Origin of the sequence: Frateuria edaphi, assembly GCF_021117405.1 — a bacterium.
GTDB lineage: Bacteria > Pseudomonadota > Gammaproteobacteria > Xanthomonadales > Rhodanobacteraceae > Frateuria_A > Frateuria_A edaphi.
The window spans coordinates 3,662,497-3,719,777 of sequence record NZ_CP088251.1; the positions used below are offsets into that span (position 1 = coordinate 3,662,497).

Annotated in this window: 47 protein-coding genes and 1 riboswitch (2 of these 48 only partly in view); of the genes, 28 read left to right on the forward strand and 19 right to left on the reverse strand. The window is 68.0% G+C overall.

All coding sequences use genetic code 11. From position 1 onward, the window contains the following. Positions 1-1,234 carry the 3' portion of a RimK family protein gene (locus tag LQ772_RS16920; protein ID WP_231322626.1) on the forward strand. The gene continues 251 nt to the left of window position 1, outside the view, so the window shows 1,234 of its 1,485 coding nt (coding positions 252-1,485); its start codon lies beyond the left edge, outside the window; the stop codon is at positions 1,232-1,234. A gap of 66 nt (positions 1,235-1,300) precedes the next feature. Here LQ772_RS16920 and LQ772_RS16925 read toward each other — a convergent pair whose 3' ends face one another. Beyond that, positions 1,301-3,391 carry a putative bifunctional diguanylate cyclase/phosphodiesterase gene (locus LQ772_RS16925; protein WP_231322627.1) on the reverse strand — a complete coding sequence of 697 codons (2,091 nt, stop codon included), beginning with the start codon at positions 3,389-3,391 and terminating at the stop codon, positions 1,301-1,303. Between the two features lie 110 nt (positions 3,392-3,501). After that, positions 3,502-3,717 carry a hypothetical protein gene (locus tag LQ772_RS16930; RefSeq protein ID WP_231322629.1) on the reverse strand — a complete coding sequence of 72 codons (216 nt, stop codon included), beginning with the start codon at positions 3,715-3,717 and terminating at the stop codon, positions 3,502-3,504. Between the two features lie 116 nt (positions 3,718-3,833). Here LQ772_RS16930 and aroE point away from each other — a divergent pair, with 116 nt between their 5' ends. Next, positions 3,834-4,673: a shikimate dehydrogenase gene (gene aroE / locus LQ772_RS16935; RefSeq protein ID WP_231322631.1), complete on the forward strand. Its 840-nt coding sequence runs from the start codon at positions 3,834-3,836 to the stop codon at positions 4,671-4,673. Positions 4,674-4,910: 237 nt separating this feature from the next. Further along, the gene (locus LQ772_RS16940; RefSeq protein WP_231322633.1) at positions 4,911-5,414 is read left to right on the forward strand and encodes an energy transducer TonB; all 504 of its coding nucleotides are present in this window, start codon (positions 4,911-4,913) and stop codon (positions 5,412-5,414) included. Here the strand turns inward: LQ772_RS16940 and LQ772_RS16945 are convergent. After that, entirely contained in the window at positions 5,399-5,929 is a 531-nt protein-coding gene (locus LQ772_RS16945) for a gamma carbonic anhydrase family protein (protein ID WP_231322635.1), read from the reverse strand. The two genes, LQ772_RS16940 and LQ772_RS16945, sit on opposite strands and share 16 nt — an antisense overlap. 95 nt (positions 5,930-6,024) lie before the next feature. Between LQ772_RS16945 and LQ772_RS16950 the strand changes: the two genes are divergently transcribed. From LQ772_RS16950 to LQ772_RS16975, 6 genes are all read left to right on the forward strand, one after another. Then, the gene (locus LQ772_RS16950; protein ID WP_231322637.1) at positions 6,025-8,082 is read left to right on the forward strand and encodes a M3 family metallopeptidase; all 2,058 of its coding nucleotides are present in this window, start codon (positions 6,025-6,027) and stop codon (positions 8,080-8,082) included. Between the two features lie 128 nt (positions 8,083-8,210). Next, complete coding sequence (locus LQ772_RS16955; protein WP_231322639.1) at positions 8,211-9,563, forward strand: cation:proton antiporter; 1,353 nt, start codon at positions 8,211-8,213, stop codon at positions 9,561-9,563. A gap of 61 nt (positions 9,564-9,624) precedes the next feature. After that, the gene (gene xth / locus LQ772_RS16960) at positions 9,625-10,395 is read left to right on the forward strand and encodes an exodeoxyribonuclease III (RefSeq protein ID WP_231322641.1); all 771 of its coding nucleotides are present in this window, start codon (positions 9,625-9,627) and stop codon (positions 10,393-10,395) included. Between the two features lie 6 nt (positions 10,396-10,401). Beyond that, positions 10,402-11,085, forward strand: a complete 684-nt coding sequence (locus LQ772_RS16965; RefSeq protein ID WP_231322643.1) for a YecA/YgfB family protein — start codon at positions 10,402-10,404, stop codon at positions 11,083-11,085. A 54-nt stretch (positions 11,086-11,139) separates the two neighbouring features. Continuing rightward, positions 11,140-11,898 (forward strand): DUF4336 domain-containing protein, encoded by a 759-nt coding sequence (locus LQ772_RS16970; RefSeq protein WP_231322646.1) that lies wholly within the window; start codon positions 11,140-11,142, stop codon positions 11,896-11,898. Between the two features lie 152 nt (positions 11,899-12,050). Continuing rightward, positions 12,051-12,884 carry a pirin family protein gene (locus LQ772_RS16975; protein ID WP_231322649.1) on the forward strand — a complete coding sequence of 278 codons (834 nt, stop codon included), beginning with the start codon at positions 12,051-12,053 and terminating at the stop codon, positions 12,882-12,884. A gap of 54 nt (positions 12,885-12,938) precedes the next feature. Here LQ772_RS16975 and LQ772_RS16980 read toward each other — a convergent pair whose 3' ends face one another. Beyond that, positions 12,939-13,457, reverse strand: a complete 519-nt coding sequence (locus tag LQ772_RS16980; RefSeq protein WP_231322651.1) for a gluconokinase — start codon at positions 13,455-13,457, stop codon at positions 12,939-12,941. Positions 13,458-13,638: 181 nt separating this feature from the next. Between LQ772_RS16980 and LQ772_RS16985 the strand changes: the two genes are divergently transcribed. The 6 genes from LQ772_RS16985 to LQ772_RS17010 all read left to right on the forward strand — a co-directional run bounded on the left by LQ772_RS16985 (position 13,639) and on the right by LQ772_RS17010 (position 17,915). Then, positions 13,639-14,091, forward strand: a complete 453-nt coding sequence (locus LQ772_RS16985) for an SPFH domain-containing protein (RefSeq protein WP_231322653.1) — start codon at positions 13,639-13,641, stop codon at positions 14,089-14,091. Between the two features lie 72 nt (positions 14,092-14,163). After that, a complete protein-coding gene (gene rsmG / locus LQ772_RS16990) occupies positions 14,164-14,826 on the forward strand; it encodes a 16S rRNA (guanine(527)-N(7))-methyltransferase RsmG (RefSeq protein ID WP_231322655.1) in 663 nt (220 codons plus the stop codon). Between the two features lie 33 nt (positions 14,827-14,859). After that, on the forward strand, positions 14,860-15,705 hold the full coding sequence (locus LQ772_RS16995) for a ParA family protein (RefSeq protein WP_231322657.1): 846 nt from the start codon (positions 14,860-14,862) through the stop codon (positions 15,703-15,705). Between the two features lie 2 nt (positions 15,706-15,707). Further along, entirely contained in the window at positions 15,708-16,574 is an 867-nt protein-coding gene (locus tag LQ772_RS17000) for a ParB/RepB/Spo0J family partition protein (protein WP_231322659.1), read from the forward strand. Between the two features lie 151 nt (positions 16,575-16,725). Beyond that, positions 16,726-17,442: a glycosyltransferase family 2 protein gene (locus tag LQ772_RS17005; protein ID WP_231322662.1), complete on the forward strand. Its 717-nt coding sequence runs from the start codon at positions 16,726-16,728 to the stop codon at positions 17,440-17,442. A gap of 104 nt (positions 17,443-17,546) precedes the next feature. Beyond that, positions 17,547-17,915: a DUF488 domain-containing protein gene (locus tag LQ772_RS17010; protein ID WP_231322663.1), complete on the forward strand. Its 369-nt coding sequence runs from the start codon at positions 17,547-17,549 to the stop codon at positions 17,913-17,915. A 3-nt stretch (positions 17,916-17,918) separates the two neighbouring features. Here LQ772_RS17010 and LQ772_RS17015 read toward each other — a convergent pair whose 3' ends face one another. The 3 genes from LQ772_RS17015 to LQ772_RS17025 form a co-directional block, all read right to left on the reverse strand. Continuing rightward, positions 17,919-18,908, reverse strand: a complete 990-nt coding sequence (locus tag LQ772_RS17015; protein ID WP_231322666.1) for a GlxA family transcriptional regulator — start codon at positions 18,906-18,908, stop codon at positions 17,919-17,921. 61 nt (positions 18,909-18,969) lie between these two features. Beyond that, positions 18,970-20,091, reverse strand: coding sequence for a DJ-1/PfpI family protein (locus tag LQ772_RS17020; RefSeq protein WP_231322668.1), 1,122 nt, complete (start codon positions 20,089-20,091; stop codon positions 18,970-18,972). A 110-nt stretch (positions 20,092-20,201) separates the two neighbouring features. Beyond that, a complete protein-coding gene (locus LQ772_RS17025) occupies positions 20,202-21,107 on the reverse strand; it encodes a patatin-like phospholipase family protein (protein ID WP_231322670.1) in 906 nt (301 codons plus the stop codon). Positions 21,108-21,326: 219 nt separating this feature from the next. On the opposite strand from LQ772_RS17025, the gene LQ772_RS17030 reads away from it, so the two are divergent. After that, complete coding sequence (locus tag LQ772_RS17030; RefSeq protein WP_231322672.1) at positions 21,327-23,093, forward strand: SLC13 family permease; 1,767 nt, start codon at positions 21,327-21,329, stop codon at positions 23,091-23,093. A gap of 91 nt (positions 23,094-23,184) precedes the next feature. Here LQ772_RS17030 and LQ772_RS17035 read toward each other — a convergent pair whose 3' ends face one another. After that, complete coding sequence (locus LQ772_RS17035; protein WP_231322674.1) at positions 23,185-24,168, reverse strand: helix-turn-helix transcriptional regulator; 984 nt, start codon at positions 24,166-24,168, stop codon at positions 23,185-23,187. A gap of 125 nt (positions 24,169-24,293) precedes the next feature. Between LQ772_RS17035 and LQ772_RS17040 the strand changes: the two genes are divergently transcribed. Together LQ772_RS17040 and LQ772_RS17045 are read left to right on the forward strand one after the other, a co-directional pair. After that, on the forward strand, positions 24,294-25,208 hold the full coding sequence (locus LQ772_RS17040) for a hypothetical protein (RefSeq protein ID WP_231322676.1): 915 nt from the start codon (positions 24,294-24,296) through the stop codon (positions 25,206-25,208). A 93-nt stretch (positions 25,209-25,301) separates the two neighbouring features. Beyond that, positions 25,302-26,111 carry a DUF481 domain-containing protein gene (locus LQ772_RS17045; protein ID WP_231322678.1) on the forward strand — a complete coding sequence of 270 codons (810 nt, stop codon included), beginning with the start codon at positions 25,302-25,304 and terminating at the stop codon, positions 26,109-26,111. A 181-nt stretch (positions 26,112-26,292) separates the two neighbouring features. Here the strand turns inward: LQ772_RS17045 and hemC are convergent, their stop codons facing one another. The 4 genes from hemC to LQ772_RS17065 form a co-directional block, all read right to left on the reverse strand. Beyond that, positions 26,293-27,207: a hydroxymethylbilane synthase gene (gene hemC, locus LQ772_RS17050; RefSeq protein WP_231322680.1), complete on the reverse strand. Its 915-nt coding sequence runs from the start codon at positions 27,205-27,207 to the stop codon at positions 26,293-26,295. A gap of 201 nt (positions 27,208-27,408) precedes the next feature. Further along, positions 27,409-28,113, reverse strand: a complete 705-nt coding sequence (locus tag LQ772_RS17055; RefSeq protein WP_231322682.1) for a LytR/AlgR family response regulator transcription factor — start codon at positions 28,111-28,113, stop codon at positions 27,409-27,411. Further along, positions 28,113-29,159, reverse strand: a complete 1,047-nt coding sequence (locus LQ772_RS17060; protein WP_231322683.1) for a sensor histidine kinase — start codon at positions 29,157-29,159, stop codon at positions 28,113-28,115. The genes LQ772_RS17055 and LQ772_RS17060 overlap by 1 nt, the downstream gene beginning before the upstream one ends. Positions 29,160-29,283: 124 nt before the next feature. After that, entirely contained in the window at positions 29,284-29,949 is a 666-nt protein-coding gene (locus tag LQ772_RS17065; RefSeq protein ID WP_231322686.1) for an alpha/beta hydrolase, read from the reverse strand. Positions 29,950-30,098: 149 nt separating this feature from the next. Between LQ772_RS17065 and LQ772_RS17070 the strand changes: the two genes are divergently transcribed. Beyond that, complete coding sequence (locus LQ772_RS17070; RefSeq protein ID WP_231322688.1) at positions 30,099-32,519, forward strand: S9 family peptidase; 2,421 nt, start codon at positions 30,099-30,101, stop codon at positions 32,517-32,519. 117 nt (positions 32,520-32,636) lie between these two features. Here the strand turns inward: LQ772_RS17070 and LQ772_RS17075 are convergent, their stop codons facing one another. Further along, positions 32,637-32,999, reverse strand: a complete 363-nt coding sequence (locus LQ772_RS17075) for a hypothetical protein (protein ID WP_231322690.1) — start codon at positions 32,997-32,999, stop codon at positions 32,637-32,639. 67 nt (positions 33,000-33,066) lie between these two features. Continuing rightward, the gene (locus tag LQ772_RS17080) at positions 33,067-33,921 is read right to left on the reverse strand and encodes a helix-turn-helix transcriptional regulator (protein ID WP_231322692.1); all 855 of its coding nucleotides are present in this window, start codon (positions 33,919-33,921) and stop codon (positions 33,067-33,069) included. A 255-nt stretch (positions 33,922-34,176) separates the two neighbouring features. Between LQ772_RS17080 and LQ772_RS17085 the strand changes: the two genes are divergently transcribed. The 5 genes from LQ772_RS17085 (at position 34,177) to LQ772_RS17105 (ending at position 39,263) form a co-directional block, all read left to right on the forward strand. Beyond that, complete coding sequence (locus tag LQ772_RS17085) at positions 34,177-34,425, forward strand: hypothetical protein (protein WP_231322693.1); 249 nt, start codon at positions 34,177-34,179, stop codon at positions 34,423-34,425. A 73-nt stretch (positions 34,426-34,498) separates the two neighbouring features. Then, positions 34,499-34,954, forward strand: coding sequence for a MarR family winged helix-turn-helix transcriptional regulator (locus LQ772_RS17090; protein WP_231322695.1), 456 nt, complete (start codon positions 34,499-34,501; stop codon positions 34,952-34,954). 22 nt (positions 34,955-34,976) lie between these two features. Then, positions 34,977-36,455, forward strand: coding sequence for an efflux transporter outer membrane subunit (locus tag LQ772_RS17095; RefSeq protein WP_231322697.1), 1,479 nt, complete (start codon positions 34,977-34,979; stop codon positions 36,453-36,455). A 9-nt stretch (positions 36,456-36,464) separates the two neighbouring features. Continuing rightward, positions 36,465-37,658, forward strand: coding sequence for an HlyD/EmrA/EmrK family protein (locus LQ772_RS17100; RefSeq protein WP_231322698.1), 1,194 nt, complete (start codon positions 36,465-36,467; stop codon positions 37,656-37,658). 81 nt (positions 37,659-37,739) lie between these two features. After that, positions 37,740-39,263 carry a DHA2 family efflux MFS transporter permease subunit gene (locus LQ772_RS17105; RefSeq protein ID WP_231322700.1) on the forward strand — a complete coding sequence of 508 codons (1,524 nt, stop codon included), beginning with the start codon at positions 37,740-37,742 and terminating at the stop codon, positions 39,261-39,263. 98 nt (positions 39,264-39,361) lie between these two features. Here the strand turns inward: LQ772_RS17105 and LQ772_RS17110 are convergent, their stop codons facing one another. From LQ772_RS17110 to btuB, 3 genes are all read right to left on the reverse strand, one after another. After that, positions 39,362-39,892, reverse strand: a complete 531-nt coding sequence (locus tag LQ772_RS17110; RefSeq protein WP_231322702.1) for an acyloxyacyl hydrolase — start codon at positions 39,890-39,892, stop codon at positions 39,362-39,364. A gap of 235 nt (positions 39,893-40,127) precedes the next feature. Next, positions 40,128-43,307, reverse strand: coding sequence for an efflux RND transporter permease subunit (locus LQ772_RS17115; RefSeq protein ID WP_231322705.1), 3,180 nt, complete (start codon positions 43,305-43,307; stop codon positions 40,128-40,130). 251 nt (positions 43,308-43,558) lie between these two features. Continuing rightward, positions 43,559-45,409 carry a TonB-dependent vitamin B12 receptor gene (gene btuB / locus LQ772_RS17120; RefSeq protein WP_231322707.1) on the reverse strand — a complete coding sequence of 617 codons (1,851 nt, stop codon included), beginning with the start codon at positions 45,407-45,409 and terminating at the stop codon, positions 43,559-43,561. A 130-nt stretch (positions 45,410-45,539) separates the two neighbouring features. Further along, a riboswitch (cobalamin riboswitch) is annotated at positions 45,540-45,768 on the reverse strand. A gap of 279 nt (positions 45,769-46,047) precedes the next feature. Between btuB and LQ772_RS17125 the strand changes: the two genes are divergently transcribed. The 3 genes from LQ772_RS17125 (at position 46,048) to LQ772_RS17135 (ending at position 54,362) form a co-directional block, all read left to right on the forward strand. After that, the gene (locus tag LQ772_RS17125) at positions 46,048-49,053 is read left to right on the forward strand and encodes a TonB-dependent receptor (RefSeq protein ID WP_231322709.1); all 3,006 of its coding nucleotides are present in this window, start codon (positions 46,048-46,050) and stop codon (positions 49,051-49,053) included. A 583-nt stretch (positions 49,054-49,636) separates the two neighbouring features. Continuing rightward, complete coding sequence (locus tag LQ772_RS17130) at positions 49,637-50,971, forward strand: hypothetical protein (RefSeq protein WP_231322712.1); 1,335 nt, start codon at positions 49,637-49,639, stop codon at positions 50,969-50,971. Between the two features lie 307 nt (positions 50,972-51,278). Next, on the forward strand, positions 51,279-54,362 hold the full coding sequence (locus LQ772_RS17135; RefSeq protein ID WP_231322715.1) for a TonB-dependent receptor: 3,084 nt from the start codon (positions 51,279-51,281) through the stop codon (positions 54,360-54,362). A gap of 88 nt (positions 54,363-54,450) precedes the next feature. Here the strand turns inward: LQ772_RS17135 and LQ772_RS17140 are convergent, their stop codons facing one another. Next, positions 54,451-56,082 carry a tetratricopeptide repeat-containing sulfotransferase family protein gene (locus LQ772_RS17140; protein WP_231322716.1) on the reverse strand — a complete coding sequence of 544 codons (1,632 nt, stop codon included), beginning with the start codon at positions 56,080-56,082 and terminating at the stop codon, positions 54,451-54,453. A gap of 50 nt (positions 56,083-56,132) precedes the next feature. Beyond that, on the reverse strand, positions 56,133-56,885 hold the full coding sequence (locus tag LQ772_RS17145) for a GntR family transcriptional regulator (protein ID WP_231322719.1): 753 nt from the start codon (positions 56,883-56,885) through the stop codon (positions 56,133-56,135). 162 nt (positions 56,886-57,047) lie between these two features. Here LQ772_RS17145 and zwf point away from each other — a divergent pair, with 162 nt between their 5' ends. Continuing rightward, a protein-coding gene (gene zwf, locus LQ772_RS17150; protein ID WP_231322722.1) for a glucose-6-phosphate dehydrogenase crosses the window boundary here: on the forward strand, positions 57,048-57,281 show its start. 1,233 nt of this gene lie beyond the right edge of the window; only the first 234 of its 1,467 coding nucleotides appear in the window; it begins with the start codon at positions 57,048-57,050; the stop codon falls past the right edge of the window.

Here is a 57,281-nt window from a genome sequence, read left to right on the forward strand (position 1 = left end):
GCTGTACGGCCTGGACATCGAGGACCTCAACAGCAAGCTCACCCACTTCCTGCCTGCCGGCGGTCGCGATACCACCGACTTCGGCATCCTGGTGTATTTCGGCGAGACCGCCTATCCGGCGCTGCAGGACCTTGCCCGGCAGTTGTTCGAGATGTTCCCCTGCCCGCTGCTGCGCATCGAGTTCGAGCGCGAGCGCGTGTGGCAGGTCGCCTCGATCAAGCCGGTCGGCCTGCACACGCTGGACGACGCGCAGGAGGACGCCTTTGCCGCGGAGCTGGACCGCTTCTCGCGCAAGCTCTGGCGCAAGCCGCGCACGCGCAAGCTGTACCGCTACGACATCGCGATGCTGGTCGATCCCGACGAGGCGATGCCGCCCTCGAACAAGAAGGCGCTCAAGACCTTCATCGCCGCCGGCAAGGAACTGGGCATCGAGGTCGACCCGATCGGCAAGATCGACTACCCGCGCCTGGCCGAGTACGACGGCCTGTTCATCCGCGAGACCACGGCGAGCGACAACCATACCTACCGCTTCGCCCACCGCGCGGAGAAGGAAGGCATGGTGGTGATCGACGATCCCACCTCGATCCTGCGCTGCACGAACAAGATCTTCCTCAACGACCTGATGGTCTCGCGCAAGCTCGCCGTGCCACGCACGGAAATCCTCTACCGCGACAACGCCAAGGCGTGGAAGGACACCGCCGCCAAGCTCGGCTTCCCGCTGGTGCTGAAGATTCCCGACGGTTCGTTTTCGCGCGGCGTGGTCAAGGTGGAAAACGCCGACGCGCTGGAGAAGGCGGCGGGCGAGCTGTTCTCGCACAGCGCGCTGCTGCTGGCGCAGGAGTTCGTCTATACCGAATTCGACTGGCGCATCGGTGTGCTCAACCGCGAGCCGCTGTACGCGTGCAAGTACTACATGTCGCGCGGGCACTGGCAGATCTACAACCACGGCGCCAAGGGCACCGCCAAGTCCGGCGGCTTCGAGACGGTGGCGGTGCGCGACGCGCCGGCCGAAGTCGTCAAGCTGGCGCTCAAGGCGACCCAGGCGGTCGGCGATGGGCTGTACGGGGTCGACCTCAAGCAGGTCGGCAACAAGCCGGTGGTGATCGAGGTCAACGACAATCCATCGATCGATGCCGGCGTGGAAGACGCCTACCTGGGCGTGGACCTGTACCGTCGCATCATGCAGGAGTTCCTGCGGCGCATGGAACACAAGCGCCTGGGCATCGGCCGGTAGATCCTGCGCGGCCGCCATGCCGGCCACGCGGCAAGCTTGAACGCGGGGTCACGCCCAAGGGCGTCCCTACAGGGCGCTGGTCGCCGGCGTGCGCTCGCCCAGCAGCAGCGCCGGCACCTGCGACGCGGGCAACGGCGGCACGAACAGGAAACCCTGGCCGATTTCGCAGCCGGCCTCGCGCAGCCACGCGGCCTGCGCCTCGGTCTCGATGCCTTCTGCCACGGTGGTCAGCCGTAGTTTGCGCGCCAGCGCGATGATCGCCTCGGTGATGTCGCGGTCGGCCGGATTGCGCTCGGCGCCCTGCACGAAACTCTGGTCGATCTTGATCGTCTGCGTCGGCAACTGCCGCAGGTGGCTCAGGCTCGAGAAGCCGGTGCCGAAATCGTCGATCGCCATGCGGAAGCCCAGCACTTCCAGCTGGCGCAACTGGCGCAGCGTGTGCTCGGCGTTCTTCATCGCCGCCGACTCGGTGATCTCGAACTCGATCAGGCTCGGATGCAGGCCGAACTCGCGCAACGTACCGAGCAGCCCGGCGACGAAATGGCCATCCTGGATCTCCTGCAACGACACGTTGATCGCCACCGGCACCAGCGGCAGCCCGCGCGCACGCCACTGCGCCAACTGGCGCGCGACCTGGCGCAGTACCACGCGTCCGAGCTGGCCGATCAACCCGCTGCCTTCGGCCAGCGACACGAAGTGCTTGGGCAGCAGCAGGCCGCGTTCGGGATGCGGCCAGCGCACCAGCGCCTCCAGCCCGACCACGCGCCGGCTGTCCAGCGCCACCTTCGGCTGGTAGTGGACGACGACCTCCTCGCGCTGCAGCGCCTCGCGCAGCTCGGCCGACAGCAGCAGCCGGTCGCGCGCCTGCTCGCTCATGCACGGCTGGTAGAAGCAGTAGCCGGCCTTGCCATGCTCCTTCGCGCTGTACATCGCCAGGTCCGCGTGGCGCAGCAGACTGGCGGCGTCCTCGCCATCGCGCGGGAACATCGCCACGCCGATGCTGGGCGTTGCGCTCACGGCGTGGCTGGCGACCGTCACCGGCCGGCTGACCAGGCTCAGGATCTTCTGGCAGATCGCGCTCAGGTTCTGCTCGCTGCGGTAGCGCTCGAGCACCACCACGAACTCGTCGCCACCAAAGCGCGCGACGGTGTCGCGGCTGCGCACGCTGGCGCGCAGGGCGTCGGCGACCGAGCGCAGGAACTCGTCACCCACCTCGTGGCCGAGCGTGTCGTTGATCGACTTGAAACCGTCCAGGTCGACGAACATCACCGCCACCTCGAAGCGCTCGTCGCGTGCCAGCGGCAGCAACCGGTCGAGCAGATCGAGCACGTTGGCGCGGTTGGGCAGCGCGGTCAGTTCGTCGTGATAGGCCAGCCAGCTCAATGCATCGCGGGCCTGGCCCAGTTCACGCGAGATGGCCTCGGTGTGTCGCTGCAATTGCCGGTGCGCCAGGCTCACGCCCAACGTCAGCAGCAGGAGCAGGCCCGACACCAGGCTCACCGCCAACCCCAGGCCCAGCCCATGCAGGCCGGTGCGCGCCTGCAGGCTTACCGCGCCGGGCGCGAACTGCATCGCGATCATGCCCAGGTAGTGCACGCCGGTGGCGGTGCCGCCGAGCATCAGCGCGGACAGCACGCGCAGCCACCAGCGGCGGCGCCGGTCGCTACGCCAGATGACGCTGTGCAGCCCGATCGCGGCGATCGAGCCGATGAGCGCGAACAACAGGGAGGCGATGGTCCATGGCGCGCGCCAGGCGATCGCCGGCTGCATGTCGAGCGCCCTCACGCCCAGGTAATGCATGGCGGTCATGCCCACGCCCATGGCGCAACCGGCGAGAACCGCGCCGCGCCGGGTCGGATGCCGGGCCAGCAACCACAGCGTGGCGCCGGTGGCCACCACCACCGGCACGGCCGACAACGTGGTCCGCTGGCTGTCGTAGCCGAGCGGGATCGGCACCTGCAGCGCCAGCATGCCGATGAAGTGCATGGCCCACACGCCCGAACCCATCGCCAAGGCGCCGAACGCGGTCCACAGCACGGCGCCCGGCCCACGCGAGCGCGCGATGCGACCGACGACGCTGAACGCGACATAGGCATCGAGCGCCGCCAGCGCGAGCGACAGCAACACCAGCCACGGGTTGTAACTGACCGCCATCATGCCCGGGTTGCCGGCCCCCTGCCGGACGCCAGCGCGTCGCGAAATCGATCGCGCGTTGTAGCACAACGGACACGTCCGGGTGCGGCATTCGCCTGCCCCCGGCTGAACCTTCAGACGCCCGGCAGGGCCAGTGCCAGCCGCCTCAGGCGCAGGCCGCCCAGCACGCACAGCGGTGCGACCAGCAGCCAGAACAGCGGCGCCCAGCCGAGCGCATCGGTATGCGCGGGCATGGGCGTCAGCGCGAGCAGGAAGGTGCCGAGCAGCACCCAGAGGCCGGCACCGGCGGCCAGCTGGAACGTGAACGCCTGGGAACGGGAAACGGGCATGACCTGGACTCCGGACGGGACGCGGGAAAGCCATGCTGCGCGGCACCCATCTCAGCGGCTGCGACGGGCCCCGCGGGCGCCTAGAATGCGCCCACCAACCGCCCCTGGGACCGCCCATGCCGCACGGCACCGACCTTCCCGCTCGCTATGCGGTGTTCGGCCATCCGATCAGTCATTCCCTGTCGCCGGCGATCCACCGGCTGTTCGGCGAGCAATGCGGCATCACGCTCGAGTACACCGCGATCGACGTGGCGCCCGAAGCGTTTGCCGATACCGTGCGCCGCTTCCTGGCTCGCGCCCATGGCGCCAACGTCACCCTGCCGCACAAGGCCGCGGCCTTCGCGCTGGCCCAGGAGCGCAGCGCGGCGGCGAGCCGTGCCGGCAGCGCCAACGTGCTGACCCGCCTCGCGGACGGCCGCCTGTCAGCGCACAACACCGACGGTGCCGGCCTCGTGCGCGACCTCACCGGCCGCCAGCAATGCGCGCTGCCGGGCAGCCGCGTGCTGCTGCTCGGCGCCGGCGGTGCGGCGCGCGGGGTAGCGTGGGAGCTGCTCGACGCCGGCGTGGAAGAGCTGACCATCGTCAACCGCACGCCGGACACCGCCGCGGCGCTCGCCGGCGCACTGGGCGTGACGCGGGCACGCGCGCGCTACTGGCAGGACCTCGACGAACTGGGCAGCTTCGACCTGATCGTGCACGCCACCTCGGCCGGCGTGCTCGGCCAGGCGCTGGCGCTGCCGCCCAGCCTGGCCACTTCGCAGACGGTCGGCTACGACCTGTCCTACGGCAGCGGCGCACAGAGTTTCCTGGCCTGGGCCAGGGCCGCCGGCGCCAGGGCCGCGTGCGACGGACTGGGCATGCTGGTGGAGCAGGCCGCCGATGCCTTCGCGCTGTGGCACGGCCGCCGGCCGGAGACCGATCCGGTATACGCGCACCTGCGCGCAACGCTGGCCTGAGGTCCACGCACCGCAACACGAGGACTTCATTGGTAGGAGCGCCCAAGGGCGTTCCCGCAGGGAAGGGCAACCCCGCACAGTTTCACGCAGTCACTCTGCACCACTCCAGCCGATGGCGCTGGCCCGGCAACGGCCCCGCGCAGCGATGACCGGAAGCGCGCGAGTCACGCCATTGCAACCTGCCCTCGCTACCGTGCGCCCGCCGCGCCCCTGCGCGGAGCCACTGGCGATCCCCGCATGTCCGTTTCCTTCGCGCCCGCCCGCCGCCCCTGGCTGGCCGTCGGCGCCCTGCTCCTGCTGCTGGCCGCGTTGGGCCTGCTCCGGCGTCCACCCGTCCGGCCCGTGGCCGACGACGACGGGAGCGGTCGCGGCATCCTGCTGGCGCTGGCGCAGACCGCCGAGCGTGAACACCATCTGCTGGCTCCGGCCGGCAGCAACGCCTACGAGTTCTACCTGAGCGTGCTCGGCCTGGAGCCGGACGATGCGGCCACGCGCGAGGCGTTGCAGCGGCTGTTCCCCGCGGCCACGAAGGTCGTCGAGCAGGCGATCGACCGAGGCGAGCTGGACGAGGCCGAGCGCGAACTGCGCCTGCTGCGCGACTTCGATGCCGACAATTACCTGCTGGCGCTGCTGGCAGGCAAACTCACCGCACAGCGCCATCTGGAAGTGCGCCGGCACGAGGCACGCGCGGCGATCCTTCAGGCACAACGGGCGCGACAGGCCGCTCAGCCGGCCAGGTAGGCGTCCTTCAAGCGCATGTAGTGTTCGGCCGAGTAGTGCAACTGCTCGACCTGGGTGTCGCTGAGCACGCGCACGCACTTGGCCGGGTTGCCGAGCCAGAGTTCCCGCTCGCCCACCACCTTGCCCGGCGGGATCACCGCGCCGGCACCGACGAAGCCGTGCTGCTTCACTACCGCACCGTCGAGCACGGTCGCGTGCATGCCGATCAGGCAGTAGTCCTCCAGGGTGCAGGCATGCACCACCGCGGCGTGGCCGATCGTCACGCCCTCGCCGATCAGGCAGGGGAAGCCCGGGCCATAGGGGCCTTCATGGCTGACGTGCACGATGGTGCCGTCCTGGATGTTGGTGCGCGCGCCGACGCGGATGTAATGCACGTCGCCGCGCAGCACGACGCCCGGCCACACCGATACGTCATCGCCCAGCACCACGTCGCCGATCACACTGGCGGCGGGATCGACGTACACGCGCTGGCCCAGGATGGGCGCGATGCCCTTGTAGATACGCAGATTGTTCATCCGCCCGATTGTAAGTGAGCACACACCGGCGGTGCCGCGCGGCTTGAATTCGCCCAGTCCGGTCGCCACGCTGGAACGATCCCAAGGAGCCTTTCATGGACCAGACCAACCCGTTGCTCGCCGACCAGCCGCTTCCCGCCTTTTCGCAGATCAAGCCCGAGCACGTGGAACCGGCGGTCGACGCCATCCTGGCCGACTACCGCGCCGGCATCGACGCGCTGACCGGACCGGAGGCGCCGAAGGACTTCGCCACGGTGATGCTGACCCAGGAGCGGCTGGAGCAACGCCTGGCACACGCCTGGGCGCCGGTCGGGCACCTGCATGCGGTCGCCGACAGCGAGGCGTTGCGCGCGGTGTACGGGCCGGCCGAGGAAAAGCTCACCGACCACGCCATCGAGCTGGGCCAGAACCGTGCCCTGTATGCGGCGGTGCAGGCGCTGGCCGACGCGCCCACGTTCGCCTCGCTGCCGCGGCCCGAGCGCGCACTGGTCGAGCACGCGCTGCGCGACTTCAAGCTCTCCGGCGTCGCGCTGGAGGAACCGGCGCGCTCGCGCTACCGCGAGATCGGCGTGACGCTCTCGCGCCTGTCCACCGAATTCGCCAACGCGGTGCTGGACGCCACCGAGGCGTGGCAGGAACACGTCACCGACGAGCGTGATCTCGAAGGCCTGCCCGAGTCCTCGCGCGCGGTGCTGCGCCGCTATGCCGCCGAACAGGAACTGGATGGCTTCCTGGTCACCCTCAAGCAGCCCAGCGTGCAGGCCGTGCTCACCTACGCCGACAACCGCACGCTGCGCGAGCGCGTGTACTGGGCCTACCAGACCCGGGCGTCCGACCAGGGCCCGGACGCGGGCAAGTTCGACAACGGCCAGCGCATCGAGGAGATCATGAAGCTGCGCCACGAGGCGGCGCAGCTGCTCGGCTTCGCCAACGCCGCCGAAGAGTCGCTGGCCACCAAGATGGCCGGCTCGCCCACCGAGGTACTGGACTTCCTGCATGACCTGGGCGCGCGTGCGCGGCCGGTGGCGCAAGCGGAGCTGGACGAACTGCGCGCCTGGGCCCAGGCGGAACTGGACCTGGACAATCTCGAACCGTGGGACATCGCCTACGTTTCGGAAAAGCTGCGCCAACAGCGCTACGCGCTGGACGAGGAGCAACTCAAGCCCTACTTTCCGCTGCCAGCGGTGATCGACGGATTGTTCGCCCTCACCGGCAAGCTCTACGGCATCACGCTCAGCCCCCGCGACGGCGTCGACGTGTGGCATCCGGACGTGCGCTACTACGACGTGCGCGACGCCGACGGCCGGGTGTTCGCCGGCGCCTACGTCGACCTGTACGCGCGCAACGGCAAGCGTGGCGGCGCGTGGATGGACGTTTGCCGCGCGCGTTTCGACGATGCCGCCGCGCACCAGCTGCCGATCGCCTTCCTGACCTGCAACTTCGCGCCGCCCACCGAAGGCAAGCCGGCGCTGCTCAAGCACGACGACGTGCTGACCCTGTTCCACGAGTTCGGCCACGGCCTGCACCACCTGCTCACCGAGATCGCCCTGCCCTCGATCGGCGGTATCGATGGCGTGGAGTGGGATGCCGTCGAGTTGCCCAGCCAGTTCATGGAGAATTTCGGCTGGAACCGCGAGGCGCTGGACATGTTCGCGCGCCACTGGCAGACCGGCGAGGCGCTGCCGGAGGAGCTGTACGAGCGCATGCTCGCCGCGCGGCACTACCACGCAGGCCTGTTCCTGGTGCGCCAGCTGGAGTTCGCGCTGTTCGACTTCCTCTTGCACCTGGAATACGACCCGGCCCGCGGCGCGCGCACGATGGAGGTGCTGGAGGAAGTGCGCCACCAGGTCGCGGTGCTGCATCCGCCGGCCTGGCAGCGCTTCCCGCATGCCTTCACGCACATCTTTTCGGGCGGCTACGCGGCCGGCTACTACAGCTACCTGTGGGCCGAGCTGCTGTCGGCCGATGCCTTCGGCGCGTTCGAGGCGCTCACCGAACACGGCGGCAGCGTGATCGACCGCGCCACCGGCGAGCGATTCCGCCGCGAGGTCCTCGCCGTCGGCGCCAGCCGACCCGCGCTGGAAAGCTTCATCGCCTTCCGTGGCCGCAAGCCTGAACCGGAGGCGCTGCTGCGCAGCCACGGGCTCGCCTGAGGCCGGCCGCCCGGCGGCGGCGCGGGCCGCTTGCGCCGCCGGCGCGAGCGCGCGTCGCGGCGACCTTCATTCCGCCTGAATGCCCATGTCGCGACGATCCGGGGTCTGTCCAGCTGGCTGGGACCGACATGGGTTTTCTCGGATGGATGGCGGCGGTCGGTGGGCTGTTGCTGTTGATGTCATTGGCGACCGGCTGGATCCGACCGCTGCCGGTGACCCATTTCGCGCTGTACCTGGCGGTCGGCGCGATCATCGGGCCGTGGGGACTGGGCCTGCTGGAAGTCGACTTCCTGCGTGACGCGCGGTGGATGGAGCGCCTGACGGAGGTGGCGCTGATCATTTCGCTGTTCGTGGGCGGCCTGAAACTGCGCGTGCCGCTGGACGCCGGCCCCGCCGCGATGGCCCGGCGGCTGGCGTTTCCGGCGATGTTCCTGAGCATTGCCGGCATGACGCTCGCCGCGCGCTTGCTGCTCGGGCTGGACTGGCCGTTCGCGCTGATCCTCGCGGCCATGCTGGCGCCCACCGACCCGGTGCTGGCCAGCGTGATCGCCGTGGACAATGCCGCCGATCGCGACGGACTGCGCGTGGCGCTGTCCGGCGAGGCGGGCATGAACGACGGCAGCGCGATGCCGTTCCTGCTGCTGGGCCTGACGCTGCTGGGCACGCCATGGTCGTGGGGCGTGTTCGGCCATTGGGCGTTGCTGGAGCTGCTCTGGGGCGTGGTCGGCGGCCTGGGGATCGGCTTCGCGATGGGCTGGGCAGTCGGCTGGCTGAGTACCCGGCTGATGCTTATCCAGCGCGACCCGGGCCCGAGCGCGCTGCTGACCCTCGGGCTGATCGCGCTGACCTATGCGGCCGCCCAGAGCGTCGGCGCGCTCGGCTTCCTGGCCGCCTTCGCCGCCGGCGCCGGCATGCGCATGGTCGAGGTCGGCGTGGTCCGCGAGCATCCGCACCCGCGCCTGCGGCGCCGCGAGCGCGGCGACGAACTGCTGCCGGCCGAGTTCGTGGCCGGCTCGCCGGTGGTCGGCCGCAAGGACCGGGGCGAACCAGTACAGGCCGTCGGCCGCCTGATGAGCGATGCGCTGATCTTCGGCGACACCATGGAGCACCTGCTCGCACCCTTGCTCGTCCTGCTGCTAGGCATCGCGGTCGCGCGCCACTGGGACATCGATGGTCTCGCCGTCGCGGCGGTACTGTTTTTCCTGGTGCGTCCGCTGGCCGTGTGGCTGGTCACCATCGGCAGCGGCTGGCACTGGCAGCGGCGGGTGATGGTCGGTTGGCTAGGCATCCGCGGCATCGGCGGCATCAACTACCTCTGCTACGCGATCACCCACGGCGTGAACGGTCCGCAGGCCAGGCACCTGGTTGGCATCATCGTTACCGTGACCGCGCTGAGTACCGTGGTGCACGGGTTCAGCGCGCAGCCCCTGCTGGCCTGGCGGCGGCGCCGCATCGAGCGGGAGCAGTCACGCGAGGGGTGACGCCGGGTCGACGGGGCGCGCGGTCTTCGGGCTGGCCGGATGCATCCCCTACAATGCGCCGATGAAGATCGCCTCGTGGAACGTGAACTCGCTGAAAGTGCGCCTGCCGCAGCTGACCCAGTGGATGGCCGAGGCGCAGCCGGACGTCGTGGCGTTGCAGGAAACCAAGCTGGAGGACGCGAAGTTCCCGGTCGACGAGCTGGCCGCGGCTGGCTACCGCGCGGTGTTCTCCGGGCAGAAGACCTACAACGGCGTGGCAATCCTCGCCCGCGCGCACGCGCCCACCGACGTCGTCACCGACATCCAGGACCTGGACGATCCGCAGCGGCGCATCCTGGCCGCCACCATCGGCGACCTGCGCGTGATCGACCTGTACGTGGTCAACGGCAAGGCGGTGGGCGATCCGAAGTACACCTACAAGATGGACTGGCTGGCCAAGGTGCGCGAATTCATCGCGCGCGAACACGAGCGCCATCCCAACCTGGTCGTGCTGGGCGACTTCAACATCGCGCCGGAAGACCGCGACGTGCACGACCCGGTCGCCTGGCGCGACTCGGTGCTGTGCTCGGTGCCCGAGCGCGAGGCGCTCGGCGCGATAACCGGCCTGGGCCTGCATGACAGCTTCCGCCTGTTCGAACAGGACGCCGGCCACCACAGCTGGTGGGACTACCGACAGGCCGCCTTCCGCCGCAACCTGGGCCTGCGCATCGACCTGATTCTGCTCGGCGATGCGTTGAAGGGCACCGCGCGCGCGGCCGCCATCGACCGCGTGCCGCGCAAATGGGAACGCCCGTCCGATCACACCCCGGTGACGCTCGATCTGGATATCTGAGGAACGATGAACAGCACTCCGCCTGAAGAATGGCCCAGCTCCCTCACCGACGAGGAACTGGACGAACTTGACCGCTACCTGCGCGGCCACGCGGACGAAGGCCGCCTGCTGCTCGACGGCGTGCACGGCATGCTTTCGGCGATCGCCGTCGGCCCGCTCGAGGTGCTGCCGGACGAATGGCTGCCCGAGGTTCTGCACGATGCCTTTGCCAACGAGGCCGAGGGCAACCGCGTGCTGGAACTGCTGGCCAAATTGAACGATTCGATCCGCGTCGAACTGGACGTGGACGCCTACGAACCGATCCTGGGCGAAGTCGACACCGACACCGGCCCGGTGCTCTCCGCCGCCGGCTGGTGCGAAGGCTTCAGCCGCGGCATCGACCTGCGCGCCACGCTGTGGGAGAAGCGCCTGGCCGAGGATCCGCAGCTGATGGAGATGCTTGGGCCCGTGATGGCGCTGGCGGTGGACGAGGGCATCCTTTCGGCCGAGGCGGAGTTCGAAAAGCTCAGCGACGAGGAATACGACGAGTGCCTGGCGCAGGTGGCGCCGGTGCTCGGTGCGGTCGACCACTACTGGCACGAGCATCCAGCCACCGAAGCGGAGCTGGCCGCGCTCACCCGCACTCCCGCGCCGCCCGGCGAGGAAGCGCCGCCGCCGCCGCGCCAGCGCAGCGGACACTGGGTGCACTGAAACCGCCCAAGCTTCAGGGCCGTTCTTCGCAGGATTCCGGCAAGGGACCGAGGCATGGCCATGGACACGGCGCTTTACGAACCGATCAACACGCTCAAGCCCATCGCGCCGGAACTGTGGATCGTCGACGGCCCGATCGTGCGCATGGCCGCGCCGCTGGGCACCAGCGCGCCGTTTCCGACCCGCATGACCCTGGCGCGTTTGCCCGATGGCGCGCTGTGGTGCCATTCGCCGGTCGCGCCGGACGCGGCGCTGTTCGAGGCCGTCGACGCGCTCGGCCCGGTGCGCCACCTGGTCTCGCCGAACAAGCTGCATTACGCGCACATCGCCGCCTGGAAGCAGCGCTACCCGCGGGCGATCGCATGGGCCTCGCCGGGCGTGCGCGAGCGCGCCGCGGGCCAGCGCATCGAGGTGCACTTCGACGCGGAGCTGGAGGACGCCGCGCCGCCGGCCTGGGCCGGCTCGCTTGACCAGCTGCGCTTCAAGGGCAGCCGCGCCATCGAGGAGGTGGTGTTCCTGCATCGGCCCAGCGCCACATTGATCCTGGCCGACCTGATCGAGAACTTCGAAGCCGGCCGGCTCGATGCGCCGATGCGCTGGATTGCGCGCCTGGGCGGCGTGCTTGCGCCCAACGGCAAGATGCCGCTGGACATGCGCCTGACCTACCTGGGACACAGGGCTGAAGCGCGCGCCTGCATCGAACGCATGCTGGGCTGGCAGCCGCAGCGGATCGTGCTGGCGCACGGGCGCTGCTTCATGGAACACGGCGAGGCCGAGCTGCGCCGTGCGTTCGCCTGGCTGAGCCCCTCGTAGAGCGCACCTGTGCGCGACCGTGCCCATGGTCCCGGACAGGTGCGCTCTTACAGGAAGCTCCCGGCGAACAATCCGTTCACGTCGCCACGCTTGGCCCCGATCGCCAGCGGCCCCATGCTCGTGGACATCCTTCCACGCCGGAGGCGTTCCCCATGAGCCAACGCACCATCAGCCGCCGCGTGCGCGGCATCGACACCAACGACGGCGCCGGGGTGAAGCTCAAGCGCATCATCGGCCAGCCCAATCTGGACATGCTCGATCCGTTCCTGCTGCTGGACGAGTTCCGCTCCGACCAGGCGGGCGACTACCTCGCCGGCTTCCCCGAGCACCCACACCGCGGCTTCGAGACGGTCACCTACATGCTGGCTGGGCACATGCGCCACGGCGACAACCACGGCAACCAGGGCGACCTGGGCCCCGGCAGCGTGCAGTGGATGACCGCCGGCCGCGGCATCTTGCATTCGGAAATGCCGCAGCAGGAGAACGGCCTGATGTGGGGCTTCCAGCTGTGGGTGAACCTGCCGGCCGCCGACAAGATGACCGCGCCGCGCTACCAGGACATCGCGCCCGAGCGCATCGCCCGCGTCGAACCGGCGCCCGGCGTGCAGGCACGGGTGATCGCCGGACGGCTGGGCGAGGCGGTCGGCCCGGTGCAGGGTATTGCCACCGACCCGTTGTACCTGGACATCACGCTGGCCGCCGGCGCGCGCTTCGAACTGGACCTGCCCGAGGAGCACCACGCCTTTGCCTACGTGTTCGAGGGCGAGTCGGCCGAGGTCGGTGGCGAGCCGCTCTCGCGCGGCGAGCTGGCGGTGCTCTCCGAGGGCGACCGCCTGACCCTGGGCGCCGGCACCAGCGCCGCGCGCCTGCTGGTGGTCGCCGGCCGCCCGCTCAACGAAACCGTCGCGCGCTACGGGCCCTTCGTGATGAACACGCCAGCGCAGATCCAGGAAGCCATTGCCGACTTCCGCGCCGGGCGGTTCTGAGCCCGCTGCCACAGGACGTGCCGCGCAGGGCGGGCTGAAGCCCGCCCTACGGCGTTACGGCGGCAGGGTTTGTTGCGCGAGGCCATCGAGCGCCCGTGTCACCGTCGCCTCGATCGAGCCGTTGGCGTCGACCCGCACTGCCGGCTCGTCGCTGTCCGGTTCCTCCAGCGTGGCCAACTGGCTGCCCAGCAACGTCAACGGCATGAAGTGCTCGCGCCCGCGCATGCGCCGCGCCAGCTCGTCGTGGTCGACGTCCAGATAGACGAACCGCACCGCTGGCCCGGCCTGCCGCAGGCGTTCGCGGTAGGTCCGCTTGAGCGCGGAACAGGCCACCACGGCGCTGCGCCCGGCCGCCAGTTCCCGCTGCATCCAGGCGGCGATCGTGTCCAGCCAGGGGATGCGGTCGGAGTCCTCCAGCGGCACGCCTGCGCTCATTTTGAGGACGTTGGCCAGCGGGTGCAGGTCGTCGCCGTCCAGGAACGCATAACCCAGCGCCTCGGCCAGCCGCCGCGCGATGGTGCTCTTGCCCGAGCCGGACACGCCCATCACCACCAGCATCACCGGATCGCTCATCGGTACCCGGCGGTGGCAAGCGGGAGAAATGTGCGTGCAGTCACGTTCCGGCACTCAAGCGGAGGAGCGGGTGGCCGATGTGCTGAGCGAGGGGAGTTAAAAAGCCATTAATCCTGCCCGGCACAGGCCGCCCTAGCATCGGACCCCTGCCGAGTCATCCGCAACCCACCGGCCATCCGCCATGCTCGCGCTCCTGGTTTCCATCGCCCTAGTCTGCCTGCTGCTGGCCGTGCTGCGCCGGGTGCCGACAGGCCACGTGCAGGTCGTCCACCGCCGTGGTCATCCGCCGCGCCTGCTCGAACCGGGCCTGCACCTGCTGTGGCCGGGCCTGGACCGGGCCGGACACCGCATCGACCTGACCGGCCAGATCCTGCAGTTCCAGGACGCGCTGGCCGATGCCCGCGGCGTCCGTGGCCGCGTCTACTGGCAGGTATTGGAGCCGGAGCGGGTCGATCCGGTGATCGAGCAGGCGGCGCAACTGATCCGCAACAGCGCGCTGGAGGCCCTGCATGGCGAGCCCGGACCCGGTCCCGCCGACCAGCGTGCGTTGGGCAGCAGCCTCAAGCGCGCCCTGAACGGCATGCTGCGCGAACGCGGCCTGATGGTCACCCGGGTGGAGCTGGAACTGGCCTGAGGCGGCCAGCGCGCTGGCTTCGATGCGCGCGCGCGGGGATACTTCGCGGTCCTGCCCGCGCCCGGACCGCCCATGAGCCCACGTCCCGTTCTGCAACACCGGCTCGAACAGGGTCTGGCAGCGCTGGGCCTGGCGCTGCCGCCCGGCGCGGTCGAGCGGCTGCTCGACTATCAGGCGCTGCTCGAGCGCTGGAACAGCGCCTACAACCTCACCGCCGTGCGCGACCCCGCCGAGATGGTCACCCGCCACCTGCTCGACTCGCTGGCGATCCTGCCCTACGTGCGGGGCGGGAGCCTCGCGGACCTGGGCACCGGTCCCGGCCTGCCCGGCATCCCGCTGGCGATCGCCGCGCCCGGGCGCGAGGTGTTGCTGGTCGACTCCAACGGCAAGAAGGTGCGCTTCCTGCGCGAGGCGATCCGTTCGCTCAAGCTCGAGGGCGTGCGCGCCGTGCAGTCGCGGGTGGAGGAGGTCGAGGGCCAGTTCGACTGCATCACCGCGCGCGCCTTCGCCAGCCTGGCCGACATGCTCAGCTGGGGCGGTCACCTGCTCGCCCCGTCCGGCCGCTGGCTGGCAATGAAGGGCAAGCCGGCGGCCGACGAGATGGCCGCGCTGCCGGCCGGCTTCGCGGTCCAGGCCACCCACGCGCTGGAAGTGCCCGGCCTGGGCGCCGAGCGCAGCCTGATCGTGATCCAGCGCACCGGGGCCGATGAATCAGGCTCCGGCGCGCCCTGCTAATCTACCCGTCCTTTGTTGCAAGTTAAGACGACCATGGCCCGCATCATCGCTGTCGCCAACCAGAAAGGCGGCGTCGGCAAGACCACCACGGCGGTCAACCTCGCTGCGGCCCTGGCGGCCGCCAAGCGCAAGGTGCTGCTGGTCGACCTGGACCCGCAGGGCAACGCCACCATGGCCTCGGGCGTGGACAAGCGCGAAGCCAAGCCCAACGGCTGCGAGGTGCTGCTGGACGAGTCGCCGATCGAGCGCGCCATCGTGGGCACCGAGGGCCACTACGACCTGCTGCCCGGCAACGGCGACCTGACCGCCGCCGAGCTCAAGCTGATGGACGCGATCGCCCGCGAAAGCCGGCTCAAGGAACAGCTGGCCAAGGTCAGCGACAAGTACCAGACCATCCTGATCGACTGCCCGCCCTCGCTGCACCTGCTCACGCTCAACGCGCTGACCGCGGCCGATGGGGTGCTCGTGCCGGTGCAGTGCGAGTACTTCGCGCTGGAAGGGCTCTCCAGTCTGCTCGACACGGTCAAGGCGGTGCGCCAGCGGCTGAACCCTAAGCTGGAGATCGAGGGTCTGCTGCGGACCATGTACGACGTGCGCAACAACCTGGGCAACGAGGTCTCGGCGCAGCTGACCCAGCACTTCGGCGACAAGGTGCTGCGCTCGATCATCCCGCGCAACGTGCGCCTGGCCGAGGCGCCCAGCCACGGCCAGCCGATCCACCTGTACGACCGAAGCTCGCGCGGCGCGATCGCCTACATCGGCCTGGCCGGCGAGATCATCCGCCGCGAACGCGGCGCACAGGCGGCCGTGGCCGCGCTCAACGACATGCACGACACCGGCGAGCCGCTCGACGCGGCGGCCGACATCCACCAGGAGTAACCATGGCCGCCGCGAAGAAACGGGGACTCGGCCGCGGGCTGGACGCGCTGCTCGGCGGCGATGGCGCCGGCACCGCGTCGCCGCTGGAACAGGAAGGCGAGCTGCGCACCCTGCCGATCCAGCAGATCCAGCCGGGCAAGTACCAGCCGCGCCGGCACTGGAACGAGGAGGCGCTGGACGAACTGGCCGCCTCGATCAAGGCGCAGGGCCTGATCCAGCCGGTGGTGGTGCGCGCCATCGGCAGCAACAGCTACGAGCTGATCGCCGGCGAACGCCGCTGGCGCGCGGCCCAGCGCGCGCAGATGAGCGACATCCCGGCGCTGGTCAAGACGGTCGACGAGGCCGCCGTGCCGGCGATGGCGCTGATCGAGAACATCCAGCGCCAGGACCTTACCCCGCTCGAAGAAGCCGATGCGCTCAAGCGGCTGATCGACGACTTCGACCTCACCCACCAGCAGGCCGCCGATGCGGTCGGCCGTTCGCGCGCGGCGGTGTCCAACCTGCTGCGCCTGATCGACCTGCCCGCCCCGATAAAGAAGCTGCTGGACGAGAGCAAGCTGGAGATGGGCCACGCCCGTTGCCTGCTCACGCTGGACGAGGGCATCGCCGTGCCGCTGGCGCGCCAGGCCTCGACGCTGGGTTGGAGCGTGCGCGAACTGGAAGAAGCCGCGCGCCGCGCGCAGGCCGCGCCCAAGGGCAAGGCCAAGGCCGGCCCGCGCGATCCCAACATCGATGCGCTGGAGCGCGAGCTGGGCGAACGCTTCGCCGCCCGCGTGGAGCTTGCCCAGGGCCGCGGCGGGCGCGGCAAGCTGGTGATCCACTACCACAGCAACGACGAGCTGGACGGGATCCTGGGCAAGCTGCGCTGAGCTGGCCTCTTGTAGGAGCGCCCTTGGGAGCGACCGCCATCCATCACGGTCACGCCCAAGGGCGCTCCGGCAGGCAAGCCGCGGTCTTGGCCTGCGCCCGCGCCTCGCATCGGCGATAATCCCCGCCCAATCGTTCCCCCGGACTGGCCCCATGCCCGAGCTTTCCGTCGTCGTGCCCGTGTTCAACGAGCGCGACAACATCCCGCCGCTACTTGCCGAAATCGCCACCGCGCTGCGCGGCAAGGCGGATTTCGAGATCGTCTACGTGGACGACGATTCCACCGACGACAGCCGCGCCGTGCTCGCCGCCCAGAAGGCCAGCTACCCGGAGCTGCGCGTGCTGCACCACGTCAGCCGCAGCGGTCAGAGCACGGCGGTGTCCAACGGCGTGCGCGCCGCGCGCGGCAGCTGGATCGCCACGCTCGATGGCGACGGCCAGAACGATCCGGCCGACATCCCGCGCCTGCTCGACGCGCGCAGGAACGCGCCGCCCGAGGTGAAATTGTTCGCCGGCTGGCGCACCACGCGCCGCGACAGCTTCAACAAGCGCATCTCCTCGAAGATCGCCAACGCGGTGCGCTCGCGCATGCTCAAGGACGCCACGCCCGACACCGGCTGCGGCCTGAAACTGTTCGAGCGCGAGACGTTCCTGCGCCTGCCCTACTTCGACCACATGCACCGCTACCTGCCGGCGCTGGTGCGCCGCGCGGGCTTCGAGAGCCGCAGCGTGCCGGTCGGCCATCGCCCGCGTACCGCGGGCACCTCCAAGTACGGCATGCTCGACCGCCTGTGGGTCGGCCTGGCCGACCTGCGTGGCGTGGCCTGGCTGATGCGCCGCGCCAAGATCACCCGCGTCGAGGAGCTCTAGGCCCGGGCCGTAGGATGGGATTCGACCCGCCGCCACCCTAGGCCCGACGGGCCTTTCACCCGGCGGGCGTAAGCTTGGGGCAGGTTCCTTCCATGGGGGACGCCATGAGCCTGGCCGTCAAACGCGTCTACGATCCGCCCTCGCCGAAGGACGGCTACCGCGTGCTGGTCGACCGCTTGTGGCCGCGCGGGCTGAAAAAGGCCGACGCGGCGCTCGACCTGTGGGCGAAGGAGGTCGGCCCCTCGCGCGAGCTGCGCGAGTGGTTCGGCCACGAGCCGACACGCTGGGAGGGTTTTCGCCACCGCTACGCGGGCGAACTCGATGCCGTTCCGGAAAGCTGGCAGTCGCTGGCCGAGAAAGCCCGCCGCCACCAGGTGACCCTGCTGTTCGGCGCGCGCGACGAGGAGCACAACAACGCCGTGGCGCTGAAGGCGTATCTGGAAAGCTACCTGGCCGCGCACGGCCCGCATTGAACGTCAGGCTGGTTCTCGCCCCGTGGCGTGCGCCGAAAAGCGCAGCCGGTACTGCGCCGGGGTAATGCCAAAGCGGCGATGGAAGGCACGCCGCAGGTTCTGCTCTTCGCGGTAGCCGCAGTTGGCCGCGATGCGCTTGAGCGGCAGGTCAGTCTGTTCCAGCGCGCGGCAGGCCGCCTCCATCCGGATCGCCTCCACCGCTCGGGCTGGCGTGCGTCCCTGGCGAGCGGCATACAGCCGCGCGAACGTACGCGGCGTCATGCAAGCCTGCTCGGCCAACCGCTCCACGCTCAGGTCCTCGTGCAGATGTGCGGCGATCCATGCGTGCAGAGCAGCGAAGTCGCCATTGCCACGTGCCTGCTCGGCCAGTGGCGCGCTGAACTGCGACTGCCCGCCCGGACGCTTGACGAACACCACCAGCTGCCGCGCCACGTCGATCGCGGCCTGGTGGCCGAGGTCGTCCTCGATCAACGCCAGCGTCAGGTCGATGCCGGCACTGACGCCAGCGGAAGTCCACACCGCACCATCGCGCACGAAAATGCGGTCGGCCTCGATCCGTACCGTGGGATAGGCCGCTTGCAGGCGCTCCACCCAGTCCCAGTGCGTGGTCACGCGGCGCCCGTCCAACTGGCCGGCGGCTGCGAGCAGGAAGGCGCCGGTACACACCGAGCAGAGCCGCCGCACCGCCGGCGCGCGCTCGGCCACCCACGAGACCAGCGCCGCTGGCGCCCGGTAGGTTTCGCCTTCGCAGCCGCCCGGCACGATCAGCGTGTCGATCGGTGCGTCCTGCAGCGAGGCCACCGGTACGGTCAGCAAGGGCAGGCCGGCGCTGGTGGTTACCAGGCCACCCGTGGCCGAGGCGGTGACGGTCTCGTAGGGCCGCGTTTTGCCTGCGCGGCGGTTGGCGGTGGTCAACGCCTGCAGCGGGCCGCAGAGGTCCAGCAGGTTCATCTGGTCATAGGCGAGCAGGACGATGCGGCGGGTTGCGGTCATGGCGGGCATTGTCGGGGTTTGGGGCCGACGGTGCGCGGGCGCGGCGGTGCGCCGTGGAAGCTCACCGGCGAAAGCCCGGATATTCAAGATCGAGCGCGACGCCGTAGGCGGTACTGCGTCCGTAGCGGCTGGCGATGTCCGCCAGTGCCCGGTCGAGCAAGTGCGCCGGCGGGATCGACGCCTGCCAGGCCAGCTCGCGATCGCCATGGACGGGGGCCGCGTCGGCGCGCAGATCGGGCAACAGCAACAGGCCATGGCGCGTCGGCAGCGGATCCAGCGAGGCGGCCACGGTATAGACGCGGCTGCGGCCGGTGCGCGAGTACGCGTCGGCCGCCAGGGCCAGCGCAATGTCGTCCACCCCCGTCGCGACCGGCAGACGGAGGCGTTGGGTACGGTGCAGCCAGTGATTGGTGTAGTTCGTGGCGAGTAACGCGCGCAGGTTGCCCCACTGCGGCAGGAAGCGGTCGCTGTCGTGCGCGTCGCTCCAGTCGGCCACGCCGAGCGTGCGCGCGACCGCCGCCGCGCGCGGCGTGCCCGCGATCGCCTCGACCAGCGCCAGCGCGACCGGCATGGCAGCGCTGATGCCGGCGCTGGAAACGATGCGGCCGTCGGCGACATAGCGGATGTTCCTCATCCACGTGACCTGCGGGTACACCTTGGCCCGCAGCGCCTGCGTATCCCAGTGGGCGGTGGCGCGGTGACCGTCCATCAGGCCAGTGTTTGCCACCACCAGCGCGCCGTCGCAGATGCTGACCAGGGTCGCGCCCTTGGCGCCCTGGGATGTCAGCCAGGCCAGCAGTGCCGGGTCGCGCGGATGGCTCACCGCCGGCACGATCACGTAATCCGCGCCGTCCGGGTAGTTGGCGTCGAACGCGGCCACCGTGGCCTGCGGCTGGACGCGCAGGGCCGGACGCAGCACGAGCGGACCGGAGGCGGTCGCCAGCGAAACCACCTCGGCGGCCTTCGAGGCGCGCAGGATGCCCAGCGGCAGCACGTAGTCGGCCAGTTCGGTGGTGCTGTCGTCGCTGCCGTTTTCACCGACCACCGCCACGAGTGGCCGCGCGCGTCCGAAGCGCGGTTGCCACGCCGCGATGTGGTTCGTTGCGGCGGGCGCGGGTGGTCGTGCGAAGGCGGGCGTGCCCGCTATCGCGGCGGCGAACAGGACAAGCAAGCGCAGGCGCATGGAAGGTGATCCGGCAAGAAGGTGGGACGCCAGTGTCGCCGGCCGGCGCTTGGCGCTCGTGACACAAAACCGTCAAAACCTGCCAGATCGGCGCCCGCAGGCGCGTTGCCTCAACCCTGGGGTCGCCAGCGTTCCAGTGCCTCGCGGGTGCGCGTCCGCCCCAGTTCGATCAGCTCGCTGGCGCGGTAGAACTCATAGGTAGCCGCGGCGTCGCGCGGGATCTCGATCAGCAGGTCGGGTTCGTACGCGGCCAGGCGCAGCCGCGAGAGGTTCGACTGCATCAGGTCCATTGCCTGGTTAAGCAGGGCCAGTGCGCCTGGCTCGTGCACGCGCGCGGGTTTGTCCTCGCGGTGCGAGAGCAGCCGGCCGAGCCAGCCGGATTCCTCATCCGGATCCGCATCCGGATCGGCTTTGGCATCCCGCTCGGGGGCCAGCATGTTGGAGCGGCCATCGAGGCTGATCGCAAAGAGGACTTCCGCGCGCTCGCGGATCAGCGGCGTCACGGGCACCGGGTTGAGCAGCGCACCGTCGACCAGCCGGCGGCCGTCGATCGTGTGGGGACGGAAGATGGTGGGAATCGCGATCGAAGCGCGAATCGCGTCGAACAGCTGGCCGCGGGTCAGCCAGACCTCGCGTTCGCGGTCGATGTCGGTAGCCACGGCGGTATAGGTCAGCGGCAGGTCCTCGATGCGCGCGTCGCCGATCAGCTCGCGCAACGTCTCGATGATTCTCTCGCCCTTGATCAGTCCGCCGCGGAAGGTCCAGTCGACCAGCCGCAGCACATCGAAGCGGGCGAGCTTGCAGACCCAGTCGCGGTAGACCGGAAGCTTGCCCATCGCGTAGATGCCGCCGATCAGCGCGCCCATCGAGGTGCCGGCGATCGCGCCGATCGCATACCCCTGGCGCTCGATCTCCTCGATCACGCCGATGTGCGCCAGCCCCTTGGCGCCGCCGGCGCCAAGCGCCAGTGCGACGGTCGGTTTGCGCGGGGCATCCGCGGAGGCGGGCTGGCTCATGCGGTAGCCTGTGAAGGGCGAGTCCTCACGATACGTTAGCGTGGGGCTGTGGTGAAGTCTGCGTCCGGACGTCAGCGGTCGCGACCGTTATGATGGTCCTTCGGCGTCCGCGCCATCGACCAGGCAGCCCAAAGGAACCATGCCAGCCAAGACCCGCCTGCACGCCCGGCCCCGTCCGCCGGCCCCGCGCCGCCCCGCTCGCCGTCGGGGGGAGCGCGCATGAGCTGGCAGGCTTGGGCCACGGTGGCGATCATCGTGGGTGCGATGGCGTTGTTCGCCAGCGAGAAGGTGCGCATCGACCTGGTCGCGTTGCTCGCGCTGGCGGCGCTGGTGGTGCTGCACATCGTCACGCCCGAGGAGGCGCTGTCCGGCTTCAGCAACGAGGCCACCGTGACGGTGGCGGCGATGTTCGCGCTGAGCCTGGGCATCGAGCGCTCCGGCGCGCTGGAGCCGTTGACGCGGCTGTTGATGCGCATCCGCAAGCCCTGGTTGCTGACGCTGGCGATGATGCTGGCGATCGCCCCGCTGGGCGCGTTCGTGAAGAACATCGCGCTGGTCGCCACCTTCCTGCCGCTGGCGCTGCGCGTGTGCCAGCGCACCGGCACCTCGCCGGCGCGCGTGCTGATGCCGATGGCCTACGCCGCGCAGATGGGCGGCGTGTGCACGCTGATCGGTACCTCCTCCAACCTGCTCACCGACAGCCTGGCGCAGAAGCACGGGCTGCCCCCGTTCGGGGTATTCGAATTCACCAAGATGGGTGCGCTGCTGGCGGTCGCCGGCATGGCCTACATGATGCTGATCGGCCGCAAACTGCTGCCCAAGCACATCGACGCCGCGCTTCCCGAAGGCGGCGACGTGGGCAAGTACGTGACCGAGCTGGTGGTGGGCGAGGACTCGCCGCTGCTGGGCACGCGCATCGCCGATGCCCAGCTGGGCGACAAGTACGGCGTCTATCCGCTGGAGCTGCTGCGCGGCGAGCGGCGCATGTGGTCCCCGCGCGAGCAGCAACTGGCCGCCGGCGACGTGCTGCTGGTGCGTGGCGACTGGGACAAGATCGAGGAATTCCAGCGCCGCGCGCGCCTGCGCAACGCCCCCGACCAGCACTACGAACGCGACGGCGATCGCCCGCGCGTGCTGGCCGAACTGATGGTCGCGCCGGGCAGCCCCGCCGAGGGCCGGCGCCTGGCCGAACTGGGTTTGGACTGGCGCTATCGCGCCACCGTGCTGGCGGTGCACCGGCGCGGCCAGGTACTGCGCGACAAGCTGAGCAATACCGACCTGGCGGTCGGCGACGTGCTGCTGGCGCTGGTCGACGAGGGCGGCATGCCCAAGCTGCGCACCGACGATGCGTTCATCGTACTCAGCGAGCGCGACGACGCGCGTGGCAGCACGCGCAAGGCGTGGATCGCCGCGGCGATCATGGCCGCGGTGGTGATCACCTCCGGCATGCACTGGCTGCCGATCCCGATCGCCGCGCTGTGCGGCGCCACCGCGATGGCGCTGACCGGCTGTTTCGGCCGCAAGGACATCTACGAGGGGATGGACTGGAAGATCATCATCCTGCTCGGCGCGATCCTGCCGCTGGGACTGGCGATCGAGAAGACCGGCCTGTCGACCGTGGTGGTGCAGGGTGCGATGGGGCTGGTCGGCAGCCACGGTCCGCTGGCGGCGCTCTTGATGGTCTACCTGCTGACCGCGCTGCTCACCGAGTTGATGGGCCACAACCCTTCGGTGGTGCTGATGGTGAGCATCGCGGTCACGGTGGCGCATGCCGCGCATGCCGACCCGCGTCCGTTCGTGGTGGCGGTAGCGTTCGCCGCCGCGACCTCGTTCGCCACGCCGGTGGGCTATCCGACCAACACGATGGTGTATTACGCCGGCGGCTACCGCTTCACCGACTTCATGAAGGTCGGCATCCCGCTGATCGCGCTGTTCTGCACGCTATCGATGTGGCTGATCCCGCAGTTCTGGCCGTTCCATCCGTGACGGCCGACAACCGGAAGTCGATCGGGACCGGAAGATAGGCGACGGAAGCTTCAGCGCCCTCTCCCCGACGCAGGAGAGGGCTTCAGCCGCGTTAGCGCGCGCCTTGCTGGTAGGCGCCAAGCGCCATGTGCAGCAGGCTCTTCATCTCCTCGCGCAGCGGCAGCGGCGCCACCACTTCGGCGTCCGGCCCGTACTTGAGCACGTCCATCAGCAGTTCGCGCGACTTCGAGTACGGCACCTTGAGCTCGTAGCGCCCGTCCGGCAGCCAGTCGCCCTTCTGCTGCGAATGCCAGTGCTCGTCGGCCACCCAGCGCGCGGCGTGCGCGGAAAAGCGGATCGTGGCCCAGGCCTTGGGCTTGCCGGCGAAAATGCCGTAGCTGGAGGCGAGCAGTTCGTTGAGATCGGTTTCCGGCACGTCGATCGCCGGTTCGTCCAGTGCGTGCGCCTCGCGGATGCGATCCACCGCGAAGCTGCGCAACGCCTCGCGGTCGTGGTCCCACACGTCCAGGTACCAGTTGTCGCGGTAATGCGTCAGCCGCTGCGGGGAGACGGTGCGCTTGCTGTCCGAATCGGTGGTGCGCGCGCGGTAGGAAAAACGCAGGCGACTGCGTTCGAGCACCGCGCCGGCGGTTACGCGGAACACCTGCTGGTCGAGCTTGCGCTCGCCCCAGGGGATCACGCGGATGCGCTCGATCGGCAGCGCCCGGGCCTTTTCCTGCCCGGTGAGCAGGCGCTCGATGCGCGCCTTGAACGGAGCCAGCGCGCCGGCCAGCACGCCGGGGCCGGAGCGGCCGATCAGTTCGTTGAGCGCCAGCAGCGCGGCCAGCTCGTCGGAGGTCAGCCACAACCCCGGCAGCTCGAAGCGCTCGCCCTCGCCCACTTCGTAGCGGAACGCGGCCTGGTCGGTGCCGGCGCTTTCGATCGGCGCGCCCAGGCCGTCGCGCAGGAAGGCGACGTCGCGATAGAGCGTGGCCCGCGAACATTCCAGCTCGTCCATCAGCCGCGCCAGCGGGACCGGGTAATGTGCCGATTTGAGAACCCGGTGCAGGGTCAGAATGCGTTCGTAGCGATCCATGGCATACCGCTGGGGTGGGAGCTTTGTGTAGCATGGGTACGGCCCGCGGCGGCCGCAAGTCCGTCGCACGGCCCGGCACGAGAGCCGGGTCGCGGTTTTTCCCCAGCCGCCGAGCCTTCGATGTGATGCATCCATCCAGCGACATGCAGGCCTGTGTCTCCGCCACCGCGCGCGAGCACCCGCTGCCCCCGGCTTATCCGGCCTCGCTGCTGCGCACTCTGGCGCTGTCCGGCTACGGCCTGTGGATGTTGCTGGGGCTGGCGCTGGCGCTGGGCATCTACCGTGGCGGGCGCAGCGAGGCGCTGGTGCCGCTGGCGCTGGGTGCGGCGTTCGTCAGTGCGGGCCTGGTGGTCGCCTGCCTGCACCTTCGGGGGCTGTCCGAGTGGCACGGCTGGTTCCCCGCACGGCGCAGCCGACCCACGCGCGAGGCGCTGCTGGCGCTGGCGGCGTACCTGCCGATGCTGGCGGTGGCCGGCCTGGTGCGTGGCGAGAACACGTTCTGGGCGACCCGCGTGGCCGGCGCGGCGCTGGCGCTATGCAGCGCCGCAAGCCTGGTCTACACGGTGCACAGCTACCGCCGGCGGTTGTCGGACGGTGTGGCGCGCTGTTCCGCGCAACTGCCGGTGAGCCGGGTAGTGGCGTCCTGGTACACGGGCGGGCTGTGGTTGTGGTTGTGCCTGGCCGCGCAGGATGGCGCCGTGCACCCGGCCGGCACGCGGCCCTGGATCATGGTGTTGCTCGTGCTGGCACTGCTGCTGGGCTTGATCGAGGGGCTGCGCTGGCAGGCGCTCAGCCCATCGGGGGGACGCTCGCCGCCGCAACGCATACGCGGACGCACCGCTCGCTTCGTCGCGGCCTTGTTCACTTACGCCGTGCCCAGCCTGGCCTTGCTGGTGGTGGACCTGTCCGACGCGGGCGTGGCGCTGGTGGCGCTGGCTGCCGCGAGTTGCCTGCTCGGCCGCACCATCGAGCAACGCGCCTATGAGGCGGCGCTGGCGCGGCTGTGCCGCGCCGACGCTGCATCCGCCCGTGTCCGGTAACGATGCCCGCCGGAATCGTGCGTATTCACTGCTAGTTCAATCCGCCGCATTAAGGTGGCGGGCTCTCTGTTCGCCCCATTCATGGATCGCCCGATGACCAAGACCCTGATCGCAGCCGCGTGCCTGTTCGCCTTCGCCGGCGTGGTGCAGGCGCAGGACGCCGACACCACCACGGCCACCGACAACGGCGGCTGGACCGGTTCGGGCGAGTTCGGCTTCGCCTCGGCGCGCGGCAACTCGCGCACCGAGAACGTCAACGCCAAGCTCGGCCTGAACCAGGAAAACGAGTACTGGAAGAACAATTTCTTCCTCAACGGCATGCGTTCCAAGGGCGAAGTCACCGTGCTCGACGCCAGCGGCAACACGGTCGATCGCTTCACCACCACCGCCAATCGCTACGACGGCGGCGCCTCGGTCGGTTACAAGCTCGATCCGCGCAGCTACATCGTCGGCGCGGGCCGCTACGAGCACGACGACTTCGGCGCCAACCTGTGGCAGGGCATCGTTTCGTTGGGCTATGGCTACATCGCGCTGAAGAACGAGCGCACGGAGCTGTCCTTCGAAATCGGTCCCGGTTACAAGCGCTACCGCCCGGCCGACACCACCGTGCTGGTCAACGGCGTGGCGACCGACGTGCGCCAGCCCACCGAGAGCGAACTGGTCGGCCGCGGCCTGATCAACTTCAAATACCGCCTGACCGATAACACCGCCTTCGAAGACACGCTGCTGGTCGAAGCGGGCTCGAAGAACAAGTACTACCAGAACGACGCGGGCCTGTCGGTCAGCATGACCAAGAAGCTGGCGCTCAAGCTGGGCTTCCAGGTGCGCTACAACTCCGACACGCAGCCGGGCACGCAGAGCACCGATACGCTCACCACGACCAACCTGGTCTACAACTTCTAGCCTCGATCAAGCTTTCGTGGCGCGAAGCGCCTCCTTGGCCTCCTCTCCCCATCGGGGAGAGGATTGAGGTGAGGGGCAATCTTGCGTGGGCGACAGAGCGCTTGGCTTTGGACTCGCCTTCCGGCCAGGCCGCCCGCGCATTCCGGTCCTTCTCCCGGGCGGGAACAGGGAGCGAAGCGGTTCAGCCGAGCATGTCGCTGGCACCCTGCGCCAGCAATGCATCGGCCACCGCCCGACCGAGCACCTCCGGCTGGTCGACCGGCCCGCCTGCCTCCGCTCGCACCAGCCGACCGCTCGCCGCATCGCCGACCAGCCCGCGCAGATGCAGGCCGCGCTCGCCCAGCACGCACCATGCCGCCACCGGCACCGTGCAGCTGCCACCGAGCGCATGGTTCATCGCGCGCTCGGCGCTGACCGTCACACGCGTGTCGGCATCGTCCAGTGCCGCCAGCAGCGCCAGCACGGCCGGCTGATCCGCGCGCGCCTCGATCGCGATCGCCGCCTGGCCCGGTGCCGGCAGCCAATCCGGCGAGGCCAGCCGCTGGCGGATGCGCGCTGCCAGGCCCAGCCGCTCGAGCCCCGCACAGGCCAGCACGATGGCGTCGTAGTCGCCGGCGTCGAGCTTGGCCAGGCGCGTGTTGACGTTGCCGCGCAGGTCGAGCAGCTCGAGATCCGGCCGCGTCGCGCGCAGCTGCGCCTGACGGCGCAGCGAGGAGGTGCCCACGCGGGCGCCCAGAGGCAGCGCATCCAGCGAGGCGTGGTCGTTGCTGACGAACGCATCGGCCGCGTCCGCGCGCGGCAGCATCGCCGGCAGCACGAAACCCGGTTCCAGTTCGGCCGGCACGTCCTTGAGCGAGTGCACCGCCAGGTCCGCGCGGCCTTCCAGCATCGCCACTTCGAGCTCTTTCAGGAACAGCCCCTTGCCACCGATGGTGGCAAGCGGGCGGTCGGCGATTTCGTCGCCGCGGGTCGTCATCGGCACCAGTTCGACGGCAAGGCCCGGGTGCTCGGCGCGCAGACGCGCGGCGACGTGCTCGGCCTGCCATAGCGCCAGGGCGCTCTTGCGGGTGGCGATGCGCAGGATGGAAGGCTGCATGGGAACTCCGGCGATGACGCTGAATGCCTATTGTCGCCGCAATCGCCGCAGCGCGCGTGCGGCGTGGCGCCCCAGGCCGCAAAGCCTGCGCAGGCAAGCTCACCCCCTCCCGCGCGGCCGTGGGCCACTGTGGCTTGACGAAGCGTCGAAAAAGGACCGCGCAGCGAGCCCTCCGCGCCGACCCTTCCACCGCCCGAACTTCTAACCCGCGCGCAGCAGCTTGCGCACCGCCGGCAGGTTGCGCCGGCTCACCTCGGGGCTGAACTCGGTGCCGGCCAGCCGTGCCAGCACGCGGCCGTCGGGAAGGGTCTTGAGGCCCAGCAGCCGCGGTGCCGGCACCAGGCAGTTGCGGTGCAGGCGCACCAGTTGGTTAGGGTGGTCCTCCTCCAGCTGGCGCAGCGATTCCTCGATCAGCAGCTCGCCGCCGGCATGGCGCACGACCACGTATTTTTCCTCGGCGAGCAGGCACACCACCTCGGTCAGCGCGATGCGCACCTGCTGGCCGCGCAGCCGGCCGCGCAGGTAGCCGACCGGTTCGGCCGGCACCGCGGCCAGGCGCTGGCGGGCGCGCTGCAGGGCTTCGCGCAGGCGTTCCAGTCGCACCGGCTTGAGCAGGTAGTCGACCGCGCCCAGCTCGAAGGCGGTCAGTGCATGGTTTTCGTACGCCGTGCAGAACACCACCTGCGGACGCGCATGCCCGGCCAGCCGCGCGGCCAGCGCGGCACCGTCCAGGCCCGGCATGTTGATGTCCAGCAGCAGCAGGTCCGGCTGCGTTTCGCCGATGGCCGCCAGCGCGGCTTCGCCGTCGGCCACGCTGCCGGCGACCACCACCTCATCGCACTCGCCCAGCAGCGCGGCCAGGCGCGCGCGCGCCAGCGGTTCGTCGTCGACGATCAGCACGCGCATCAGGCGGACTCCGCCGGTGGCGGATCGAGCGGCAGGCGCAGGCGCACCACGAAACGGTCCGCGTCCGGCCCGGCGTCGACCGCGGCGCGCGCGCCATAGCGGTAGGCCACGCGCTGGCGCACGTTGGTCAGGCCGTGGCCGTGGCCGGGCGTGGTCGGCGCATTCGACAGCGGGTTGCTGATGTCGATCAGCAACGCGCGACCGTCCAGCGCGCCGCGCAGCACGATCTCGCCGCCCTCGCGGCGCGGCTGGATGCCGTGGCGCACGGCATTCTCCACCAGCGGCTGCAGCAGCAATCGCGGCAGCGGATAGTCCATCGGCAACCCGTCGAGTTCGCGGCGCACGCGCAGGCGCTCGCCCAGACGCAGCTGCTCGATGGCGAGGTAGCGTTCGACGAGCGCCAGCTCTTCGCCCAGCGTGCCGTCGCGGCTCCCCGACTGGCCGAGCGCGGCGCGGAACAATTCGCAAAGATCCTCGATGGTGCGCTCGGCCGCGGCCGGATCGACCCGCACCAGCGCGGCCACGGTGTTCATGCTGTTGAACAGGAAGTGCGGGCGGATGCGCGCCTGCAGCGCATCGACCTGCGCGTGCGCGACCGCGGCCAGCCGCGCCTGCCACTGCGCCAGCACGTAGAAGTAGCGCAGCATCGCCGCGCCGAGCAGCGCGGCGATCAGCAGGTTGTCGCGCACGAAGGCCATCGGCGCGCCATGCACCAGGTTCAGTTGCAGGGCCAGGTCCATCCAGCGGGCCAGCGCGCTGGCCAGCGCCACCACCAGCTCGATCAGCAGCCACACGCCGGCATAGGGCATCCAGCCGCCCAGCCGCTGCAGCCACGGCCGCGCGTAGCACAGCGCCAGGGCGATCAGCATCGACAGCCAGGTCACGAACAACATGCCCACGCTGTAACCGCGCCAGTCGCGCGTGTTGTCCGGCGCCAGCCACATCAATGTGACGGTGAGCGCACCGACCGCGAACAGCGCGGCGACCGCCGGCAGGCGGCAGAAGTCGGGCAGCGGCGTGGTGGGACGGGCGGGCTGGGCGCTCATGCGGATCAGTATGCCGGCATTTGCCGGTTCTCCCGCCATGGCGTGGGCGGGGAAATCCCCACGTGTGATGGGGTTCGGGGCGAGCGCCGTCCCTCAACCCAGCCCCTCCCGAAGGGAGAGGGAGCTAGCCGAGGCGATCGGTGAGCCAGTGGCGCAGGTCGGTGATTTCTTCGGCGCAGACCGAATGCGGCATGGGGTAAGTGTGCCAGTCGACCGTGTAGCCCAACCCGGCCAGCAACGTGCGCGAATCGAGGCCACGCTGCAGCACCACGATCGGGTCGGCGCTGCCATGGCCCCAGAAGATCGGCACCCGCGCGTTGGCGGTGCTGCGCTCGGGCGCCAGCGTGGCGCTGATCGGCAGGTAGGTGGAGAGCGCCACGATGCCGGCCAGCGGCTGCGCATGGCGCAACCCGGCGGCCAGTGCGATGGCGCCGCCCTGCGAGAAGCCGGCCAGCACGATTCGCTCGCTCGGCACGCCGCGCTCGTGCTCGCGCGCGATCAGCGCCTCCACGGCCCCGATCGCGCGGCGGATGCCCGCCTCGTCCTGCGGCGCGCGCGCGTCGAAACCGAAGATGTCGTACCAGGCGCGCATCGGCACGCCGCCGTTGACGCTGACCGGCTGCACCGGTGCGTGCGGGAACACGAACCGCAGCGCGGGCCAAGCGCTGTCCACCAGTTCCGGCACGATCGGCGTGAAGTCGTTGCCGTCGGCGCCCAACCCGTGCAGCCAGATCACGCTGTGACGTGGGTCCGGGCCGGTCTCGTGTTCGACGCTGGGGAGCAGGTTCATGGATGTTGCCGTGGTGTGCGCAAGTCGATCAGTGTCGCTTATGGATTGTGTGATCGCCAACCCGCGCGGCCTTCGCCGGGACTTGTGGCGCTTGCGGGACAGGCAGGCTTGGCTATGCTCGGGTGTTTTGCAACTGGCGGAGCGCTTCCATGCGTCGACTTTTCCTGGCGGGCCTGGCCGCCTTTACCGCGCTGCCGGCGCTGGCGGCGTCGCCCGCCGCGCCGCTGGATCTGGAAACGATCATGGCCAATCCCGACTGGATCGGGCAGGCGGTGGAGTCGCCCTACTGGAGCGCCGACGGGCAGGCGATCTACTACCAGCTCAAGCGTGACGGCAGCGAGGTGCGCGACCTGTACCGCGTGGATCCGGTGACCGGCCGCAGCGAGAAGCTCGATCCCGCCGGCGTGGCCAACGCCGACGGCCCGTCGGTGTACGACCGCACGCACCGCTATGCCGCGTTCGTGCGCCACGGCGACGTATTCCTGCGCACGCTGGCCGATGGGCGCACCGTGCAGGTGACACAGACGGTCGAGGACGAATCGGCGCCGCAGTTCTCCGCCGACAGCCGCGCGCTGCAGTACCGCTCCGGCGACGACTGGTACAGCTATGACCTGGCCCGCGGCGTCAGCACGCCGGTGGCGGTGCTGAAATTCGCCGATGACCCGGACGGGAAAAAGACCGACGCGCTGGAAGACGAACAGCTCGAACTCTTCTCCACGTTGCGCCAGCTCAAGGCCGACAAGGACGCCGAAAAGGCCAACGCCAAGGCGCTGGCCGCGGCCGACCCGGGCCGCGCGCCGCAGCCGTTCTGGCTGGGCGACAAGATCGTGGCGGTAGACACCGAGCTCTCGCCCGACGGGCGCTGGCTGCTGGTGGTCACGCGGCCAAAAGCCTATGAGGCGGGTCGCCAGCCCAAGCTCACCCATTACGTCACCGATTCGGGCTACGCCGAGGGTGAGGACACGCACGTCTACGTCGGCCACAACGAACCGGCGGCGCAGTCGCTCATGCTGCTGGACCTGCGCGAACACCAGCACTACGCCTTGCCGGTCGAGAACCTCCCAGGCATCAAGGACGACCCGCTCGCCGCGATCCGCGCGCAGACCGTCGCGGCCCTGACGAAGGCTGGCAAGGACGAGCAGGCCAAGGCGCTCAAGGCTCCCGACGTGCGCCCGGTGCGCATCGTCTCCAGTGCCGAGGACGGCGGTGGCGGCGGCATCGTGTGGAGCGCGGACGGCCGGAACCTCGCCATCCAGCTGCGCGCGATCGACAACAAGGACCGCTGGATCGCCAGCGTCGACTTCACGAACCACGCGCTGGTCAACCAGCAGCGCCTGCACGACGACGCCTGGATCAACTGGAACTTCAACGATTTCGGCTGGCTCAAGGACGGCCGCACCCTGTGGTACCTGTCCGAGGAGAGCGGCTGGTCGCAGCTATACGTCAAATCGCTGGACGGCAAGGCGAAGGCGCTGACGTCCGGCAAGTTCGAGGTCAGCCACCCGCAACTGTCGCCGGATGGCCAGTGGTTCTACCTGCGCACCAACCAGGTCGCGCCCTACAGCTATGACGTCTATCGCGTGCCGAGCGATGGTGGCGAACTCACTCGCGTCACGCGTTACCAGGGCATGGACGGGTTCGAGCTGTCGCCCGATGGCAGCCGCCTGGCAGTGCTGCATTCCTCGGCCTACGTGCTCGACCAGCTGGCCGTGCAGCCGGCCGCCGGCGGCACGCCGCGCGAGCTGACCCGCACGATGAAGAGCGCGTTCACCGCGCACGACTGGATCGCCCCGAAGATCGTCGAGGTGCCTTCCAGCCACGGCGCCGGCACCATCTACGCCAAGTACTACGGCCCCGCCAACGAGGAGGCCGACACCAGGCCCGCGGTGATCTTCGTGCACGGCGCCGGCTACACGCAGAACGTCATCGAGTCCTGGCCCTACTACTTCCGCGAGCAGATGTTCCACAACATGCTCGTGCAGAAGGGCTATGTGGTGCTGGACATGGACTACCGTGCCTCCGAAGGCTACGGCCGCGCCTGGCGCGACGCGATCTATCGCCAGATGGGCCATCCGGAGCTCGAAGATCTGCTCGACGGCAAGGCGTGGCTGGTGAAGCACCACCACGTGGACCCCAGGCGCGTGGGCATCTACGGCGGCAGCTACGGCGGCTTCATGACCGAGATGGCGCTCCTGCGCGCGCCGGGCGAGTTCGCCGCCGGCGCCGCGTTGCGCCCGGTCAGCGACTGGCGGCTGTACAACCACGAGTACACCGCCAACATCCTCAATTCGCCGGAGCTCGACCCGCACGCATACGCGATCAGCTCGCCGATCAACTTCGCCGACCAGCTGGCCGACCCGCTGCTGATCGAGCACGGACTGATCGACGACAACGTGCTGGCGGCCGATTCGATCCGCCTTTACCAGCGCTTCATCGAGCTGCACAAGAAGAACTTCTGGATGTCGCTCTACCCGATGGAGCGGCATGGCTTCGTCCATGCGGACTCGTGGTACGACGAATACCGGCGCATCGAGGAGTTGTTCGACACCTATGTCAAGCCGGTCAGGTAAAGCGCCGCAACGTCCGTCTCCCGGAGGGAGAGGGAGCGCGACGCCCAGACGCAACCTAGGGTGGGGCTTCGGCCCACCGGCACCTCGCGGGAAAGGTGGGCCGAAGCCCACCTTAGGTCAGGGCCAGGCCGCGATCAGCAGCAGCACGAAGCCGATCACCGCGATCAGCGCGTGCACCACCACCAGCCACTTGGGCAGCGGCAGCCGTTTCCAGTGGTAGCCCAGGTTCATCACGATGCCGCCGGCGGCCGCCAGCACGAACAGAAGCAGGGCGAGCTGCGCCAGTCCCGGCAGGCCCGTGGTGAAGTAGTCGTAGACCAGCAACGTGACGGCCGCGCCGGCGATGAAACCGTGCCCCATCGCCAGCCAGGTCGGCGGGTGCGGCTTGCCGGCGAAGCGGATGCCGGCCATCAGCAGGCCACCCAGTGCGGCCAGCGCCAGCAGCACCGCCGCGGTACGCATGCTCAACATCGGTTCCATGGGAGCGCTCCTTTGCGGGATAGCGCGACGATCGTCGATCCGGCTGCGTGATGCCGGTGTCAGCCGTTCAGGCCGGCAACGCCGCCTCGTCGACCCGTTCCACCAGGCGCGTGAAACAGGCCGCCGAGGCCGGGTCGGCCGGCACGAAGCAGAACACCGTGGCGCCGTCGGCCTGGCCATCGCGGATCGGCAGGCGTGTCGAATGCACGCAGAAATGGCCCAGCCGCGCGTCGTACAGCGGCAGCTCCAGAGCGGACAGAGGCGCGGTTTCCTGCTGCTCCCACAGGCCGGCGAACTCCGCGCTGGTCTGCACCAGCGTCTCGACCAGGTCGTCGAAGCGCGGATCGTCCGGGTGCGCGGCGTGGCTCATGCGGAAGATCGCCACCAGGTTGGCCGCGCTGCGCATGAAATGCGGCTGGTAGAGCACCCGCCGCGGTGGATGCATGAAGGCGTTCCAGACGTGGTTGCGTGAGAACGGTCCGCGCACCGCCTCGAAGTCGAACAGGAAATCGGCGTAGCGGTTGTAGGCGAGCAGGTCGAACAGCGGATCGAGCACGAAGGCCGGGCCCTGGTAGCGTTCGATCATGCCCAGGATGGGCGCCGGCACCTGGATCCGGGCGGGTGCCGGTTCGGGCCGCGTGAGCCCGGCCAGCGCGAACAGATAGGCCTCGTCGCTGGGCGACAGCGCCAGCGCGCGGGCAATGCGCGCCAGTGCGGCGGCCGAGACGTTGATCTGCCGTCCCTGCTCCAGCCACGTGTACCAGGTGAGACCCACGTCGGCGAGCGCGGCCACTTCCTCCCGACGGAGGCCGGGCGTCAGCCGACGCTGCCCGCGCGGCAGGCCGACCGCCTCGGGCGCCAGCGCCGCGCGCCGCGCGCGCAGGAAGGCCTTCAACTCGATGCGTTGCATGCGCGTGCTCATCGTGAGCCCCGGGAGAGGACGGGTGGTAGTGGGGGTACCAGCAGTATCGGCTGCCTGCCCATGGTAACCGCCGCCGGCTAACGTTGCGTGCCGGCGCACGCGCCTCGTGCGCGTCGCGGACATCCCCATCCGCCGGCCGCACCGGACGCTGTCACGTTGCTGCCTGTTGCCACGTCCTACGTGCGAAAGGTCAGCCCTTCGGTTCAAGCGCTCGACCGGGGCCGTCCCGACAATGCCCCACCCAAGGAGATCGGCATGTCGCTCATCACTCCGCCACCCGCCGCGCCCGACACCGACGCGCTCGTCGATTTCGTGGTGCATGCCCAACTCATGCTCGACCCGGCCACGCCCGAGCCGGTGCGCTGCCAGGCCGAGCCGCGACTGCTCGCGCTGCTGCCGACACTGCACGCGCTGGGCGTCTTCGAGCTGTTCACGATCCGCGATCCGGCGCTGGCCACGCTGGTGCGCGACGAACTGGCAGCGCGCCAGGCGCGCGCTGCCTGACTCTTGCCCGAACAAATGTCGCCGCCACGATATTTGCCTTGACAAATATTCTTACGGCAATAGAATGCGCGGCATGGAAAACGACTCGCTCGCTTACACCGCCCAGGAAAGCCTGGGCGTCCTGCTCGGCCTGGTCCGCTCGGAAATCGTGCGCGCGATGGAGGCGGAGCTGGCGGCACTGGGCGTGGAGCTGCGTTTCACCCAGTTCCTGATCCTCAAGCGGCTCGCCCGGCTGGGGCCGATGACCGCCTCGGAACTGGCCCGCGCGGTCGAGCTCGACGGCGGGGCCATGACCCGTCAGCTGGATCAGCTCGAAGGCAAGGGCTACCTGCGCCGCTGCCCGCACGAGCAGGACCGGCGCGCGCTGCGCATCGAGCTGACCGAACAGGGCAACGCGCTGTGGCAGCAGTTGACCGACTGCAACGAGCGCGTGCTGGAAGCGGCACAGCGCTCGCTCGGCGAAGCCGAGCGCAGGCACCTGCACGACTACCTGACGCGCGTGTTGCACGCGTTGCGCGACAAAGACTGACTCTCACCCGGAATCCCCACACATGCGTCTGCAACTCCTTGCGGCGGCCACCGCACTGACCCTCGTTCTGGCCGGTTGCGCCAGCAGCGGCGGCCTGCATCCGGACGGCAAACTGCTCGAACCGTCCACGCTGAAAGCCCAGCGCAGCCTGGGCGAAGCCACGCTCACGCCGGCCGCCTGGCCGGACCGGGCGTGGTGGAGCGGCCTGGGCGATGCGCAGCTGGATGCCCTGATCGGCGAAGCGCTGGCCGGCAATCCGGGCCTGGCCGCGGCCGACGCGCGTGCCCGCGCCGCGCAGGCCGCGGCCGGCCTCGCCGACGCGGCGCGCCAACCGCAACTGGGCCTGGGTGCCAGCGTGGCCGGCGCCAAGCCGCCGTCGGGCCTGCTCGGCGAGAACGCACATTTCTCGGTCGCCAAGTTCGGCTACCTCAGCTTCGATTGGGGCCTGGACCTGTGGGGCGGCCAGCGCGCCGCATGGGAAGCGGCGCTGGGCCAGGCGCGCGCCGCAGAAGTCGAGGCGCGCGCGGCGCGCATCGAGCTGTCGGGCAACGTCGCGCGCGCCTATGCGCAGCTGGGCTACGCGTTTGCCCAGCATGACCTGGCGCAGGACGAACTCGAGCGCGCCGGCAAGGCACGCGAACTGACTGCCCAGCGCGTCCGCGCCGGCCTCGACAGCCAGTTGCAGCTCAAGCAGGGCGATGCCGAAGTAGCCACCGCCGAACAGCAGCTGGCGGTCGCCCAGCGCGCCATCGACGCGGCCCGCTCGGCACTGTCGGTGCTGCTCGGCAAGGGTCCGGACCGTGGGCTGGACATCGCCCGCCCGCAGCCGCTGACGCCCGACGCCGTCGCGGTGCCGACCGACCTGCCAGTCGAGCTGGTCGGTCATCGCGCCGACCTGGTCGCCGCGCGCTGGCGCGTCGAGGCGGCCGGCCAGGACATCACCGCGGCCAAGACCGAGTTCCTGCCCAACGTGAAGCTGGGAGCCATGGCGGGCCTGCTCGCCATGGGCGGCAACCCGCTGCTCCGCGCCTCCTCGCTGTTCTATCAGGCGGGCCCGTCGCTCAGTCTGCCGATCTTCGACGGCGGCCGTCTGCGCGCGAACCTTTCGGCCAAGGATGCGCAGTACGACCTGGTCGTGGCGCAGTACAACCAGACCCTGGTCGGCGCGCTCAACGAGGTCGCCGACGATTACGCCGCGCAGCAGTCGCTGGCCACCCAGGTCGCGGCGCAACAGCGTGCGCTGGATGCCGCCAACGACGCCTGGCGCCTTGCCGAGCAGCGCTATCGCGCCGGCGTGGGCAGCTACCTGGAGGCGCTCAGCGTGCGCCAGCAGCTGCTCCTCGCCGAGCAGCGCATGGCCGCGCTCAAGGCGCAGCAGGTCGATCTTTCGGTGCAGCTGATCCAGGCCCTCGGCGGCGGCTACCGCCCCGAGTCGACGGCCGGCCAGCCCACCGCCGACCAGCCCACCGCATCCACCCCCTCCGCCCCCGCTCATTCCTAAGGCTTCTCCATGTCCACCCAGCCTGCTTCCCAACACAACGGCGCCACCCCTGCGCCGGCCGCGAAGAACAAGCGCGGTTTCCTGCTGCGCGCGCTCGGCGTGGTGGTGCTGCTCGCCCTGATCGGCTGGGGCCTGTGGTACTACTTCGACGGTCGCTGGTACGAAGGCACCGACGACGCCTACGTCAACGGCAACATCGTGCAGATCACCCCGCAGCTGCCCGGCACCGTGGTGTCGATCGGCGCCGACGACGGCGACCGCGTCAAGGCAGGCCAGACGCTGATCAAGCTGGACCCGAGCAACGCGCAGGTCGCACTGGCCGAGGCGAAGGCCAACCTCGCCAGCACCGTGCGCAAGGTGCGCGGCCTGTACAGCACCGTGACCGGTGCTCAGGCGGACGTCGCCGCGCGCAAGGTGGCGGTGCAGAAGGCCCGTGCCGACTACAACCGCCGCCGCGACCTGGCCAGGTCCGGTGCGATCTCGGCCGAGGAATTGGCGCACGCCCGCGACGAGATGACCGCCGCCGAAAGCGCGCTGAACGCGGCCACCCAGCAGTACCAGACCAGCAAGGTGCTGGTCGACGACACCGTGGTCGCCTCGCATCCGGACGTCCAGACGGCCGCGGCCCGGCTGCGCGCCGCCTACCTCGACGCGATGCGCACCACCATCGTGGCGCCGGTCGACGGCTACGTCGCCAAGCGCTCGGTGCAGCTGGGCCAGCGCGTGGCGCCGGGCACGCCGCTGATGGCCGTGGTGCCGCTCAACGCGGTGTGGATCGATGCCAATTTCAAGGAAACCCAGCTGACCGGCATGCGCATCGGCCAGCCGGTGGAAATCCACGCCGACGTGTATGGCGGGGACGTGACCTACAGGGGCATGGTGCAGAGCCTGGGCGTGGGCACCGGCAGCGCCTTCTCGCTGCTGCCGGCGCAGAACGCCACCGGCAACTGGATCAAGATCGTCCAGCGCGTGCCAGTGCGCGTGGTGTTCGCCGATCCGGGCCAGCTGGGCAAGCATCCGCTGCGGATCGGCCTGTCCACCGACGTGACGGTCAACCTGCACGACAAGCAGGGCCCGATGCTGGCGGTCGAGCCGCCGTCCAAGCCGGCCTTCAGCACCGATGTGTACGAGAAGCAGCTGCACAAGGCCGACGACCTGATCGCGCAGATCGTCCACGCGAACATGGCCGGCAGCGGCAAGTAATCCACCTGCAGGAGCGCCCCTTGAGCGCGACCGGATTTCGGTCGCGCCCAAGGCACTCCTGCAAGAGAGCGAATCCCTGCGATGACTACCCAATACCGTCCACCCAGCATGGCGCTCACCACGGTCGGCATTTCGCTGGCCACCTTCATGCAGGTGCTGGACACCACCATCGCCAACGTGTCGTTGCCGACCATCGCCGGCAACCTCGGCGTGAGCGTCAACCAGAGCACCTGGGTGATCACCTCCTTCGCCGTGAGCATGGCGATCTCGCTGCCGCTGACCGGCTTCCTCACCCGCCGCTTCGGCGAGGTGAAGCTGTTCATCTGGTCGACCCTGCTGTTCGCGCTGACCTCGTTCCTTTGCGGCGTGTCGCAGAGCATGGGCATGCTGATCGTGTTCCGCGCCATCCAGGGCGCGGTGGCCGGCCCGATGTACCCGATCACGCAGAGCCTGTTGATCTCGATCTATCCGGCGGCCAAGCGCGGCATGGCGCTCGCGCTGCTGGCGATGGTCACCGTGGTCGCGCCGATCGCCGGTCCGATCCTGGGCGGCTGGATCACCGACAACTATTCGTGGCCGTGGATCTTCTTCATCAACGTGCCGATCGGCATCTTCGCCAGCATGGTGGTGGGCAACCAGATGCGCGGGCGGGTGGACAGGACCGAGCGCCCGAAGATCGACTACGTGGGCCTGATCACCCTGATCATCGGCGTAGGCGCGTTGCAGGTCGTGCTGGACAAGGGCAACGACGAGGACTGGTTCAACTCCACCTTCATCATCGTTACCAGCATCGTTTCGGCGATCAGTATCGCGATCTTCCTGATCTGGGAACTGACCGACAAGGACCCGATCGTCGATCTCAAGCTGTTCCGCCACCGCAACTTCACCTACGGCACGATCGCGCTGGTCCTCGCCTACGCGGCGTTCTTCGCGATGAGCCTGCTGATGCCGCTGTGGCTGCAGCGGAACCTGGGCTACACCTCGACCTGGGCCGGTTTCGCCACCGCGCCGATCGGTGTGCTGCCGGTGCTGCTGACGTTCTTCGTGGGCAAGTTCGCGCCGAAATTCGACCTGCGCGCGGTGGCGTCCGTGGCTTTCATCGTGCTGGGCGTGACATGCTTCATGCGCTCGGACTTCTACATCGGCGTGGACTTCTACCACGTGGCGCTGGTGCAGCTGATCCAGGGCCTGGGCGTGGCATTGTTCTTCATGCCGATCCTGACCATCCTTCTGTCGGACCTGCAGCAGAACGAGATCGCCTCGGGCTCGGGCCTGGCGACCTTCCTGCGTACGCTGGGCGGCAGTTTCTCCGCGTCGATCACCACGCTGTTCTGGGAACGCCGCGCTGTGGCCCACCATGAGCAACTGGTCGAGCACATCACCGCGTACGATCCCGGCACGCGCGCGGCGATGGAGTCGATGGGCGATCCCCAGACTGCCGCTGCCATGATCAACCAGATGGCGACCCAGCAGGGTTACCAGATCTCCTTCAACGAGGTCTTCCACGTGCTGGGCTGGGTCTTCATCAGCCTGGTGCTGGTGATCTGGCTGACCCGGCCGCCGTTCCTCGCCAAGGCCGGACCGGCCGCCAGCGGCGGGCACTGAAAAGAAAGGCGCCTCGCGGGCGCCTTTCTCTTTATAGGGATGACAGCCGTCCGCGAATCCGGGCGGTGGGTGAAAGCCGCCTTCCGAACCGCTACGTCTCAGAGGTCGAAGCCGACGCCGACCAGCGCCATCGTCTCGCCGCGGTTGGGTCCGTTGAGCCCGCCGTTGGACACGTGCCGCAGCTGGAAACTCAGGTGTTCGCCCTGCCAGCCCAGCGTGCTGACGAACTGGTAATGGCTCGACAGCGCCTGGGTGGTGTGGTTGGTGCCGGCCAGCTGGAAGCTGAAGAACAGCGGGCGATACCAGGCATCGGGCGCGCCGTAGTGGAAGCGGGCGCCGGCCGCCAGCAGCGCCACCGAATGGCGGGTATCGAACTCGGCGTTGCGGTAGCGGCTCACGTCGCGATTGTCGATCCAGCCGGCGGAAATGTCCGGCGACCAGTCCAGCCGGCCGCTGCGTCCGATCGCGTGCGGCGCGAACGTCGCTTCGACGAACGCCGTGTTGGCGCCATGGTCGTCCATGTAGCTTCGCCCGCCCTGCACTTCCACGTGGGCGGCGGCCGCGGGCAGCGCGGCGAGGGTCAGGAGCAGCGTCAGCGCGCCGCGAAGACGCGAGGAGGCGGGGAGCATGTGGGAAACCCTTTCCTGGGGCAGGCAAGTTCGTGTACTGAATAGTTTATTTTATCCCGTCGTCGCCGGGTGAAGCGCGCCGTGCATGCTGGCGAACACTGTGTTGCACGGATCAGTCATAACGGTCGTGGCGATGGCGATGCCGAAGCCGAAGCCGGCCAGGACCCACTTGCGGGCGATGCCACCGACAGGCAGAAAGCGTTCGCCACAAGTGGTTTCCTGCTCGGGACACCGTTCAGGCGGTCTGCTGCTTGCCCAGTGCCTTGAGCCGCTTCTTCTCCTCACGACGCTGCCTGCGCGCGGCCTTGCGGATCTTGCGGTCGTGACCCCACAGGTAGATCGCCGGTGTGCTGAGCAGGGTCAACAGCTGCGAGACCAGCAGGCCGCCCACGATGGCGATGCCCAGCGGCTGGCGCATCTCCGAACCGATGCCGAAGCCGATCGCCAGAGGCAGCGCCGCGCCCATCGCCACCAGCGTGGTCATCGTGATCGGACGGAAGCGCACCAGCGCCGCTTCGCGGATCGCATCGGGCGGTGCCAGGTTGCGCTCGCGCTGGGCGACCAGTGCGAAGTCGACCATCAGGATCGCGTTTTTCTTGACGATACCGATCAGCATCAGGATCGCAATGATCGCCATCAGCGAGAGCTGGGTCTGCGTCACCAGCATGGCCAGGAACGCACCCATGCCCGCGGCCGGCAGCGTGGAAAGAATGGTCAGCGGATGGCCGAGGCTTTCGTAGAGGATGCCCAGCACGATGTACATCGCAACGATCGAGGCCAGCAGCAGGATGAAGCCGTTGGACTTGGCCTGCTGCAGGCGCTGGTTGGCGCCGGTGAAGTCGACCCGGAAGCCGTCGGGCAAGTGCACCGCGAAGGCGGCCTGCTCGACCAGTTTGACGCCACGCTGCTGGTCCACGCCCTTGGCAAGGTTGTAGGTGACCGTGGCCGCTTCCAGCTGGTTGTGGTGGCGGATGCGCATCGGCGCGATGTTGGGCTCGATCCGCGCCAGCGCGGAGAGCGGGATCATCTCGCCGCGACTGTTGCGCACGTGGATGTTGAGCAGCGACTGCGGGCTGATCGACTCGGCGCCGGCCGAGGTCAGCACCACCCGGTACTGGTTGATGTCCGAATAGATCACCGACACCGGGTTCTGCCCGAACGAGTTGTACAGCGCCGAGTCGATGTCGCCCATGCTCACGTGCAGGCGGCCGGCGGCTTCGCGGTCGACCTTGAGCATCTGCTGCTTGCCGGCCTGGTCGAAGTCACTGCCGACGTCGCGGAATTCCTTGTTCTCACGCAGTTGGCGGACCATCTGCAGCGTCCACGGCTGCAGGTCGCCGCCATTGTCGCTGACCAGCTGGAATTCGTACTGGCCGCCCTTGTCGCCACTGCCGCCACCGCCGAGGAACTGCGCGATGCTGAGCTCGACCTCGACGCCGGCAAGCTTGTCCAGCCGCTTGGAAAGGCGCTCGACCACTTCCTTGGCGCCGATGCGACGGTCGCCCGGCGCGTCGCCGCGCGGCTTCAGGTCCATGAACATCTGCGCCGAGTTGCCGACCGCGCCGCCGCCGCCGCCATCGCCACCGAGCATGGTGAGCATGTCCTCGACCGCCGGGTCTTCCTTGATGATCTTGGCCACCTGCAGCACGCGCTCGGTGAGCAGCTCCGGCGAAATGTTGGCATCGGCGGTGACCTGCGCCTGCAGCTGGCCGGTGTCCTCGTCGGGCATGAACGTGCCGCCGGCGGTCTTGCCTACGGCAATGCCGAGCAGCACGGTGAGCACCAGCAGGAGCAGCGGCTGCCAGCGCATCAGCCGGCGATGGTGCATCGCCCAGTCCAGCGCGCGCTCGTAGCGCTTCAGCAGCGCACGGTCGAAATTCTCCACCGCGCGCTCGATGCGCCCGGGCGGCGGCGGGTTGGCCGGTTCGGCGGTCAGCAGCCGGCCGCACAACGCGGGCGTGAGCGTCAGCGAGACGATCGCCGAGATCACCACCGCCGCGGTCAGGGTTACCGAGAACTCGCGCAGCAGCATCACCAGCATGTTGTTGCCGAACAGCAGCGGCGCGAAAACCGCCACCAGCGACAACGTGATCGACACCACCGTGAAGCCGATCTCGCGCACGCCGGTCAGCGCCGCCTGCAGCGGCGGCATGCCGTGTTCCATGTGGCGCACGATGTTCTCGATGACCACGATCGCATCGTCGACGACGAAGCCGATGCACAGGACCAGCGCGACCAGCGACAAGGTGTTGAGGGTGTAGCCGAGCGCCCACATCGCCACGAACGCGCCGGCCAGCGACAGCGGTACGCTCAACGTGGCGATCAGCGTCGGCCGCAGCCGGCGCAGGAATACCAGCATCACCAGCACCACCATCACGATCGAGATCAGCAGCGCGACCTCCACCTCGTGCAGCGCCGACTTGGTGGTCTGGGTGAGGTCGAACACCGCGTTCATCTGCAGGCTGGCCGGCAGCGAGGCGCGCAGCTGCGGCAGCTTGGCGCGGATCGCCTCCACCGTCGCCACCGCGTTGGCCTCCGGACGCTTGCTGATCTGCAGGCCGACCGTGCGCGCGCTGCCGCTGGCGTCGGCGAACCAGGCGCTCTGGTACTTGTCCTGCTGGCCGCCGTAGACGTGGGCGACGTCGGACAGGCGTACCGGCACGCCATGCTTCATGGCGATCAGCAAGTGGGCGAACTCATCCGGCGTCTGCAGGCCGTCGCTGGCGGTGACGGTCATCTGCGTGCGGCCGTCGCTCAGCGTGCCCTGCGGCGAGGTGACGTTGGCCGCGCGCAGGGCGTTGGCGACATCGTTGGAGGTCAGGCCCTTGGCTGCCAGCGCGTCGGTATCGAGCTCGATGCGCACCGCGTGCGGCGTGCCGCCGAACACCTGCACCTGCGCCACGCCCTGGATCTGCGAGACGGCGGGCTTGAGCAGCGTGTCGGCCAGGTCGAACAGCTGGTCCTGCGGCATGCCCGAGGAGGTCAGCGTAATGAACAGGATCGGGATCTGCGCCGTGTCGAACTTGAAATACTGCGGTGGTCCGGGCATGCCCGAGGGCAGGTCCGGCGCGGCCGCGTTGATCGCCGCCTGCACGTCGCGCGCGGCGCTGTCGGCGGTGCGGTCGAAGGTGAAGCGGACCATCACCGAGGCCTGCCCCTCGGTGGCGTTGCCGTACATCTCATCCACGCCCGGGATGCGGCCCAGGTGGCGCTCCAGGGGCGCCAGGATGGTGCTGGCCATGGTCTGCGCGCTGGCGCCAGGCTGGTTGGCCACCACGTAGACGCCGGGAAAATCGAGCGACGGCAATGCCGCCACGCCCAGCAGCAGGTAGGCCCACACGCCGGCGAGGGTGAGGCCAAGCGCCAGCAGCGAGGTGCCGATCGGGCGGCGGATCAGGGGGGCGAAGATGTTCACGGGGCGTCCGTACCGCGGGGAGGGCGCGCGGCAGGTGCCGCGCCGGGATGGCTAGCGTAGCGCGCTGCTGCCACGTGGTTCGTGGGCCAGAGGATGGGCAGGGTCATGCGGCACGTTATGCCGGGTGCTCGCGGCGGAGGATGTGCCTGAAGTCCGGCCCCTGCCGAAAGGCAGGGCCGGATGAGGCGGGTCCTTCCCCCGCCTGCGGAGGAAGATGCCCGACGGGCGGATGGGGCAGGCTCGCGGGAACCTCAACCCCCGGGCGTGTACCGCAGCGTCAGATACCAGCTGCGGCCTGGCTGGTTGAAGTAGTAGACGGTTTCGTAGTGCCGATCGAACGCGTTCGCCAGCCGTGCCTCGACCTGCCAGTCGTCCGCGAACGCGTAGCTCGCGCGCAGGTCGGTGGTCGTATAGCCACCCAGCCGGTGCCGGTTGGCCAGGTCGTCGTAGCGCGCGCCGGCGGCAAGTAGGGTGGCGCCCACGCCGAACGCGCCGAAGCGGCGGTCGAGCTCCAGCCGCGCGGTGCGCTCGGGACGGCGCGGCAGCAGGTGGCCATCATTGGCACCGCCATCGCGGTTCTCTGGCCGCTGCAGCGTCAGGTAGCCTTCAACCCGCCAGCCGGCGAGCGCCGTTCCGGCCTGGGCTTCCAGTCCGCGGATGCGCGCGCGGCTGATGTTGCGGGGGAAGTAATTGGCATCCAGCGAGATCAACTGGTCGATGGTGGTCTGGTAGGCGTTGAGCGCCCAGTGCCAGTCGCGCTGCTGCTGCGCCAGGCCGAGTTCGGCGCTGCGCGAGGTTTCCGGCTGCAGGTCCGGGTTGCCGCTGCCGTAGGGGTAGTAAAGGTCGTTGAAGGTCGGCGCGTGGAAGGCGCTGCCCCAGCTGGCTGACAGCTTGAGGCCGTGGTCGAACGCGTAACCCCACGCCGCCGCGCCGGTGGTATGACCACCGAACTGCTGGTTGTCGTCGTGGCGAAGCGACAGCTGCATTTCGTGGCGACCGAAGTTGGCCTGGTATTGCACGTAGCCGCCGGTGTCGCTGCGGCTGTCGTCCAGGTAGCCGGTATCGCTGGACAGGTGCTCGCGCTGCCAGTCGACGCCCAGCGTCAGTAACTGGTTGTCCGCCAGGCTCAGGTCGTTCTGCCACGAGGCCTGGTTGCGGCGCGAGTTGCCGTAGCGCATGAACACGCCGTCGTTGTCGGTGTGCTGTTCGTCCAGGCTCTGACCGGCCGCCAGGGTGACCTTCCAGGAGGAAAGCGGATCGAAGCCCAACTGCGCGCCGGCGACCTGCTGGCGGTTGTGGTGCTGGTTGCCGTAGGGAGCGCCGTCGAACTCCGCGCGGCTGTCGCTGCGCAGCCAGGTCGCGGTCAGCTCCGTGCCGTTGTCCCAGCGGTAGCCGGCGTTGGCCAGGGCATTGCGGTTGCGGTAGGCATCGGCGTCCGGCTCGTCGGTGAAGCAGCCGGCGAAGACCGTGCCTGCACCCACGCGGCAGGCGTTGATGCCGCGGGTGTATTGGCTGCCGAGGCTCAGGTTGTACCAGGCGTGTTTGTCGCCGCCGGCCAGCCCGAGCTGCCCGTCGGCGTAGTCGCGACTGCCGGCGCCCAGCCGCAGCGATGGCGCCAGGCCGCCATCGCGCGTTCCGTGCCGGGTGAAGATCTGGATCACGCCGCCGATCGCGTCGGCGCCATACAGGCTCGAGCGTGGCCCGCGCACCACTTCGATGCGCTCGATCTGGTCCAGCGGCAGCTGGTCGAAGGCAGGAATGCCGGCGCTCACCGTCCCCACGCGCACGCCGTCGATCAACAGCAGCGTATGCGAGGAATTGGTGCCGCGCAGGAACAGCGAGCTTTGCTGGCCGAGTCCGCCAGCCTGGGCGAAGGTCACGCCGGGCAGGCCCTGGAGCAGGTCGATCAGCGAGACCGGCTGCAGCCGATCGATGTCCTCGCGGGTGATCACGCTGACCGACGACAGCGCATCGTCGACGGTGATCGCGGTGCGCGTGGCGGTGACGATGACCGGCGACAGCGCGACCGGATCCGAGGTGCCGGTCGCCAGCGCGGCGAACGAGCTGCCGCACAGGGCGACGGCAAGCAGTGTCTTCTTCATGGATGTGTGCGTTCCTTGGCCGCGCGCCCACGCACGGCCTCAAGCGTGGATGAGCTGGCGGCCGGAGGCAGGGGGAACGACGGGCAGGCGCGAGGCCACGCACGAGGTCCGGCCCGCCCACCGCAGGTCCACCAGGCAAATGCTTCGGGCCGGTCTCCGGGCTCGCGGGCGCAGGCTCTGTGCCTGCCGGACGGCGCCTTCCCATGCTTATGGGCACAGTGGCGTGGTGCCGTCCGTTCGACTCGCTTACCGTTGCGGGGGCAGCGCCGGCATTGTTGTGCATCGCACAACGCACCGGCTTCCCGTTTCATCCCGCCAGCTCTTGGGCCAACAGGGACACCCGAAACCAGGCAATAGTAGGAACTTCAGCCCACCGGTGCCAAGCCCGCATCGCTCTGGAATTGGGATGGGAACGCTAAAAAAAAGTTGACATACCGTTACGGCGGGCGCTACGTTCCAAGAGCAACTCATCGCTTTGCGTGATTGCGGATCAGACAAAGCCCTGATCGGGGGGGCGGGCGATAGTTCCAAGCCAGCCAACGGGAAGCGGGGCTTTCGTCGGGGTCATCTGGCGTGCCGTCTGTGGGCACGTGAGCTTTTATTGGACTCGTTTCGAGTCGATCTGGGGAGATCTGTTAATGAATAAGCGTTACCTTCAGCACGGGGCCCAGCCTCGTCGCAGCGCTCTTACCGTGGCTCTGGCCTTGGGTTTGGGCTTTACCGGCCTCGCCTATGGTCAGGCCACGACCGGCAGCATTTTCGGTAGTGCGCCGGTTGCCGCGGGTGAAACCGTGGTGATCACCGGTCAGTCGGGCATCGCGCGCACGGTGACGGTGGACGAGTCAGGTCGTTACAGCGCCAATTCGCTGCCGGTCGGTATGTATACGGTCACGCTGATGCGTGACGGCCAGACGGTCTCGACCCGGAACAACGTCACGGTCAAGGTCAGCACCGGCACGGATGTTTCCTTCGACGGCGCCCAGAATGCGCAGAACCTGGAAGGTCTCACCGTCACGGCCAACTCGCTGCCGTCGATCGACGTCACTGGCGTCGATTCGCGCACCGTGATCACCGCCCAGCAGCTTCGTCAGCTGCCGCTGGCGCGCAGCGCCGAAGCGATCGCGCTGCTGGCACCGACCGCAGTCCAGGGCTCGAGCTTCTTCACCGGCCCGACCGGCAACAGCCTGGTTTCGTTCGGCGGTTCCTCGGTGACCGAGAATGCCTACTACATCAACGGCATGAACGTTACCGATCCGCTCAATGGTCTTGGCGGCATCAACCTGCCCTACGGCTCGATCGACCAGGAAGAAGTGCTGACCGGCGGTTACGGCGCGGCATACGGTCGTTCCGATGGTGGCGTGATCAACCAGATCGGCAAGCGCGGTACCAACGAGTGGCACTTCGGCGCCCAGGCTCTGTACACGCCGGGCAGCCTGCGCTCGGATCCGCGCAACATCTACGTTCCGAGCAATGGCTCGCTCTACCAGTACCGCAACGACAACAAGACCTCCGAAATCGTCGAGAGCGCTTACGTTGGCGGCCCGATCATCCAGGATCGCCTGTACATGTTCGCCTCGGCCGAGGGTCATCGCACCAACGGCAAGAGCGTGGGCACGGCCGCAGGCGGCACCGAGACGGTCTACTCATACAACGATCCCAGCTGGTACGGCAAGATCGACTGGAACATCAATTCCAGCAACGTGCTCGAGCTGACCGGCGCGTCCACCAAGACCAGCTACAACGGCAACATCTACGGGTACGACAACGACACCCGCACGATGGGCGACTACCTGTATGCCGATACGCATACGAAGACCGCCGCTTCGATGTGGATCGCCAAGTACACCGGTTACCTCACTGACGATCTGACTGTTTCGGCACAGTTCGGCAAGCAGAACACCGACCTGTACACCCAGCTTCCGGCCGACTTCAACGCGGACCTGATCGCGGTGCTGAGCCCTGATCAGCAGAATCCTGCGTACTCCGGCGGCGGCGCGGGCATCGGCAACACGCAGACCGTACTCACGACCACCGATCCGGCGCACCAGACCAAGGGCACGAACTATCGCTTGGACGTCACCTACGTGTTGGGTGATCACACCCTCACGGCCGGTATCGACAACCAGCGTACGCAGGATCTGTCCGATGGTGACTACATCCCCACGAACGCAGGCTACGCGTGGGAATACAACAAGCTGAACGATCCCAGCGCTGACATCAGCGAGGGCCAGGTCGATTCGCCGTCCAACTACCCCGGTGGCGCGGATGGTTACTACGTCGCCCAGTACCGCTTCCGTACGGCCGCTTCGGTTCGCGTGGAACAGCGCGCCCAGTACGTCGAGGACGCGTGGCAGGTAAGCGACAACTGGCTGGTGAAGCTTGGTCTGCGCAACGACCAGTTCACCAACTTCAATAGCGACGGCCAGGCTTACATCCGCCAGACCACGCCGCAGTGGGCTCCTCGCGTGGGCTTCAGCTGGGACGTCAACGGTGATTCGACGTTCAAGATCTACGGTAACGCGGGCCGCTACTACCTCGCGCTCCCGACCAGCGTGGCTCTCCGTGGTGCCTCCGGTTCGTACTACACCCGCGTGTTCTACACCTACACGGGCATCGACCAGGCCACCGGTTATCCGACTGGTCTGACGCCGATCAACACCATCAACGGCGTCGGTGCCGAGTTCTCGGAAAACAACGAGTACGGTCAGGCGCCGGATCCGCGTACGGTCACCGCCACCTCGCTGAAGGCGCAGTACCAGGATGAATACATCCTGGGCTTCGACAAGCAGCTGAACTCGGCTTGGACCTATGGTGCGAAGGCGACTTATCGCAGCCTGAAGAACGAGATCGACGATACCTGCAATATCGAGCTCTTCACCGCGAAGGCCGAGTCGCTGGGTCTGGACACGGCGAACCTGCGTGGCTGCTACTTCTTCAACCCGGGTCGTGGCGCCACCTTCCAGGTGCCCGATGGCAACGGCGGCTACGGCGAGATGTCCTTCACGAAGGAAGAGCTGGGCTTCCCGCAGGCCAAGCGCAACTTCTACGCGCTGAACCTCTACCTCGACCATCCGTTCGATGGCACCTGGTGGGGCCGCGTCGACTACACCTACTCGAAGAGCTACGGCAACTCCGAAGGTCAGGTCCGTTCCGATATCGGCCAGTCCGACATCGCTGCAACGGTGGACTGGGACTACCCGTCGCTCATGGAGTACGCGGGCGGTCTGCTGCATAACGATCGCAAGCATCAGCTGAAGATCTATGGCGGCTACCAGTTCACTCCGGAGTGGAACGTCTCGGGCAACATCGCCGTGCTCTCGGGCGCGCCGTACAGCTGCCTTGACTTCTATGGCCCGGATGGCACTGCCCCGGCCTACGCTGGCCCGTACTACCACTGGTGCGCGGGTCAGCCTTCGCCCGCCGGTACCGCCGGTCGCCTGCCGTGGCAGAAGATCGCTTCGTTCAATGTCGAGTACCGTCCTGCGTTTGCTGATCACAAGCTGGCGTTCAATGCCAACGTCTACAACGTGTTCAACAGCCAGGAAACCACGTACCAGTACGAGTACAACACGTCCAGCTATGGCCGTCCGCGTGGCTTCACCACGCCGCGGTACGTCCGCTTCGGCGTGAGCTACGACTTCTAAGAAGTCGAGTGGTCGAGGTAAACGAGGCCGGGACGAAAGTCCCGGCCTTTTTTTTTGCAGCCCGGGAAGCGCGGCCTGATTTCGGCGAAAGCAACAGGCAGCGCCTTAATAGCCGAGCACGCGCTTGAATATTTGATACGGTTGTTCATGCCCTGGATGTACCCGCTTGTGGTTGCCAGGGCGATCAGCTTGAGATCGCTCTCGGCTGCCACTTGCCTTGGTGGCCACGCCAGGATCGTCAGTCGCTACAAGATGGAGGTCACCAGACTTGGGTTTTGAGGGGACTGTCGTCGGTAAGCCTGCCGAGATCAGGCGGATCAACAGCGGCTGCCCTGGATGACTTGGAGCTCGGTCGGCTCGTCCTTTACCGCGTGCCTGGTGGATGCGTACCGGGGCGATAACCTCGCCGGAGAAACAACCCTGGATCATTCGCGCACCATCAAGCGGACTGCGGAAGACTCGGCCGCTCCGAATGCGCGTGATTGTCAGGCGCCGCGTTGTTGCGCAATATCGGTCGTCGAGTGGCAATGCTCACTAACGCTCCGCAGCCCACGCTGCCGCGCAAGGAAACCGAGGAGGAGTCATGCGCTTCCACCGTCAGATGATTCTTGCGCAGCTGTTGTGGCTGCTCTGCGTCGCCAGCTGCGAAGCCTCCAACCCGTTCGGACCGGGATTGACCACGTTGTTCAAAGAGGCCCACTCGCAGAAGAGCGACTTGGCCAGGTATCAATACCTGTCACATGCGTTGCTCACGAGCCCGCCCGGGGAATACAGCTTCGCGCTGCAGTTGTATGCCTTTACCGAGAACGAGCTCGGCCTCTATAACGAAGCGTTGCGGGACTATCCGCTGCGCAGCGCGCCGATAGCCGGGTTGACGCTGCCCAGCCCCGCCGCGTGGCAACCGGCAGACGCCGCCGACGCTATCGCCGAAGCGGCCACCGGCCATCGCCTGGTAATGATCAACGAGGCCCACCATGACGCGCACACGAGACAGCTGACGCTACTGCTGCTTCCGAAACTACGAGCCGCCGGATTCAAGTATTTCGCCGCCGAGGCGCTGGGACCGGACGATGCCTTGGAGAAACGCGGCTATCCGACCTCTGCCAGCGGATCGGAGTATCTCCACGAGCCTCTATATGGCGAAATCATTCGCGAGGCCATACGCCTGGGCTATACGATCGTCCCCTACGACTCCTCGCAGCGCGACGTTCAGAAACGTGAGGAGGATCAGGCTCGAAACCTGTTTGATTCGATTTTTCGCAAGGATGCGTCAGCGCGAGTTTTCGTGCACGCAGGGTATGCCCATATCGACAAGAAAGAGGGGCGGTTGGGTAATGTGCGACCCATGGGGATGCTGCTCGGAAACATGATCGGAGAACAGCCTTTCTCAATCGACCAGACCCAATTCCGCGAACAATTTCCAAATATCGATCAGCAGTATCTGCAGCTTATCCGCACCTTTCGTCCGAAGGGACCTACGGTGCTCGTAAACAAAAATGGCGGGCGCATCTGGGCGGCGGCGCCAGCCCAATACGACGTCAGCGTTATCCTTCCCTCGGAGCGCAAATCCGCACTCGATAGCGGTTCGTTGCGAAGCCAGGTCATTATCCGGGACGCCAACCAGCCTTTTCCGATGACTGCGCACATAGTCAACACGCAGCGGCCGGACTGGATGGACCTTGGCGGGCAGCGGCGCCCGTACCCGATACGTACCCAGTTGTGCAAGGCGGTGATTCCTTGTGTCGTCGAGGCGCGTTATCAGGGGGAAAATGATCAGGCAATACCCGCGGACAGGTACGCTTTTATCCACCCGAATTCGGCTGCCGACTTGTATCTATTTCCCGGGCAATATCGACTTTCCGCCCGTGGCCCACAAGGCAAGTTACTGTCGGACCGGACAATTTCCGTGGACCGGTAAGCAAGCCCCTGCGGCCCGTGCGGCCGAGTCCGGTGGACGATACCTCTTGTGACAACCGCGTGAAGATTGGCTTGCTGCAATGCCCGTCTCACTGCTAAAGAGATGATAAAAAAAAGTTGACACGTCGTCGGACGCGGCGCTAGGTTGGGAATTGCAGTGGGTGGCTAAGTGGTTGAGGCTGGTGCGCTGTTTTGCCGGTTTCCAATTGCGCGTGAGTCCAGTTCTCTTTGTGCTTGCCTTTCGAGCCCGGAAACGGGCGATCTGGGGAGATCTCATAATGAACGAGCGACACATCACGCGGGGGGCCATGCCCCGCCGCACAACCCTGACGGTTGCGCTTGCCATGGGGTTGGGTTTCACCGGCTTTGCCTTCGGCCAAGCCACCACCGGCAGCATCTTCGGCACCGCGCCGGTCGCCGCCGGCGAAACGGTCCTGGTCCAGGGAGCCAACGGCGCCAGCCGCGAAGTCGCCGTGGACGAAAGCGGCCGCTATTCGGTCACCGTGCCCGTAGGTCGGTACACGGTCACGCTGCGCAAGGACGGGCAGGTGCTGGCGACCCAGGAGAACGTTGCCGTATCACCCGGCGGCGGTACGCAGGTGCCTTTCGCTGCTGCGACCGCGGAGAACGCGCAGAACCTGGGCACCGTGCAGGTGGTGGCCAGCGCGCTGCCCGCGATCGATGTAACAAGCGTCAACTCCAGCACCATCATCACCGCCGCAGACCTTGCCAAGCTTCCGGTCACGCGTAACGCGGAGTCGATTGCGTTGCTTGCTCCTGGCACGGTCAAAGGTAGCGGCTACTTCGCGAATGCCGTCGCGTTCGGCGGTTCCAGCGTGTCCGAGAACGCGTACTACGTGAACGGATACAACACGGGCGAGCCCTACCGCAATATCGGCGGTTTCCAGTTGCCCTACGGCGCGATCGACCAGCAGGAAACCTTGACCGGCGGCTACAGCGCTAAATACGGCCGCTCAGACGGCGGTGTCATCAACCAGATCGGCAAGCGAGGCACCAACGAGTGGCATTTCGGCGCCCAGGTGGTCTGGCAGCCGCGCTCTCTCCAGGCGAGCCCTCGCAACAACTATTACGGGAACCCCGCCGTACCGTCCGCGATCCCCAACGCCAACAGCGCCGACGGCCTGACCCATTATGAATTGGAAGATCCAAGCAAGCCGGGCACGCTGCACCAGTACCGCAACGACAACAAGGAATGGGAAACCGTCTACTCGGCTTACGTCGGCGGTCCGCTGATCCAGGACAAGCTGTTCATGTTCCTGGCTGGCGAGATCACGAGGAACCATTCGACCAACGTGGAAACGGATGACCTGGCCAAGGTCCAGTACAACCAGGACAGGAATACCAAGTTCTACGGAAAGCTGGATTGGAACATCACCGACAACAACGTCTTCGAGCTCACCGCGCTAAAGAACAACAATAACACCGGTGCCGGCCGCACCTACGATTTCAACTACGACACGCTGCAGTCCGGCGATTTCGTCACGACCAACGATGTAGTCAAGAACGATGCGACCTTCTACATCGGTCATTTCACGAGCTACATCACCGACAACGCGACGCTGAGCGTCCTGTACGGCAAGGCCGACTTCAAGGGCCCGACGATCTACGGTCGAGGCGCGGACAGCGGGCTGCCTTTCATCTCGCGCTCGTACAACCAGGACCCGGCGCTCAACGGCGGTACGCCCATCGTAAACGGCCAGACGAACGTCTCCTGGTTCTCCGATAACGCGAAAGATTCCACGCGCGGCCTGCGCATCGACTTCGACTACCGCCTGGGCGACCATGACCTGTCGGCAGGTATCGACAACATGCACTACGCGGCAAAGAACCGCGGCCAGAACCAGCAGAACCCGTTCAATCCGGACCTGAACTACTACTGGCGCTACTATCCGGGCTACGTTCAGAAGCGCGAGATCGGCTGGGAAACCAGCATGTCGATGTCGCAGAAGGCCTGGTACCTGCAGGATGCCTGGCAGGTGACCTCGAACGTGCTGCTGAACATCGGTCTTCGCAACGACCACTTCACGAACTTCAACGACGTGGGCGAAGCCTTCGTCGACGAGAAGAACCAGTGGGAGCCGCGCATCGGCGTCAGCTGGGACGTGAACGGCGATTCCTCGCTCAAGATCTATGGCAACGTCGGTCGCTACTACCTGGCGCTTCCCGACAACGCCGCCGAGCGCGCCGCGAACGCGTCCACATTCCTGACCACCACGTACTACTACACCGGCATCGATGAGAACGGCATACCGACGGGCCTGACCATTCGTACGCCCGAGACCTCGCCCGATGGCGAATACGGCGATCCGAAAGATCCGCAGCAGGTCACCGCGCGCAACCTGAAGCCGGAATACCTGGACGAGTACATCGCCGGCTTCGACATGCAGCTCAACGATGAGTGGACGTTCGGCGCCAAGGCGATGTGGCGCGACCTGAAAAGCGCCATCGACGACGAATGCTCGCCCAGCCGCATCGAGGACAAGATGCGCAGCCTGGGGCTGATCACGACGACGGAGGATTTCGATTCTGCCTCCGGTTACTACAACTCGCTGTATGGCTCTGCGTACTGCCGTCTGATCAACCCGGGCCAGACCAACAACATGCTCATCGTCGCGGACGATGGTGCGAGCAGCGTCCTCGTCCCGATGTCCAAGGAAGACTGGGGATACTCGCAAGGCGTCAAGCGCAAGGTTGGTTCCTTGAACCTGTACCTGGAGCACCCGTTCGACGGCAAGTGGCAGGCGCGCGTCGACTACACCTACACCCATGGTTTCGGCAATACCGAAGGCCAGGTACGCTCCGACTTCGGTCAGCAGGACGTGTCCAAGACCGAGGACTGGGATTCGGCCGAGTTGATGGATGGCCAGAACGGCGAGCTGATCAATGTGCGCAAGCACCAGATCCGCATCCGCGGCGCATACCAGATCAGTCCGGAATGGTTGATCTCCGGTACCCTGCTGGCCCAGTCTGGCGTGCCGAAGGAGTGCTTGGGCTACTACGGGCCGGATGGCGTCGGTGACCCGACCGGATACAACGCCGGCGGCAGCGGCAACTACCACTGGTGTCACGGCATCCGCATGCCCCCAGGTTCGACCGGGCATACACCCTGGACCAAGCCGCTAAACCTCGGCATCCACTACTCGCCGAGCTTCGCCGACCACAAGCTGGGCATCAACCTGGACATCTTCAACGTCTTCAACGAGCAGAAGGCGGCCCAGACCGACCCAGCGGGCGAGGCGGCTTACAACGGCGGCGTCGATGCCGATGGCAACACGGTTCCGGACATCGTCTACGTGAACAATTCCTACGGCGACGCGCTCTTCTACGAAGAGCCCCGGACCATTCGGCTTTCGGTAACCTACGACTACTGACGAACGCTGGTTGTGCTGCATAGAACCACCGGCCCTTGCGGCCGGTGGTTCTTTTTGAGACACCGGCACCCGCAGAAGAAGCACGGTTCTAAGACGACTGCGCGGCCCGTCCGTCCCCCGCGGCAGGCTGCGTGGCCAGTGCCATGCGCAGGGGCTCCAGCTGAGCGGCGTAATCACGCCACCTTCCCAGGTTGCGGGTATGGATCGATTCACGCACCTGCGCGCTGCTCGGCGTGGCGACCGGCGCCGTATTGCGCTCGGGTTGCAGGCAAGCCTCCTCCACGTCCAGACCGCAGTGGGCCAGGACCCGCTGGATGGTCGCGCCCGGGGCTTCCACGAGCTGGGCGTAAGGGACATCCAGCATCGCGCCAGGCAGGGCTGCGTGCCAGTGACGTGTCAGGCGCGCGTACTGTCCGTAATAGTGAGCCAGCGTTCCCAGATCGTAGCTGTGGGGCGAGATGTTGCCGAACATCGCCTTGAAGTTGGAAAAGCACGTATCCATCGGGTCGCGGACCATATGCAGGATCGGCGCATGTGGCAGCGCACGACGGATGAACGCAACCAATTGGATGTTTCCCGGCAGCTTGTCGATGTAGTAGCGCCGCCCACGCGCCCGCCACTGTGTCTGCCTGAGATAGCGCTGGCCCACCTGGCGAAGATCGATGTCGCCGATGCGGCCGACGACCTTGAGCAGGCTCCGGGCATTTGCGGGAAGGACGTCCGCGACCCAGTGAAGCTGCCGCCAGAAGTCGACAATCTCGCCCGCCGAAGCGACCTGCGAATGGCTGGACAGGATGCGGTCGAGCAGGGTGGTACCGGAGCGGGGCATGCCGACGATGAAAATCGGTGTCGGTCCACCAAAAGCAGGAGCTTCCGCGTGATGCGGATCGTCCCGCGGAAGCTTCAGGAGCGCATCGGTCAGCGCTTCCTCCGTTGCCGCGTCATACGGGTTCAGCCGGCTCATCAGCGCGTTGCATCGCGCGAGCGCTTCCCACGCCTCCTCGTGACGCCCCAGGTCGTCGAGGGTCTTGAAGACCGAGTACTCGAACTCGGCGCGCGCGAAAGCCGAAGCTGGATCCGACGGCGGGTCCGGCAGGGTGCCCAGTTGTTCGTACAGCCGCGCCAGGTGGTTCGACTCGACCGTCTGTCGCCGCAGATCGACGAGAACGGCGGCCGCATCACCAAACTGTGGCCACTGCTTCAGGCATTCCTCGAGCATCGCGCCAGCAGCTTCGGCTTGTCCGCTGAAATGGAGCAACATCGCATACAGGCGCCAGGAGTCGGGCGTCCGGATGCCGGCCTTCATCGCACGCTCGGCCATCTGGAGTGCTTCGGGTACATCCCCGATCATGAAGCGCAGATTCGCCTGCGTGGCCAGCAGGTCGGCCGGGGGGTCGGGTGCCTGCGCCAACAACTCCAGGCACGAACGTGCCGCCACGATTTCCCCCCGGGCGACCAGATACTGAACCAGGATGGCGATCAGAGGCGCATCCCTGGGCAGGCGACCGAGCGCCGCCAGCAATGGGCGGGTCGACGCTTGCATCCGGCCCTGGCGGAACAGTGCCTCCGAAAGCTGGATGCTCGAGGCAAGGTCATTCGGTGCCTGCTGCAGGACGGATTCCAGGATGGCCTGCGCGGCGACCCATTGCTCATTCTCGATGCAGGTCTTGGCACGTTGCCGAAGCGAAGCGAGCGAGCCGGGGCTGGCGGAGGTGGTCATGCAGCCATATTAGCCGGCCGTTCAGCGGGGCGGCGGCCGCCGAGCACGTGTCAATCGGTGTGCAGCTCGGCCACGAAATCGTAGATGTCGCCGCGATACCACGAGCTGGTGAATTCCACCACGCGACCGTCGTCCAGGAAGCTGCGCCGCTCGATGCTCAAGCCCGCGCTGCCGGGGGCCACGTGCAGCAGGCGGGCGTGCTGGGCGCTGAGCGAGACCGCGCGAAGTCGCTGCAGGGCGCGGCGGGGGCGGGCGTTGCGTTGTTCCAGCGCTTCGTAGAGCGAATCGCGCACCGCCATGGGATCGGGGAGCACGCTGGCGGGCACCACGCTGCGCTCGATCGCCAGCGGCTCGTCGCCCGCGTAGCGCACGCGATGCAATCGCACCACCGCGGCGCCGGGCGAAAGATTCATTGCCATTGCCTCCTCCGGCGTGACCTCGCCGATACCGCGCTCGAAGAACTCCGATCGCGGATTCAGGCCGCGCGCGCGCAGGTCCTCGGTGAAGCTGGTCAGCCGCGACATCGGCTTGACGATGCGCTCGGCGACGAAGGTGCCGGCGCCGTGGCGCTGGGTCAGTAGGCCTTCCTCGACCAGGCCAGCGATGGCCTTGCGCACGGTCACGCGCGAGAGGCCCAGCGCGTGGGAAAGATCGCGTTCGCTGGGCAACGCCTGGCCCGGCTCGATGTCACGGTGCTCGACCACGGTGCGGATCGCCCGGCGCAGCCGCAGGTAGGCCAGCGGCTGGCGCGTCTCGGGGCTGTCGCAGAGGCGGCGGTATTCGGCGGCGAGCGCGGTTTCCATGCCGGAACCATACCAATCTCACACCATTTGCGGCAAGCCGCCATGAAAACGTATGCATAGCGTCCACGCATGGCTGCGTAATCTGGTATTTCACTGGTACCATCCTCGGCGCCCAGGCGGGATGGCCCATTCCGTCTGCCCAACCCGCAATCGAGGTGAACCGTGACGGCTTCTCCCCCGCCCGTCGACCCGTTCGACCTGGTGATTTTTGGTGGCACCGGCGACCTGGCCCTGCGCAAGTTGCTGCCGGCGTTGTTCCACCGGTTCGTGGATGGCCAGCTGCCCGCCGCCAGCCGGATCATCGGCGTGGCGCGCGAAGCACTGGACGATGCCGGCTATCGCGGCCTGGTGCGCGACGTACTCGCCGACGGCGGCGCCGCGGACGAGCGCATCGAT

Excerpts from the sequence above, each read along its gene's own strand:
- LQ772_RS16965 (WP_231322643.1), top strand. The coding sequence starts at position 10,402 with ATGAACAGCACTCCGCCTGAAGAATGGCCCAGCTCCCTCACCGACGAG.
- LQ772_RS17005 (WP_231322662.1), top strand. The coding sequence starts at position 16,726 with ATGCCCGAGCTTTCCGTCGTCGTGCCCGTGTTCAACGAGCGCGACAAC.
- LQ772_RS17110 (WP_231322702.1), bottom strand. The coding sequence starts at position 39,892 with ATGCTCCCCGCCTCCTCGCGTCTTCGCGGCGCGCTGACGCTGCTCCTG.
- LQ772_RS17035 (WP_231322674.1), bottom strand. The coding sequence starts at position 24,168 with ATGGATCGCTACGAACGCATTCTGACCCTGCACCGGGTTCTCAAATCG.
- LQ772_RS16995 (WP_231322657.1), top strand. The coding sequence starts at position 14,860 with ATGGCCCGCATCATCGCTGTCGCCAACCAGAAAGGCGGCGTCGGCAAG.
- LQ772_RS17105 (WP_231322700.1), top strand. The coding sequence starts at position 37,740 with ATGACTACCCAATACCGTCCACCCAGCATGGCGCTCACCACGGTCGGC.
- LQ772_RS17100 (WP_231322698.1), top strand. The coding sequence starts at position 36,465 with ATGTCCACCCAGCCTGCTTCCCAACACAACGGCGCCACCCCTGCGCCG.
- LQ772_RS17135 (WP_231322715.1), top strand. The coding sequence starts at position 51,279 with ATGCCCCGCCGCACAACCCTGACGGTTGCGCTTGCCATGGGGTTGGGT.
- LQ772_RS17060 (WP_231322683.1), bottom strand. The coding sequence starts at position 29,159 with ATGAGCGCCCAGCCCGCCCGTCCCACCACGCCGCTGCCCGACTTCTGC.
- LQ772_RS16930 (WP_231322629.1), bottom strand. The coding sequence starts at position 3,717 with ATGCCCGTTTCCCGTTCCCAGGCGTTCACGTTCCAGCTGGCCGCCGGT.
- LQ772_RS17020 (WP_231322668.1), bottom strand. The coding sequence starts at position 20,091 with ATGCGCCTGCGCTTGCTTGTCCTGTTCGCCGCCGCGATAGCGGGCACG.
- LQ772_RS17080 (WP_231322692.1), bottom strand. The coding sequence starts at position 33,921 with ATGAGCACGCGCATGCAACGCATCGAGTTGAAGGCCTTCCTGCGCGCG.
- LQ772_RS16975 (WP_231322649.1), top strand. The coding sequence starts at position 12,051 with ATGAGCCAACGCACCATCAGCCGCCGCGTGCGCGGCATCGACACCAAC.
- LQ772_RS16940 (WP_231322633.1), top strand. The coding sequence starts at position 4,911 with ATGTCCGTTTCCTTCGCGCCCGCCCGCCGCCCCTGGCTGGCCGTCGGC.
- LQ772_RS17125 (WP_231322709.1), top strand. The coding sequence starts at position 46,048 with ATGAATAAGCGTTACCTTCAGCACGGGGCCCAGCCTCGTCGCAGCGCT.
- LQ772_RS17040 (WP_231322676.1), top strand. The coding sequence starts at position 24,294 with ATGCATCCATCCAGCGACATGCAGGCCTGTGTCTCCGCCACCGCGCGC.
- LQ772_RS17130 (WP_231322712.1), top strand. The coding sequence starts at position 49,637 with ATGCGCTTCCACCGTCAGATGATTCTTGCGCAGCTGTTGTGGCTGCTC.
- LQ772_RS16950 (WP_231322637.1), top strand. The coding sequence starts at position 6,025 with ATGGACCAGACCAACCCGTTGCTCGCCGACCAGCCGCTTCCCGCCTTT.
- LQ772_RS17140 (WP_231322716.1), bottom strand. The coding sequence starts at position 56,082 with ATGACCACCTCCGCCAGCCCCGGCTCGCTCGCTTCGCTTCGGCAACGT.
- LQ772_RS17015 (WP_231322666.1), bottom strand. The coding sequence starts at position 18,908 with ATGACCGCAACCCGCCGCATCGTCCTGCTCGCCTATGACCAGATGAAC.
- LQ772_RS16955 (WP_231322639.1), top strand. The coding sequence starts at position 8,211 with ATGGGTTTTCTCGGATGGATGGCGGCGGTCGGTGGGCTGTTGCTGTTG.
- LQ772_RS16985 (WP_231322653.1), top strand. The coding sequence starts at position 13,639 with ATGCTCGCGCTCCTGGTTTCCATCGCCCTAGTCTGCCTGCTGCTGGCC.
- hemC (WP_231322680.1), bottom strand. The coding sequence starts at position 27,207 with ATGCAGCCTTCCATCCTGCGCATCGCCACCCGCAAGAGCGCCCTGGCG.
- LQ772_RS17090 (WP_231322695.1), top strand. The coding sequence starts at position 34,499 with ATGGAAAACGACTCGCTCGCTTACACCGCCCAGGAAAGCCTGGGCGTC.
- LQ772_RS17025 (WP_231322670.1), bottom strand. The coding sequence starts at position 21,107 with ATGAGCCAGCCCGCCTCCGCGGATGCCCCGCGCAAACCGACCGTCGCA.
- xth (WP_231322641.1), top strand. The coding sequence starts at position 9,625 with ATGAAGATCGCCTCGTGGAACGTGAACTCGCTGAAAGTGCGCCTGCCG.
- LQ772_RS17070 (WP_231322688.1), top strand. The coding sequence starts at position 30,099 with ATGCGTCGACTTTTCCTGGCGGGCCTGGCCGCCTTTACCGCGCTGCCG.
- LQ772_RS17055 (WP_231322682.1), bottom strand. The coding sequence starts at position 28,113 with ATGCGCGTGCTGATCGTCGACGACGAACCGCTGGCGCGCGCGCGCCTG.
- LQ772_RS17095 (WP_231322697.1), top strand. The coding sequence starts at position 34,977 with ATGCGTCTGCAACTCCTTGCGGCGGCCACCGCACTGACCCTCGTTCTG.
- LQ772_RS17075 (WP_231322690.1), bottom strand. The coding sequence starts at position 32,999 with ATGGAACCGATGTTGAGCATGCGTACCGCGGCGGTGCTGCTGGCGCTG.
- LQ772_RS17145 (WP_231322719.1), bottom strand. The coding sequence starts at position 56,885 with ATGGAAACCGCGCTCGCCGCCGAATACCGCCGCCTCTGCGACAGCCCC.
- LQ772_RS16925 (WP_231322627.1), bottom strand. The coding sequence starts at position 3,391 with ATGATGGCGGTCAGTTACAACCCGTGGCTGGTGTTGCTGTCGCTCGCG.
- LQ772_RS17030 (WP_231322672.1), top strand. The coding sequence starts at position 21,327 with ATGAGCTGGCAGGCTTGGGCCACGGTGGCGATCATCGTGGGTGCGATG.
- LQ772_RS16980 (WP_231322651.1), bottom strand. The coding sequence starts at position 13,457 with ATGAGCGATCCGGTGATGCTGGTGGTGATGGGCGTGTCCGGCTCGGGC.
- btuB (WP_231322707.1), bottom strand. The coding sequence starts at position 45,409 with ATGAAGAAGACACTGCTTGCCGTCGCCCTGTGCGGCAGCTCGTTCGCC.
- LQ772_RS17000 (WP_231322659.1), top strand. The coding sequence starts at position 15,708 with ATGGCCGCCGCGAAGAAACGGGGACTCGGCCGCGGGCTGGACGCGCTG.
- LQ772_RS17010 (WP_231322663.1), top strand. The coding sequence starts at position 17,547 with ATGAGCCTGGCCGTCAAACGCGTCTACGATCCGCCCTCGCCGAAGGAC.
- LQ772_RS16970 (WP_231322646.1), top strand. The coding sequence starts at position 11,140 with ATGGCCATGGACACGGCGCTTTACGAACCGATCAACACGCTCAAGCCC.
- rsmG (WP_231322655.1), top strand. The coding sequence starts at position 14,164 with ATGAGCCCACGTCCCGTTCTGCAACACCGGCTCGAACAGGGTCTGGCA.
- LQ772_RS17045 (WP_231322678.1), top strand. The coding sequence starts at position 25,302 with ATGACCAAGACCCTGATCGCAGCCGCGTGCCTGTTCGCCTTCGCCGGC.
- aroE (WP_231322631.1), top strand. The coding sequence starts at position 3,834 with ATGCCGCACGGCACCGACCTTCCCGCTCGCTATGCGGTGTTCGGCCAT.
- LQ772_RS16945 (WP_231322635.1), bottom strand. The coding sequence starts at position 5,929 with ATGAACAATCTGCGTATCTACAAGGGCATCGCGCCCATCCTGGGCCAG.
- LQ772_RS17085 (WP_231322693.1), top strand. The coding sequence starts at position 34,177 with ATGTCGCTCATCACTCCGCCACCCGCCGCGCCCGACACCGACGCGCTC.
- LQ772_RS17065 (WP_231322686.1), bottom strand. The coding sequence starts at position 29,949 with ATGAACCTGCTCCCCAGCGTCGAACACGAGACCGGCCCGGACCCACGT.